The 55,914-nt window shown below is 58.4% G+C and carries 57 protein-coding genes and 1 tRNA gene (2 of these 58 only partly in view); 38 read left to right on the top strand and 20 right to left on the bottom strand.

Annotated elements, in window-relative coordinates; all coding sequences use genetic code 11:
• The 6 genes from HEQ17_RS11090 to aspS all read left to right on the top strand — a co-directional run.
• A protein-coding gene (locus HEQ17_RS11090; RefSeq protein ID WP_296292806.1) for a hypothetical protein crosses the window boundary here: on the top strand, positions 1-154 show its 3' portion. Its footprint begins 407 nt before the window's first position; 154 of the gene's 561 nt are visible here — the last part of the coding sequence; its start codon lies beyond the left edge, outside the window; the stop codon is at positions 152-154.
• Positions 151-1,728, top strand: coding sequence for a ubiquinone biosynthesis regulatory protein kinase UbiB (gene ubiB / locus HEQ17_RS11085; protein ID WP_296292805.1), 1,578 nt, complete (start codon positions 151-153; stop codon positions 1,726-1,728). Before HEQ17_RS11090 ends, ubiB begins: the two co-directional genes overlap by 4 nt.
• 24 nt (positions 1,729-1,752) lie before the next feature.
• Entirely contained in the window at positions 1,753-3,228 is a 1,476-nt protein-coding gene (locus HEQ17_RS11080; protein ID WP_296292804.1) for a sodium:solute symporter family protein, read from the top strand.
• Between the two features lie 114 nt (positions 3,229-3,342).
• Entirely contained in the window at positions 3,343-3,663 is a 321-nt protein-coding gene (locus HEQ17_RS11075) for an FmdB family zinc ribbon protein (protein ID WP_296292803.1), read from the top strand.
• A gap of 30 nt (positions 3,664-3,693) precedes the next feature.
• Positions 3,694-4,368 (top strand): DUF502 domain-containing protein, encoded by a 675-nt coding sequence (locus HEQ17_RS11070; RefSeq protein ID WP_296292802.1) that lies wholly within the window; start codon positions 3,694-3,696, stop codon positions 4,366-4,368.
• Positions 4,369-4,413: 45 nt separating this feature from the next.
• Entirely contained in the window at positions 4,414-6,228 is a 1,815-nt protein-coding gene (gene aspS, locus HEQ17_RS11065; RefSeq protein WP_296292801.1) for an aspartate--tRNA ligase, read from the top strand.
• Positions 6,229-6,493: 265 nt separating this feature from the next.
• Here the strand turns inward: aspS and HEQ17_RS11060 are convergent, their stop codons facing one another.
• Entirely contained in the window at positions 6,494-6,883 is a 390-nt protein-coding gene (locus tag HEQ17_RS11060) for an RNA-binding protein (RefSeq protein WP_296292800.1), read from the bottom strand.
• A 344-nt stretch (positions 6,884-7,227) separates the two neighbouring features.
• Here HEQ17_RS11060 and nudB point away from each other — a divergent pair, with 344 nt between their 5' ends.
• The 13 genes from nudB to HEQ17_RS10995 all read left to right on the top strand — a co-directional run bounded on the left by nudB (position 7,228) and on the right by HEQ17_RS10995 (position 15,805).
• Positions 7,228-7,686 (top strand): dihydroneopterin triphosphate diphosphatase, encoded by a 459-nt coding sequence (gene nudB, locus HEQ17_RS11055; protein ID WP_296292799.1) that lies wholly within the window; start codon positions 7,228-7,230, stop codon positions 7,684-7,686.
• Entirely contained in the window at positions 7,686-8,438 is a 753-nt protein-coding gene (locus HEQ17_RS11050) for an endonuclease/exonuclease/phosphatase family protein (protein ID WP_296292798.1), read from the top strand. The genes nudB and HEQ17_RS11050 overlap by 1 nt, the downstream gene beginning before the upstream one ends.
• Positions 8,439-8,440: 2 nt before the next feature.
• Positions 8,441-9,667, top strand: a complete 1,227-nt coding sequence (gene clsB / locus HEQ17_RS11045; protein ID WP_296292797.1) for a cardiolipin synthase ClsB — start codon at positions 8,441-8,443, stop codon at positions 9,665-9,667.
• An 84-nt stretch (positions 9,668-9,751) separates the two neighbouring features.
• Positions 9,752-10,480: a GTP cyclohydrolase I gene (gene folE / locus HEQ17_RS11040; RefSeq protein WP_296292796.1), complete on the top strand. Its 729-nt coding sequence runs from the start codon at positions 9,752-9,754 to the stop codon at positions 10,478-10,480.
• Positions 10,481-10,484: 4 nt separating this feature from the next.
• Entirely contained in the window at positions 10,485-10,907 is a 423-nt protein-coding gene (locus tag HEQ17_RS11035; RefSeq protein ID WP_296292795.1) for a BLUF domain-containing protein, read from the top strand.
• Between the two features lie 4 nt (positions 10,908-10,911).
• A complete protein-coding gene (locus tag HEQ17_RS11030) occupies positions 10,912-11,727 on the top strand; it encodes a DUF429 domain-containing protein (RefSeq protein ID WP_296292794.1) in 816 nt (271 codons plus the stop codon).
• 126 nt (positions 11,728-11,853) lie between these two features.
• A complete protein-coding gene (locus HEQ17_RS11025) occupies positions 11,854-12,357 on the top strand; it encodes a DinB family protein (protein WP_296292793.1) in 504 nt (167 codons plus the stop codon).
• Between the two features lie 18 nt (positions 12,358-12,375).
• Entirely contained in the window at positions 12,376-12,645 is a 270-nt protein-coding gene (locus HEQ17_RS11020) for a BrnA antitoxin family protein (RefSeq protein ID WP_296293736.1), read from the top strand.
• A gap of 89 nt (positions 12,646-12,734) precedes the next feature.
• Positions 12,735-13,274, top strand: a complete 540-nt coding sequence (locus HEQ17_RS11015) for a cysteine hydrolase family protein (RefSeq protein WP_296292792.1) — start codon at positions 12,735-12,737, stop codon at positions 13,272-13,274.
• 42 nt (positions 13,275-13,316) lie between these two features.
• The gene (locus HEQ17_RS11010; RefSeq protein WP_296292791.1) at positions 13,317-13,811 is read left to right on the top strand and encodes a pyridoxamine 5'-phosphate oxidase family protein; all 495 of its coding nucleotides are present in this window, start codon (positions 13,317-13,319) and stop codon (positions 13,809-13,811) included.
• Complete coding sequence (locus HEQ17_RS11005; protein WP_296292790.1) at positions 13,808-14,263, top strand: GNAT family N-acetyltransferase; 456 nt, start codon at positions 13,808-13,810, stop codon at positions 14,261-14,263. The genes HEQ17_RS11010 and HEQ17_RS11005 overlap by 4 nt, the downstream gene beginning before the upstream one ends.
• A gap of 183 nt (positions 14,264-14,446) precedes the next feature.
• Complete coding sequence (locus HEQ17_RS11000) at positions 14,447-14,836, top strand: cupin domain-containing protein (protein WP_296292789.1); 390 nt, start codon at positions 14,447-14,449, stop codon at positions 14,834-14,836.
• A gap of 12 nt (positions 14,837-14,848) precedes the next feature.
• The gene (locus HEQ17_RS10995) at positions 14,849-15,805 is read left to right on the top strand and encodes a putative transporter (RefSeq protein ID WP_296292788.1); all 957 of its coding nucleotides are present in this window, start codon (positions 14,849-14,851) and stop codon (positions 15,803-15,805) included.
• Positions 15,806-15,826: 21 nt separating this feature from the next.
• On the opposite strand, the gene HEQ17_RS10990 is transcribed toward HEQ17_RS10995, so the two are convergent.
• Entirely contained in the window at positions 15,827-17,512 is a 1,686-nt protein-coding gene (locus tag HEQ17_RS10990) for a SulP family inorganic anion transporter (protein ID WP_296292787.1), read from the bottom strand.
• A 244-nt stretch (positions 17,513-17,756) separates the two neighbouring features.
• On the opposite strand from HEQ17_RS10990, the gene HEQ17_RS10985 reads away from it, so the two are divergent.
• Positions 17,757-18,281, top strand: coding sequence for a thermonuclease family protein (locus tag HEQ17_RS10985; protein ID WP_296292786.1), 525 nt, complete (start codon positions 17,757-17,759; stop codon positions 18,279-18,281).
• Positions 18,282-18,384: 103 nt separating this feature from the next.
• On the opposite strand, the gene moeB is transcribed toward HEQ17_RS10985, so the two are convergent.
• The 3 genes from moeB to gpmA form a co-directional block, all read right to left on the bottom strand.
• The gene (moeB, locus tag HEQ17_RS10980; protein ID WP_296292785.1) at positions 18,385-19,143 is read right to left on the bottom strand and encodes a molybdopterin-synthase adenylyltransferase MoeB; all 759 of its coding nucleotides are present in this window, start codon (positions 19,141-19,143) and stop codon (positions 18,385-18,387) included.
• Between the two features lie 26 nt (positions 19,144-19,169).
• Complete coding sequence (locus HEQ17_RS10975) at positions 19,170-20,618, bottom strand: S41 family peptidase (protein ID WP_296292784.1); 1,449 nt, start codon at positions 20,616-20,618, stop codon at positions 19,170-19,172.
• A 99-nt stretch (positions 20,619-20,717) separates the two neighbouring features.
• Positions 20,718-21,455, bottom strand: coding sequence for a 2,3-diphosphoglycerate-dependent phosphoglycerate mutase (gpmA, locus tag HEQ17_RS10970; RefSeq protein WP_296292783.1), 738 nt, complete (start codon positions 21,453-21,455; stop codon positions 20,718-20,720).
• 116 nt (positions 21,456-21,571) lie between these two features.
• On the opposite strand from gpmA, the gene HEQ17_RS10965 reads away from it, so the two are divergent.
• The 8 genes from HEQ17_RS10965 to HEQ17_RS10930 all read left to right on the top strand — a co-directional run bounded on the left by HEQ17_RS10965 (position 21,572) and on the right by HEQ17_RS10930 (position 28,873).
• Positions 21,572-21,973 carry a rhodanese-like domain-containing protein gene (locus HEQ17_RS10965; RefSeq protein WP_296292782.1) on the top strand — a complete coding sequence of 134 codons (402 nt, stop codon included), beginning with the start codon at positions 21,572-21,574 and terminating at the stop codon, positions 21,971-21,973.
• A 35-nt stretch (positions 21,974-22,008) separates the two neighbouring features.
• Positions 22,009-22,269, top strand: a complete 261-nt coding sequence (gene grxC, locus HEQ17_RS10960; RefSeq protein ID WP_296292781.1) for a glutaredoxin 3 — start codon at positions 22,009-22,011, stop codon at positions 22,267-22,269.
• Between the two features lie 129 nt (positions 22,270-22,398).
• Positions 22,399-22,878 carry a protein-export chaperone SecB gene (gene secB, locus HEQ17_RS10955; RefSeq protein WP_296292780.1) on the top strand — a complete coding sequence of 160 codons (480 nt, stop codon included), beginning with the start codon at positions 22,399-22,401 and terminating at the stop codon, positions 22,876-22,878.
• Positions 22,879-22,905: 27 nt separating this feature from the next.
• Positions 22,906-23,907: an NAD(P)H-dependent glycerol-3-phosphate dehydrogenase gene (locus HEQ17_RS10950; protein WP_296292779.1), complete on the top strand. Its 1,002-nt coding sequence runs from the start codon at positions 22,906-22,908 to the stop codon at positions 23,905-23,907.
• A gap of 12 nt (positions 23,908-23,919) precedes the next feature.
• A complete protein-coding gene (gene rodA / locus HEQ17_RS10945; RefSeq protein ID WP_296292778.1) occupies positions 23,920-25,101 on the top strand; it encodes a rod shape-determining protein RodA in 1,182 nt (393 codons plus the stop codon).
• Positions 25,098-25,985: an NAD(P)-dependent oxidoreductase gene (locus HEQ17_RS10940; RefSeq protein WP_296292777.1), complete on the top strand. Its 888-nt coding sequence runs from the start codon at positions 25,098-25,100 to the stop codon at positions 25,983-25,985. The genes rodA and HEQ17_RS10940 overlap by 4 nt, the downstream gene beginning before the upstream one ends.
• Before the next feature lie 75 nt (positions 25,986-26,060).
• Positions 26,061-27,521 (top strand): metalloprotease TldD, encoded by a 1,461-nt coding sequence (gene tldD / locus HEQ17_RS10935; protein ID WP_296292776.1) that lies wholly within the window; start codon positions 26,061-26,063, stop codon positions 27,519-27,521.
• Between the two features lie 230 nt (positions 27,522-27,751).
• Positions 27,752-28,873 (top strand): 3-deoxy-7-phosphoheptulonate synthase, encoded by a 1,122-nt coding sequence (locus HEQ17_RS10930; protein WP_296292775.1) that lies wholly within the window; start codon positions 27,752-27,754, stop codon positions 28,871-28,873.
• A gap of 9 nt (positions 28,874-28,882) precedes the next feature.
• On the opposite strand, the gene mpl is transcribed toward HEQ17_RS10930, so the two are convergent.
• Positions 28,883-30,250 carry a UDP-N-acetylmuramate:L-alanyl-gamma-D-glutamyl-meso-diaminopimelate ligase gene (gene mpl, locus HEQ17_RS10925; protein WP_296292774.1) on the bottom strand — a complete coding sequence of 456 codons (1,368 nt, stop codon included), beginning with the start codon at positions 30,248-30,250 and terminating at the stop codon, positions 28,883-28,885.
• A gap of 59 nt (positions 30,251-30,309) precedes the next feature.
• On the opposite strand from mpl, the gene HEQ17_RS10920 reads away from it, so the two are divergent.
• The 6 genes from HEQ17_RS10920 (at position 30,310) to HEQ17_RS10895 (ending at position 35,202) form a co-directional block, all read left to right on the top strand.
• Positions 30,310-30,894 (top strand): hypothetical protein, encoded by a 585-nt coding sequence (locus HEQ17_RS10920; protein WP_296292772.1) that lies wholly within the window; start codon positions 30,310-30,312, stop codon positions 30,892-30,894.
• A complete protein-coding gene (locus HEQ17_RS10915; RefSeq protein WP_296292771.1) occupies positions 30,891-31,451 on the top strand; it encodes a TlpA disulfide reductase family protein in 561 nt (186 codons plus the stop codon). Before HEQ17_RS10920 ends, HEQ17_RS10915 begins: the two co-directional genes overlap by 4 nt.
• A 157-nt stretch (positions 31,452-31,608) precedes the next feature.
• Positions 31,609-32,064 carry an acetyl-CoA carboxylase biotin carboxyl carrier protein gene (gene accB, locus HEQ17_RS10910; RefSeq protein WP_296292770.1) on the top strand — a complete coding sequence of 152 codons (456 nt, stop codon included), beginning with the start codon at positions 31,609-31,611 and terminating at the stop codon, positions 32,062-32,064.
• Between the two features lie 15 nt (positions 32,065-32,079).
• Positions 32,080-33,429: an acetyl-CoA carboxylase biotin carboxylase subunit gene (gene accC / locus HEQ17_RS10905; RefSeq protein ID WP_296292769.1), complete on the top strand. Its 1,350-nt coding sequence runs from the start codon at positions 32,080-32,082 to the stop codon at positions 33,427-33,429.
• Positions 33,430-33,435: 6 nt separating this feature from the next.
• Positions 33,436-34,326: a 50S ribosomal protein L11 methyltransferase gene (prmA, locus tag HEQ17_RS10900; protein WP_296292768.1), complete on the top strand. Its 891-nt coding sequence runs from the start codon at positions 33,436-33,438 to the stop codon at positions 34,324-34,326.
• 30 nt (positions 34,327-34,356) lie between these two features.
• On the top strand, positions 34,357-35,202 hold the full coding sequence (locus HEQ17_RS10895) for a zinc-ribbon and DUF3426 domain-containing protein (RefSeq protein ID WP_296292767.1): 846 nt from the start codon (positions 34,357-34,359) through the stop codon (positions 35,200-35,202).
• A gap of 83 nt (positions 35,203-35,285) precedes the next feature.
• On the opposite strand, the gene HEQ17_RS10890 is transcribed toward HEQ17_RS10895, so the two are convergent.
• The 6 genes from HEQ17_RS10890 to ccsA all read right to left on the bottom strand — a co-directional run bounded on the left by HEQ17_RS10890 (position 35,286) and on the right by ccsA (position 42,271).
• Positions 35,286-35,786, bottom strand: coding sequence for a histone H1-like DNA-binding protein (locus HEQ17_RS10890; protein ID WP_296293735.1), 501 nt, complete (start codon positions 35,784-35,786; stop codon positions 35,286-35,288).
• Between the two features lie 192 nt (positions 35,787-35,978).
• Positions 35,979-37,121, bottom strand: coding sequence for a ribonucleotide-diphosphate reductase subunit beta (locus HEQ17_RS10885; RefSeq protein WP_296293734.1), 1,143 nt, complete (start codon positions 37,119-37,121; stop codon positions 35,979-35,981).
• A 138-nt stretch (positions 37,122-37,259) separates the two neighbouring features.
• Positions 37,260-40,145, bottom strand: a complete 2,886-nt coding sequence (locus HEQ17_RS10880; protein ID WP_296293733.1) for a ribonucleoside-diphosphate reductase subunit alpha — start codon at positions 40,143-40,145, stop codon at positions 37,260-37,262.
• A 428-nt stretch (positions 40,146-40,573) separates the two neighbouring features.
• Positions 40,574-41,155, bottom strand: a complete 582-nt coding sequence (gene ampD / locus HEQ17_RS10875; RefSeq protein ID WP_296292766.1) for a 1,6-anhydro-N-acetylmuramyl-L-alanine amidase AmpD — start codon at positions 41,153-41,155, stop codon at positions 40,574-40,576.
• A 79-nt stretch (positions 41,156-41,234) separates the two neighbouring features.
• On the bottom strand, positions 41,235-41,471 hold the full coding sequence (locus HEQ17_RS10870) for a PP0621 family protein (protein WP_296292765.1): 237 nt from the start codon (positions 41,469-41,471) through the stop codon (positions 41,235-41,237).
• Positions 41,468-42,271, bottom strand: coding sequence for a cytochrome c biogenesis protein CcsA (gene ccsA / locus HEQ17_RS10865; RefSeq protein WP_296292764.1), 804 nt, complete (start codon positions 42,269-42,271; stop codon positions 41,468-41,470). The genes HEQ17_RS10870 and ccsA overlap by 4 nt, the downstream gene beginning before the upstream one ends.
• 78 nt (positions 42,272-42,349) lie before the next feature.
• Between ccsA and ffh the strand changes: the two genes are divergently transcribed.
• Complete coding sequence (ffh, locus tag HEQ17_RS10860) at positions 42,350-43,735, top strand: signal recognition particle protein (protein ID WP_296292763.1); 1,386 nt, start codon at positions 42,350-42,352, stop codon at positions 43,733-43,735.
• A 94-nt stretch (positions 43,736-43,829) separates the two neighbouring features.
• Here ffh and HEQ17_RS10855 read toward each other — a convergent pair whose 3' ends face one another.
• The 3 genes from HEQ17_RS10855 to HEQ17_RS10845 are packed head-to-tail and all read right to left on the bottom strand — an operon-like array spanning position 43,830 to position 47,070.
• Positions 43,830-44,159, bottom strand: a complete 330-nt coding sequence (locus HEQ17_RS10855) for a 2Fe-2S iron-sulfur cluster-binding protein (RefSeq protein ID WP_296292762.1) — start codon at positions 44,157-44,159, stop codon at positions 43,830-43,832.
• A gap of 41 nt (positions 44,160-44,200) precedes the next feature.
• Positions 44,201-45,682, bottom strand: coding sequence for a glutamine synthetase family protein (locus HEQ17_RS10850; protein WP_296292760.1), 1,482 nt, complete (start codon positions 45,680-45,682; stop codon positions 44,201-44,203).
• Positions 45,679-47,070, bottom strand: a complete 1,392-nt coding sequence (locus tag HEQ17_RS10845) for an aromatic ring-hydroxylating dioxygenase subunit alpha (protein ID WP_296292759.1) — start codon at positions 47,068-47,070, stop codon at positions 45,679-45,681. The genes HEQ17_RS10850 and HEQ17_RS10845 overlap by 4 nt, the downstream gene beginning before the upstream one ends.
• Before the next feature lie 192 nt (positions 47,071-47,262).
• On the opposite strand from HEQ17_RS10845, the gene HEQ17_RS10840 reads away from it, so the two are divergent.
• Positions 47,263-47,658, top strand: coding sequence for a gamma-glutamylcyclotransferase (locus HEQ17_RS10840; RefSeq protein WP_296292758.1), 396 nt, complete (start codon positions 47,263-47,265; stop codon positions 47,656-47,658).
• A 132-nt stretch (positions 47,659-47,790) separates the two neighbouring features.
• Here HEQ17_RS10840 and miaB read toward each other — a convergent pair whose 3' ends face one another.
• From miaB to HEQ17_RS10815, 5 genes are all read right to left on the bottom strand, one after another.
• Entirely contained in the window at positions 47,791-49,128 is a 1,338-nt protein-coding gene (gene miaB, locus HEQ17_RS10835; RefSeq protein ID WP_296292757.1) for a tRNA (N6-isopentenyl adenosine(37)-C2)-methylthiotransferase MiaB, read from the bottom strand.
• Between the two features lie 162 nt (positions 49,129-49,290).
• A complete protein-coding gene (locus HEQ17_RS10830; RefSeq protein WP_296292756.1) occupies positions 49,291-49,827 on the bottom strand; it encodes a DUF2889 domain-containing protein in 537 nt (178 codons plus the stop codon).
• 545 nt (positions 49,828-50,372) lie between these two features.
• Complete coding sequence (locus HEQ17_RS10825; RefSeq protein WP_296292755.1) at positions 50,373-51,029, bottom strand: hypothetical protein; 657 nt, start codon at positions 51,027-51,029, stop codon at positions 50,373-50,375.
• A gap of 643 nt (positions 51,030-51,672) precedes the next feature.
• Positions 51,673-52,668 carry an asparaginase gene (locus tag HEQ17_RS10820; protein ID WP_296292754.1) on the bottom strand — a complete coding sequence of 332 codons (996 nt, stop codon included), beginning with the start codon at positions 52,666-52,668 and terminating at the stop codon, positions 51,673-51,675.
• Between the two features lie 3 nt (positions 52,669-52,671).
• Entirely contained in the window at positions 52,672-53,103 is a 432-nt protein-coding gene (locus HEQ17_RS10815; RefSeq protein WP_296292753.1) for a hypothetical protein, read from the bottom strand.
• Positions 53,104-53,203: 100 nt separating this feature from the next.
• On the opposite strand from HEQ17_RS10815, the gene HEQ17_RS10810 reads away from it, so the two are divergent.
• Together HEQ17_RS10810 and HEQ17_RS10805 are read left to right on the top strand one after the other, a co-directional pair.
• Positions 53,204-53,280, top strand: a tRNA-Met gene (locus HEQ17_RS10810).
• Between the two features lie 116 nt (positions 53,281-53,396).
• On the top strand, positions 53,397-55,914 hold the 5' portion of the coding sequence (locus HEQ17_RS10805) for an FtsX-like permease family protein (protein WP_296292752.1). 59 nt of this gene lie beyond the right edge of the window; the window shows 2,518 of its 2,577 coding nt (coding positions 1-2,518); its start codon is at positions 53,397-53,399; the stop codon falls past the right edge of the window.

Genomic DNA, 55,914 nt, shown 5'->3' with positions numbered 1-55,914 from the left:
TGTGCGCTGGGATGCCGAAGAGGACCTGGCCCGCTTGATCGGCGACGCCCCAGCCCACACCCTGGCGCAAGCCGCAAGGCAGGCCGTGACTGCTTTGCGCAGTTTTGTCGCCCAGCGGCCAGGTACCGGGCTGCGAACGGGCAGCGTAGCATGATGCGCTGGGGCCGTCTCGGGCGCGGTGCCTTCATCATTTTCATCGTCTTGCGCTATGGCCTGGACGAGCTGGTGCTCTCCAGTTTTCAAAAGCCCTGGATTCGCCTGCTGGCCCGTGTGCTTTCGGTAGGTCGTGACCTGCGCTCGCCCCGGGCGGTGCGTCTGCGTGAAGCGCTCGAACGCCTGGGCCCGATTTTTGTGAAATTCGGCCAGGTGTTGTCCACGCGTCGTGACTTGCTGGCGCCCGATATCGCAGAGGAGTTGGCCAAGCTGCAAGACCGGGTCCCGCCTTTCAGCTCGGCCATCGCGGTGGCGTCGATCGAGCGGGCTTTCAACCGCAAGGTGGATGACATTTTCGAGACTTTTGAGCGCGAGCCTGTGGCCAGTGCTTCGATCGCGCAAGTCCACTTTGCCACTTTGCGCGGCAAAGGGGGCGTGGTGCGCGCGGTGGCGATCAAGGTCTTGCGCCCAGGGATGCTGCCCGTCATTGACAAAGACATCAGCCTCATGCGCATGATGGCTGGTTGGGTGGAGAGTCTGAGCACTGATGGCAAACGACTCAAGCCTCGCGAGGTGGTGGCTGAGTTTGACAAATACCTGCACGACGAGCTGGACCTGGTGCGCGAAGCGGCCAACGCCGCGCAGTTGCGCCGCAACATGCAAGGGCTTGATCTGGTGCTGATCCCCGAGATGATCTGGGACTTTTGCCACCCGGAGGTCATCGTCATGGAGCGCATGCATGGCGTGCCCATCAGCCAGGTGGACCGCTTGCGTGCAGCGGGCGTGGACATTCCCAAACTGGCCCGCGATGGCGTAACCTTGTTTTTCACGCAGGTGTTTCGCGATGGCTTTTTCCACGCCGACATGCACCCCGGCAACATCCAGGTTAGCTTGGCGTCGGAGACCTTCGGCCGCTACATCTCGCTGGACTTCGGCATCGTGGGCACGCTCACCGAGTACGACAAGGAATATCTGGCGCAAAACTTCACCGCGTTTTTCCGCCGTGACTACAAGCGCGTGGCCGAGCTGCACATCGAGTCCGGCTGGGTACCGCCTGAGACGCGGGTGGATGAGCTGGAGTCGGCCATCCGTGCGGTGTGCGAGCCTTACTTCGACCGCCCGCTCAAGGAAATTTCGCTGGGCATGGTGCTGATGCGCCTGTTCCAGACCTCGCGCCGCTTTCAGGTCGAGATCCAGCCGCAACTGGTGTTGCTGCAAAAGACCCTGCTCAACATCGAGGGCCTCGGTCGCGACTTGGACCCCGAGCTGGACCTGTGGAGCACGGCCAAGCCTTTCCTCGAAAAATGGATGCTGGCGCAAATCGGTCCCAAAAAGCTGTGGGAAGAACTCAAGTCGCAGGCGCCGCTCTACGCCAAACTGCTGCCGCAGTTGCCTCGCTTGCTGCACGGCTATTTGCAGCAGCCGCAGAAAAACGACACGCGGCAGATCGAGCAGTTGTTGGCCGAGCAACGCCGAACCAACAAATTACTGCAAACCCTAATTTACGCCGGGCTGGGCTTTGTGTTCTCCTTGCTCGTTATGCAGGTGGGCATGCACCTGCATCTTTTTTCATAAGTTCCAATCCTGGAGGAGACGAAGGTGCTGCTGACTTTTGTGATCGCTTATTTGGCCGTGACCATCGGCATTGGCTTGTTGGCTGCGCGCCGGGTTCACGGGGCCAAGGATTATCTGGTGGCAGGGCGCAGTTTGCCCCTTTACATGAACGTGGCCACGGTGTTCGCCACCTGGTTCGGGGCTGAGACCGTCTTGTCGGTGTCGGCCACCTTTGCCAAGGATGGCCTCAATGGCATTCCCGGTGACCCGTTTGGTGCCACCGTCTGCCTGGTGCTGGCGGCGCTGTTGTTTGCCAAGCTGTTTTACCGCCTGAACCTGCTGACGATTGGCGACTTTTACAAAGTACGCTATGGCAAGTCGGTCGAGGTGCTGACCAGCGTGGCGATTGTTTTGTCTTACCTGGGCTGGACCTCGGCGCAATTGACGGCACTGGGTCTGGTGATCCATGTGCTGTCGTCTGGGGTCATTGACCTGAACCACGCCATCATGATGGGCGCGGCCGTGGTGTTGTTGTACACCGTCTTTGGTGGCATGTGGTCAGTGGCCTTCACCGACTTGTTGCAGACGGTGGTGATCGTGGTGGGGTTGATGGCAGTGGCCTTGCTGGTGGGCGGCAATGCGGGCGGATTCGACAAAGTGGTGGCACAGGCCGCAGCCGATGGCAAATTCGACATGTTCCCAGCCGATATGGATGCCGCCGCCTGGTGGGCCATGGCGGGTGCTTTTTTTGCATTCGCCTTTGGTTCCATCCCGCAACAGGATGTGTTTCAGCGCATGACCAGTGCCAAGGATGAAAAAACCGCCGTGCGTGGGACACTCATTGGCGGTCTGATGTACTTTGTGATCGCTTTCATTCCCCTGTACATCGCTTACGCGGCGCTGATCGCCCACCCCGAGCTCAAGGCCTTGTTTGACTCGGAAGATGCCCGCGCCATCCAACGCATCCTGCCTGATCTGGTGTTGGGCCAGATGCCCATGTGGGCGCAGATCATGTTTTTTGGTGCCTTGCTCTCGGCCATTTTGTCAACCGCCAGCGGGGCTTTGCTGGCCCCCACGGCCACTTTCACCGAAAACGTGCTCAAGCCTTTTGTGCCCCACATGAGCGACCGCCAGTTCTTGCTGCTCTTGCGCATCATTTTGGTCGCCTTCACGGCTTGCGCCTTGGTGTTCGCCATGAACAGCACCAGCACCATGTACGAGATGGTGCAAAACGCCTACAACGTCACCCTGACCGGGGCTTTTGTGCCGCTGGTGGCGGGCGCTTTTTGGCAGCGCGCCAACACCCAGGGCGCTTTGTTCTCGGTGGTGCTGGGGGTGGGCACTTGGCTGGTGTTCAATTTCCTGGCACCCGAGACCCTGGTACCCGCCAACTTGCTGGGCCTGGCCGCTTCCATTGTTGGTATGTTGATGGGCTCCTTGACCCCCACGGTGATTCCGAACCGAGGGCAGTCCATCGCCAGCGCCTTGGGTCACGCCGATAAATCCCCATCCGGCCTTTGATTCGTCTCAACCGCTGCCCCTGAGTGTGGGGGGCAGCGATAAGCGTCAAAGCCTCGCAGGGCGATGTCAAGCCTATAATTGAAGGTTTTCTTGCATCACCGTCAAAGGCTTTTCATGCCCATTTACGCTTACAAATGCGACGCCTGCGGCCATGCCAAGGATGTTCTGCAAAAAATCAGCGATGCGCCCCTGACCGACTGCCCGGCTTGTGGAGCCCCTAAATTCCATAAACAACTCACGGCACCTGGCTTTCAACTCAAGGGCACCGGCTGGTATGCCACGGATTTCAAGGGATCAGGTGCATCGGCAGCAGCAGCCCCTGCAGCAGCAGCCACCGATGCCGTGGCCAGCCCAGCGCCTGCAGTGGGCGGCGAGACGAGTTCTGCAGCTTCCACCAGCAACAGCGCCTGTGCGACGTCTTGTGCTTGCCACTGAGTCGCACTGAGCCCCCACCGATTGGCCCTCATGATCCAACGCAGCTTCAAACAGTACTTCATCACCGGCTTGTTGGTGTGGCTTCCCATGGGCATCACGGTGTGGGTGATCATGTGGTTGGTCGGGGTGCTCGATGCCATCTTCCTGGCGGTTCTCCACGCCGCTGACACCCTCATTCCGGGGATCCATGCCAGCGCCGAATACCTTCGTGGGGTGCCTGGCTTGGGGGTCCTGATTGTGGCGGTGGTGATCTTTGCCACTGGTGTCTTTGTGGCCAATATGTTTGGTCAGTGGTGGTTGCGCAAATGGCACGGCATGATGAACCGCATCCCCGTGGTGCGCAGCATCTACACCAGCGTCAAGCAAGTGGCAGACACCTTGTTTTCGGGCAGCGGCCATGCCTTTTCTAAGGCGCTGTTGGTGCAATACCCCCGGCAAGGCTCGTGGACCGTGGCCTTTTTAACGGGCACCCCCGGCGGTGAAGTGGTCACCCATATGAACCAGCCCATGGTCAGTGTGTATGTGCCGACCACTCCCAACCCGACATCGGGGTTCTTTTTGATGATGCCCAAGGCAGATGTGGTCGAGCTCGACATGACCGTGGACGACGCCCTGAAATACATCATCTCCATGGGCGTGATGGTGCCCCCCATTCGTGCAGCCAAACCTGGGGCGGATGCCTTGAAGACCCCGCAAGCCACCTGAAGCCCTCTTTTTTCGAACTGTTCCTGCGTTTTCAGAAAGTACAACATGTCCATGCGCTCCCACTATTGCGGTCTGGTGACCGAAGCCCTGACCGGTCAAGCCGTGAGCCTGTGCGGCTGGGTCAACCGCCGCCGTGACCACGGCGGTGTGATCTTCATCGACCTGCGCGACCGCGAAGGTTATGTGCAGGTGGTGTGCGACCCGGACCGCCCCGACATGTTCAAGGTGGCCGAAGAGGTGCGCAACGAATACTGCGTGCAGATCAAAGGCATCGTGCGTGCCCGCCCCGATGGCACCACCAACGAAGGCCTCAAAAGCGGCAAGATCGAGGTGCTGTGCCATGAGCTGATCGTCCTGAACGAGTCGGTCACGCCCCCGTTTCAGATCGACGAAGACAACCTGTCCGAGACGACCCGCCTGACGCACCGCGTGCTGGACCTGCGCCGCCCGTACATGCAAAACAACCTGATGCTGCGCTACAAAGTGGCCATGGAAGTGCGCAAGTACCTAGATGAAAACGGTTTTGTGGACATCGAAACCCCCATGCTCACCAAAAGCACGCCCGAAGGTGCGCGTGATTATCTGGTGCCCAGCCGCGTGCACGATGGCCAGTTTTTTGCCTTGCCCCAGTCGCCCCAGTTGTTCAAACAATTGCTCATGGTGGCGGGCTTCGACCGCTACTACCAGATCACCAAGTGCTTTCGCGACGAAGACTTGCGTGCTGACCGCCAGCCTGAATTCACTCAAATCGATATCGAAACATCGTTCCTGACCGAAGAAGAAATTCGGGACATGTTCCAGGGCATGATCAAACGCGTGTTCCTCAAAACCATCGGCGTGGACCTCGGCGAGTTCCCGGTGATGACTTACCAGGACGCCATGCACCTTTATGGCTCTGACAAGCCCGACCTGCGTGTGAAACTGCAGTTCACAGAGGTCACCGATGTCATGGCAGATGTGGACTTCAAAGTCTTCTCGGGAGCTGCCAACATGAAGGGCGGTCGCGTGGTGGCCTTGCGCGTGCCGGGGGGTTCGGTCGAAGGCGGCGGCATCAGCCGTGGCGAGATCGACGCCTACACCGAGTTCGTCAAGATCTACGGCGCCAAGGGCCTGGCCTACATCCGTGTCAACGACCTGTCCAAGGGTCGTGACGGTCTGCAATCGCCCATTGTCAAAAACATCCACGACACAGCGCTCAACGCCGTCTTGGAGCGTTCGGGTGCAAAGAACGGCGACTTGATTTTCTTTGGTGCCGACAAGGAAAAAATCGTCAACGACGCCATCGGCGCGCTGCGCATCAAGATCGGCCACAGCGTGTTCGGCAAAGCCAACGGTTTGTTCGAAAACCATTGGGCCCCGCTGTGGGTGGTCGACTTTCCGATGTTCGAATACGACGACGAAAACCAGCGCTACACCGCTGTGCACCACCCCTTCACCGCGCCCAAAGATGGCCACGAAGACTGGATGGTCACCGCCCCCGAGAAGTGCATTTCCAAGGGCTACGACATGGTCTTGAACGGCTGGGAAATGGGCGGCGGCTCGGTGCGTATCCACCGTGCTGACGTGCAGCAAAAAGTGTTTGACGCCCTGAAGATCACACCCGAAGAAGCGCAGCTCAAGTTCGGCTTCTTGCTCGACGCCTTGCAATATGGCGCGCCTCCGCACGGCGGTTTGGCCTTCGGTTTGGACCGCATTGTGACCTTGATGACCGGTGCCGAGTCCATCCGCGACGTGATTGCCTTCCCCAAGACCCAACGTGCCCAATGCTTGCTCACGCAAGCTCCGAGCCCGGTGGATGAGAAGCAATTGCGCGAGCTGCACATCCGTTTGCGCAACGTGGACGCTGCCAAAGCTGCCTAAGCTGCGCTAAATCCTGCCAACTGACAACGCCACCTTCGGGTGGCGTTGTCAGTTGTGGTGCACCTTTGTGGTCTAGGTTATCGGCAAATGGGCTGGCGCAATTCCCGGCGGGCCCACAAAGTGCATCACTGGCATGCCAAGTCGGAACGATCCACAAAAAAGGCCTCAAAACCGAAGTCTTGAAGCCTTTGAGGTCTGAGCTCAGCACGAAGCTGAGCTAAAAGTTTTGAAACGGCATCGATGCCGTTTGCGCGGTTTGCAGTGTTCAGTAGCCGCCGCGGCCGCCGCCGCCACCGCCGTAGCCGCCACCGCCGGAGCGATCGCTGCCGTAGCCGCCGCCGGAGCGACCGCCACCGCCGTAACCGCCGCCGCCGCCGCCGAAACCACCGGAACGGGGAGGACGTGCCTCCATCGGACGGGCTTCGTTCACAGTGATGCTGCGACCACCCAAAGACTGGCCATTCATGCCAGCGATAGCGGCTTGGGCTTCAGCATCGCTGCCCATTTCGACAAAGCCGAAACCTTTGGAGCGACCAGTGTCGCGTTCCATCATGACTTTGGCGCTGGTGATGGCGCCGAATTCTCCGAAAGCCTGTTGCAGGTCTTCGTCGCGAACACTGTACGGCAGGTTGCCGACGTAAAGTTTATTGCCCATGGGGGACTCCTCAGAAATACAAAAAAACAAAGCGATGGGGTCCCGAAAGCACAACAAACTGAAAACTGCCGCCGTAGCGCGCGAAACTGACCGATCACCTGACTTGTGCTGTTTTTCATGACAAACACAATCGTATTATGGGGCAAAGAACATAAAAGGGGTTTTCTGCGTGTACTGGCGATGCCTCTCTGGGCGTTTGCGACCCGCTCATGCAGATGGCCCATGCCGCGAATGGCGTGCCTCTCAATACATCAGCGTGATCAGACGGCGGCGGGCGGGGTGGATGTCCACCTGGCTCAATCCTGGCCCGCCTCGGGCTGCCTAGAATGGCTGCTGTGACTTCCATGACCTACAAAATTCCCGAATCTGTGTTGGTGGTGATCTATACCCCCAGCGGTCAAGTCTTGCTCATTCGCCGGGCCGATGCGGGCACTTGGCAGTCGGTCACGGGCAGCAAGGATTCCCCGGAAGAAAACTGGGCCGACACGGCGATGCGAGAGGTGCTCGAAGAAACAGGCATCGATGCGCGGCATCCTCCTTACCATTTGCAAGACTGGCATCTGGAAAACGTTTATGACATTTACCCCGCTTGGCGCTGGCGTTACCACCCACAGGTGAGCCGCAATACGGAACGGCTGTTCGGACTGAGCGTGCCTGATCAAACTCCCATCACCTTGAGCTCGACCGAGCACACCGAATGGCAATGGCTGCCTTGGCAGGTCGCAGCAAACCATTGTTTTTCGGCCTCCAATGCCGAGGCCATCCTCATGCTGCCGCATTTCGAGAACCAGATTGGCCTGTGATGCCTAAGCGGAACGAACACCCTATTTTGCGCGTGGCCACCTACAACATCCACAAGGGTGTGCAGGGGCTTGGGCCAGTGCGGCGTCTGGAAATCCATAATCTGGGCCATGCGGTTGAGCAGCTCGATGCAGACATCGTGTGCCTGCAAGAGGTGCGGCGCATGCACCGCCGCGAAGAGCGCTACTTTTCGCACTGGCCCAGCCAGCCGCAAGCCGAGTACCTGGCACCTGAAGGTTATGAGTCGGTCTATCGCACCAACGCCATCACCCGCCATGGCGAGCATGGCAATGCCTTGCTCTCACGTTGGCCCGTGCTGTCACACCAGCACCAGGACATGTCGGACCACCGTTTCGAGCAGCGTGGCTTGTTGCACACCGAAGTACAAGTGGTTGACCGCGTGGTGCATGTGATCGTGGTGCATCTGGGACTGATGCCTGCCAGCCGCTTGCGCCAGGTGGTGCAATTGTTGGCTTTTATTGAGCAAACCATCCCGCTCCATGCGCCAGTGCTGGTGGCGGGTGACTTCAATGACTGGGGTACTGGACTCGGGCGACGCATGGCGGGCGCGGGCTTTCACGAGTGGCGCGAACGACCCACGCCCACCTATCCCTCGCGTTTTCCGCTCAACCAACTCGACCATGTTTATGCGCGTGGCTTGATGCCGGTTCATGCCATGGCTCCTTCAGGGCGAATCTGGCAGCGTATGTCGGACCACCTGCCTTTGGTCGCCGATTTCGCCTGGACGGACTGAGCATGCGCAATAGCCCGCCCTTGCGAGACGGTCATCAGATTCACCTGATTGAAGGTGGCCAAGCCTATTTTGAAGCGTTGATTTCGGCTTTGGGGCAGGCCAAGTCGCAAGTCCACATTGAAACCTATATTTTTGACTTCCATGGTGCTGCAACCCTGGTGGCTGAGGCCCTGGAGCGAGCAGCCTCGCGTGGAGTCCGCGTGCGGGTGGTGGTTGATGGTGTGGGCACATCGGGTCTGCCGCCCGAGTGGCGGGCGCGTTTTGCGCGTGCCGGGGTGGACTGGCGCGTGTATTCTCCCTTGGGCACTTGGGGCTTGTTGATCCCCAGCCGTTGGCGGCGGCTACACCGAAAGCTGTGCGTGATCGATGGGCATCTGGCCTTTTGCGGGGGCATCAACATGCTTGACGATTGGTACGACCCGCACCACGGCCCCCTGGTTCAACCCCGACTGGACTTTGCCGTTTGTGCCAAAGGCACCTTGGTGCAGCAAATACAAGAGACCATGTCACAACTGTGGTGGCGAATTGAGGGAGTGCGGCATGTTCGGCAGCAACATTTTCCGGAGGCTTTCAGCTCGTTTCGGGCTGCGGGACTGCATTCGCCCTGGGGGCAAAGCGCCGAGCCGCCCAAAGAACTGCGGGTGACCAAAGCGGGGCTTTTGCTGCGTGACAATGTCCGCAATCGCAGTCAAATTGAACGCGCTTACCTGAAGGCCATCGGTGCGGCGCGGCATGAAATCGTGATCGCCAATGCTTATTTTTTGCCTGGTCGGCGCTTGCGCAAGGCCCTGATGCATGCGGCACAAAGGGGTGTACGGGTGCGCTTGCTGTTGCAGGGGCGCTATGAATATTTCATGCAATACCATGCAGCACGTCCGGTTTATGGAGTTTTGCTGGATGCAGGTATCGACATTCACGAGTACACCGCCAGCTTTTTGCATGCCAAGGTGGCCGTGGTGGACCCGGACAGCGACAGGCCCTGGGCCACGGTGGGTTCGTCTAACCTTGATCCGCTGAGCTTGTTATTGGCGCGGGAAGCCAATGTGGTGGTGGTCGACAAAGCCTTTGCACAGCAGTTGTACCAGCGCCTGAATTGGGCCATCGAGCAACAAAGCAAGCCGGTACTGGCTGCGGGCTATGTCCAAAGGCCTTGGCACCAAAGGCTGCTCGACCGGTTTGCGTTTGGCTTGATGCGTTTGGCCTTGTTCTTGAGCGGAAATCGGTACTGACCAGAAGTCACCCAAGCTCATCATGGGCGTTTCATGTCCATGTGGGGGTGCTTGCCAATCACTGTTACGATCATTGATATGTTAATGAAAGCCCCAGACGCCATGACTGCTTCTGCCGCCCCACCCGAAGACGAAGGCGTACCCGTTTCCGTCAAGATCCGCGAGCGCATCCAGGCTGCCCGCAAGCGCTTCCACGCCAACGACAACATTGCTGAATTCATTGAACCCGGCGAGCTGGAAAAACTGCTCGACGAGGTCGCCGCCAAAATGTCGGGCGTGCTCGACAGCTTGGTGATCGACACCGTCAACGACCACAACACCGGCGACACCGCCCGCCGGGTGGCCAAGATGTATCTGAAAGAAGTCTTCAAGGGCCGCTATGTTGAAGGCCCCGAGATCACCGAATTTCCCAACGCCGAGCACCTCAATGAGCTGATGATCGTTGGCCCCATCACCGTGCGCAGCGCTTGCAGCCACCACTTTTGCCCTGTGATCGGCAAGATCTGGATCGGTGTGATGCCCAATGAGCACACCAATGTGATTGGCCTGTCCAAGTACGCTCGCCTAGCCGAGTGGATCATGGGCCGCCCGCAGATTCAGGAAGAAGCCGTGGTGCAACTGGCTGACCTGATCCAGCGCAAAACCCAGCCCGATGGTCTGGCCATCGTCATGGAAGCGAGCCACTACTGCATGGGCTGGCGCGGGGTGAAGGACATGGACAGCAAGATGATCAACTCGGTCATGCGCGGTGCTTTCCTCAAAGACGCGAACCTGCGCCGTGAATTCTTGTCATTGATTCCCGGAAGGAGTTGACACCATGTTGGTCCGTTTGCTTTACGCCAGCCGCACCGTCGATCCTTGTCCTGAGACCATCGATGCCATCCTGGCTCAATCTCGTCAATTCAACCCGAGCAGCGGGATCACCGGCATCCTGTGTTATGGCGGCGGCATCTTTTTGCAGGCCATCGAAGGTGGGCGCAATGCGGTGAGCGATCTGTATGGTCACATCCAGAAAGATGCGCGTCACAAGGATGTGGTGCTGTTGCACTACGAAGAAATCTCTGAGCGCCGCTTCGGTGGTTGGACCATGGGCCAGGTCGACGCCTCGCGCGTGAACACCAACATCTTGCTCAAATATTCCGAGCGGGCCGAGCTGGACCCGTATAACGTGTCGGGCAAAGTTTCACTGGCCTTGCTCGAAGAGCTGATGGCCACCGCGTCCATCATCGGGCGCGCCTGAAAGCATGCAGCTCATTGGCTGCGACTTCTCCGGCAGCCCCAGCAAACGCAAACCCATCGTGCTGGCGCTGGGCCAAGCCCGGCAGGGCAGGGTGCTACTGCAAGGCCTGCAAACCTTTGACACGCTGACCGCCTTTGGCGAATGGCTGGCGCAGCCTGCCGACTGGGTGGGCGGCTTTGATTTGCCCTTTGGCCTGCCGCGAGAGCTGGTCGAAACCCTGGGCTGGCCCACCGACTGGGCCGCCTGCATGGACCATTACTACGCCTTGGAGCGCGCCCAAATTCGCGAGCAGTTTGCAGCCTTTTGCAACGCCCGCCCCTTGGGCGGCAAGTTTGCCCACCGCGCCGCCGACCGGCCCGCCGGCTCCAGCCCCTCCATGAAATGGGTCAACCCGCCCGTGGCCTACATGCTGCACGCGGGTGTGCCGCTTTTGCGCCAAGCGGGTGTGCACCTGCCCGGCTTGCACGCAGGCGACGCCCGCCGCGTGGCGCTGGAGGCTTACCCTGGCCTGCTGGCGCGCGAGGTGCTGGGCAACCGCAGCTACAAGAGCGACGACAAAGCCAAACAAACGCCGGAACGTCTGTTGGCCCGGCGCGAATTGCTGGGCGCACTGGAGCGCGGCCAGACCCGACTGGGCCTGCGCCTGGTGGCTAGCAACGCGCTGCTGGGCCGTCTGGCCGACGACGCCAGCGGCGACGCGCTGGATGCCACCCTGTGCCTGATGCAAGCGGCCTGGGCGCAGCAGCAGCACGAAGCCGGGCACCCGCAATACGGCTTGCCGCCGTGTGATCCGCTGGAGGGGTGGATCGTGACGGCATGAGGCGGCTTAGAACGCCGCCTTGGGCGTCGCCAAGGGTTGAAAGCAATACAATGTGATTCCTATTTTGGACTGGCCAATGTGCTCAGACCCCAATGAAATGGCATCACAAAGTGGAGACTTGTAGTCGTGAAAACCCTCCAATCGCTTTTTGCCCACAAGACCTGGGCCAACAACGAGTTGTTCAATGTGTTGGCCGATGTGGACACGCCAAGCCACACTGTCGCCCTGCATACGGCGATTCGCACCCTGAACCACATCTATGTGGTGGACAGCATTTTCCAAGCGCATTTGAGGGGCCAAGCCCATGGATTCAGCGCTACCAACACCGACGCCACGCCCGCATTGGCCGAACTTCACTTCAAAGTGGCGCAAACCGATGCCTGGTTCGAGGCCTATGCCGCTGGCTTGACGGCCCAGCAAGCGGCCGAGTCCTTGGCATTTCAATTCACCGACGGTGACGCTGGCCTGATGACGCGGGAAGAAATGCTCTTGCACATCATCACCCACGGCGCTTACCACCGGGGCAATGTGGGTCAAGTGCTCAAGTCGATCTCGGTCGCACCGCCGCGTGACCTGTACACGAAGTTTCTGCATGTGCATGAACCAGCCCGCCGCGCCGGACGGCTTTGAGGCCACCGCCATAAAGCGCTGAAAAAGAAACCAAATCCTCAAAAGTCAGACCAAGACAATCCCGAGTGGACATCCGACATGTTCAAGCAGCCAGTTCGTTTTGATGCGTTGCCACAAACATTGCAGGCCAAACTGCGCGGCTGTCCTAAAACTGCCAGCACCAAAGAGCGCATCACCATTCGCTTGTCGCCTGATGTCGTTGGTGCCTTTCGTGCAACGGGCCAAGGCTTGCAAACCCGTGTTGACGCTGCCTTGCGGGATTGGTTGAAGACGCATACGCAGGCTTGACTTCAGCGGGCATATTTTGGCCCGCCTTTTGGGCTTCCCTTTTTTTCAGGCCATCTGCTTTTTCCCTTTTGACCTCTACCAAATTACTTATGCAAACCGCCATCCTCGTCATCGATGTTCAACAAGGCCTGTGCGAAGGCCCTGATGCCGCGCACGATTGTCCCGGCACCATAGAGCGCATCAACGCGGTCACACACCGTGCACGCGTTGCAGGCGTGCCGGTGTTTTTCGTTCAACACGAGTCCAGTGCCGGCTACCTGGAGTACGGCAGCCCTGAGTGGCAATTGGCAACGGGCTTGCAGGTACAGGCCGGTGATCGGCGCATTCGCAAAACCACGCCAGACTCTTTCTTGCGCACAGGACTTCATGAAGCGTTGCAGGCCTTGGGTGTCAAGGACTTGGTGGTGTGCGGCATGCACACCGAGTTTTGTGTAGACACCACCACGCGCAAAGCCTTGGCCTTGGGTTATCCAGTGGTGCTGGTGGCCGATGCGCACACCTCGTCTGGCAATGCCGCCATCAGTGCTCAGCAGGTCATTGCGCACCACAACGCCACGCTCACCAACATCTCCAGTTTCGGCCCCAGGGTCACGGCCGTGGCTCACAGCGAGGTCTACTTTGAAGTCTGACCTGCTGCGTGATGTAGTGATCACAGTGAAGGTGGACTGTCTATGAGTCCTCTGCAGGCTACTTTGACGGACGCCGTTCGCGAAGCCGCTCACCGCAGTGTGCTGTGCTGGCTGGCCACGGTGGATGCCGAGGGTCAACCCAACGTCTCGCCCAAAGAAGTCTGGGCGATTGCCGACGACCAGCATGTGGTGGTGGCGCACATCGCTTCGCCCATCAGTGCGCGCAACATCGCGCAGCACCCGCAGGTGTGTTTGAGCTTTGTGGATGTGTTCGTGCAAAAGGGCTTCAAACTTTTGGGTACTGCGCGCGAGGTGCGTGCAACCGACGCCGAATTTTCGACCTGGGCCAAGCCGCTGCTGGCCATGGTGGGCCAGCGCTTCACCATCCAAAGCGTGTTGGTGGTTCATGTGAAATCCGTCATCGCCATCGTGGCGCCCAGTTACCGCTTTTACCCCGATGACACCACCGAGGCTTCGCAGGTGGCTTCAGCCATGCGAGCCTACAACGTCCAATCTGTAGAAAAGGAAAAAACATGATTTCAATCACCATCCGTCAAGCGGTGTTGGCCGACCTCGATGCCGTGGTCACCCTGTTTGATGGCTATCGCCAGTTTTATGGACAGCCCAGCGATGGCGTGGCTGCAAGGACTTTTCTGCAGGCGCGCTTTGAGCATGGGCAATCGGTGGTGCTGTTGGCTGAAGTACAAGGCCAAGCTGTGGGTTTCACCCAGCTTTACCCGAGCTTTTCTTCCGTGTCGATGGCGCGGGTGTTTGTGCTCAATGATCTGTTCGTGGCACCTACGGCCAGGCGCTTGGGCGTGGGCGAGGCTTTGTTGGCAGCCGCTGCCGACCATGCGCGCCAACTGGGCGCTGTGCGCTTGTCCTTGAACACGGATGTGCAGAACTTGCCTGCACAAGCCTTGTACGAGTCCATGGGCTGGGCGCGTGATCAAAAGTACTACGCATACCACTTGAGCTTGAATTCGTAAGGGCCAGGTGATCTGGGAAGATGCCCATCGGCACGCGTTGCCATGCCTGCAAGGGTGATGGACCCCGGGTCTTCGCCCGGGGTGACAGACAAAGGTTTCGCCCGTGCAGTGAATCAAGGTCACTTGGCCTTAGGATGGACATGATTGTTCAAATCAATTCGGCCAAGTTCACAGGTGATGCCCATGACAACGCAAGGTTTTGTGGTGACGCACGCCAAAGATGCGCAGTTCGAGCGCGGTCTGCGCTCGTTTTTTGAGTACCGTGATTTGGGGCTCAACCAGGCCACGCAGGGGCGTGTCACGGCCAGCGTGATCCGCGCCGCCGGAGGGCATGATTTTTCCAGCCAGCCGCATTTGCACCACACCGAGTTCCAGCTGGTCTATGTGCTCAAGGGCTGGATCGAGTTTGAATACGAAGGGCAGGGCGCGGTACGGCTGGAAGCGGGCTCGTGTGCGCACCAGCCGCCAGGCATCCGGCATCGCGAACTGGGGCACAGCGAAGACCTGGAATTGCTCGAAGTGGTGCTGCCCGCCGACTTCAAGACCGAGACGGTCGACAGCGTCAACCCCTGAACGAAAGAGCCCATGTTCCGCAGTTTTTTTCTTTCACGCCGCTGGGCCTTGTGGGCTTGGGGTGGCTTGTTGGTCTTGGTGGCGCTGGTGTTCATCACGGTGCAGCAGACCGTCAAGCTCAACGCCTGGTACGGCGAGTTTTATGACCTGTTGCAAAAGCCCGAGCAGGCCGGCGGGCTGGAGAAGTTCTGGGGCTTCATGTGGCAGTTTGCGTGGATTGCTTTTCCGTTCATGTTGCTGCGCAGCCTCGAGACGTATTTGGCGTCCCACTTCGCTTTTCGATGGCGTCAGGCCATGACCGAGGCGTACCTGCCGCGCTGGCAGGGCACCGATGCCAGCGTAGAGGGCGCTTCGCAGCGGATTCAGGAAGACTGCATGCGCTTTGCCCGCCAGACCGAAAACCTGGGACTGGGCTTGGTTCGTGCGCTGCTCACGCTGTTGTCCTTCATTCCGATTTTGTGGGCCTTGTCCGCGGGCATGGCGATTGCCTGGTTGCAGTTTGAGGGTTCGCTGTTTTGGGTGGCGCTGATCACGGCGCTGGGCGGCACCGTCATTTCGTGGTTTGTGGGCATACGCCTGCCAGGGCTGGAGTACAACAACCAAAGGACCGAGGCCGCACTGCGCAAGGACCTGGTGTTTGCCGAAGATGATCGCAGCCGCATGCATTTGCCCACGGTGCTGGAGTTGTTCACCGGGGTGCGGCTGAACAATTTCAGGTTGTTCAACCACTACGCCTACTTTCACCTGTGGAGCAATTTGTACAGCCAGATGATGGTGATCTTTCCATTCCTCTTGATGGGGCCATCGCTGTTCACCGGCTTGATCACTTTGGGGGTAATCCAGCAGGTGAGCAATGCCTTCAACAAAGTGAACGACGCCTTTTCTTACCTGATTGAGCGTTGGACCGACATCACCGAGCTGAGATCCATCTACAAACGCTTGTCGGAGTTTGAAAAAGCGCTGGCCTGAGGCCCGGACCTGCGTGGTCGATCAGATAGCGGCTGCGGCGATGTCGGCTGGAAGCGGTTCCAGCGCTTTGAGTGCCTGCAGGGCTTCTGCGTCGGTGCGGTAGAGGTTGATGTGCGGGCTCTCGCGCAGCTCGCCCGCCCGTCGCAAAGTCGTCTCCACCGGCAGCTTCATCCCACTGATGTGCAAGCTGATGCCCCTGCTGGCCAACTGACGGTGCAATTGGCCAAAGGTTTCCACTCCGGTCACGTCGATCCGGTTGATCGGCTGGGCAAACAGGGCCACATGTTTCACATCGGGGTGCTGGGCCAAGTGGTCGGTGATGGCACGGTCGAAGTCACGGGCCGCGGCAAAGTCCAGTTCGGCGTCCATGCGCAGCGCGTACAACTGGGGAGCCAAGGGCGGCAGTTTCCACAGATGCCGGTCGCGCAGGCTGCCATCGGGGTGCAGGCCCACTTCTATGATGCGCGGGTGCAAGCGGGTGTGCAAAAAGTGGCTCAGGCCCACCAGCACGCCGGTCATCACGCCCCAGTAAATGCGTGGTGCCGTGAGCAGGGTCATGGCAAAGGTAATGCCTGCTGTCATGGTCTCGATGCGGCCCACACGCCAGAGGTTGAAAAACTGGCGGGGCTGCAACAGGTTGAGCACGGCCACGATCACGGCAGCCGACATCACCGAGCGCGGCACAAATTGCAGCGCGGGCATGAGGATCAGCAAAGCCAACAGCACAAAACCTACCGAAGCCACCACTGCCCAGCCTGAGCGTGCGCCGGAATAGAGCATGAGGGCCGAGCGTGAAAACGAAGTGCTGGTGGCAAAGCTGCCCGAAAAAGCCGAGGCCAGCTTGGCCAACCCTTGGCTGAAGAGCTCGGTGCTGTCGTCCCAGCGCTTGCCATCGCGGCGGCATTCGATGCGGGCACTGGACGCCGTCTCCAGAAAGCTCACCAGTGCAATCACCATGGCGGGCACCCAAAGTTGGTTGAGGGTGTCCAGCCCCGGCCACTCGGGCCAGTAAAAGTCAGGCAGGCCCGAGGGCAGCAAACCCACCACCGCGCCGTGCTCCTGGTAATTGGTGGCATAGGCCAATGCCGACGCCATGCCCATCACGATCATGATGCCAGGCCATCGCGGCCTGAAGTGGCGCAGCAGCAGCAAGATGGCCAGACTGCCCAGCCCAAACCACGCCGGCCAGCCGCTGAGCCAAACAGGCCAGCTTTGCACATCCCAGCTCCAGGTTTTGACGCCCAGCAAGCCAGGCACTTGCGACGCCATGATGAGCAAAGACGCGGCTTGGGTGAAACCCATCATCACCGGGGCGCTGACCAGATTGATCAACCAACCGTAGTGGCCCAATCCCAGCAGCAGCTGAATGGCCCCCGACAGCAGTGACAACCACACCGCCAACGCCACCCATTCGGCGGAGCCAGGCTCTGCCATGCCCGTGAGAGACGCACCAATCAGCACACACGTGAGCGCTGCCGGGCCCACCGACAAGCGGTTGGCGCTGCCAAACAGCACGGCCAACAGCGCCGGGATCAAGCAGGTGTAAAGCCCGGTGACCAGCGGCATGCCCGCCAGGCCCGCATAGGCCACGGCTTGGGGAATCATCACCAGCGCCACCGTCAAACCCGCCACCACTTCGGTGCGGGCCAGAGTTGCGGTCAACCGCGGCCATTGGCGGAATGTCAAAAATCGTTGCATATCAGGCATGCCCGATCTTAGCCGCCGGGGCTTCAGCACTGAGACATGTCTTGGGCAGGGTAGTCCAGGCAGAAGTGGCGGAAGCTGTTTCTGGAGTTGCTTTGGATCGAAGACGTGTGCGTGTCTTTGGTGCAGGACTCAAAGGCTCTTGCTGAAAGCGAAAGTCAAGCCACAATGCAGTGGCTTGACTGACAATGTATGTCATCAATCATCCCCGCGTAATACCGTAATGCCCTTGTCTATATTCCAGCGTATGACTTCGATTGACGAGCTTTTTTTGTACAGGTTGGGTCGTTTGTTCAGCTTGACGCTGACTTTGGCACTGCCATGTGGAGGGCAGGCTGCTGAGGTCTGGACGGCTTGGGTGAGTTGGGTCATGGACGGCGACACGGTGCTCCTGGTGCGAGAAGGCCATCACGAGCCCGTCAAGTTGCGAATTCAAGGCATTGATGCCCCTGAGCCTTGCCAGCCCGGTGGGGCCGAAGCGCGCAGCGCGATGATTCAACTGGCGCTGCGCAAGTCGGTGCAGGTGCTGGATCATGGCCAGGATAGCTATGGTCGACAGATTGGGCGTTTGTCGGTGGACGGCGTGGACTTGGGGGCCGAGATGGTGCGCTCGGGTATGGCTTGGGCCTACAAGTTCCACACCGGCAAAGGCCTTTATGCAGGCTTGCAGCGCCAGGCACAAAAACAAAAAATAGGGGTTTTTGCAGCTCCTGGGGCTGCCATGCCACCACCCGTTTTCAGGAAATTCAACGGCACTTGCCATGGCGCTTGACAGTTTGCAGGGACTCGAAAGCGGGAGGGGCGTCCAAAGACGCTGGTAAGCTCCCTTGTGAGAGGCGGCCACCGGGGGCGAATGGTCGGTTCAGCAAATTCGATCAAGCCTGGCGGTGCGCCGCGCACACCGGACATGCCGCGTTGCGCTGCATGCGGATGTCGGTCCACGACAGTTCGCGCCCGTCGAGCATGAGCAAACGTCCAGCCATATGGCTGCCCATGCCGCTCAGAATCTTCAGGGCCTCGGCCGCTTGCACAGAGCCAATGATGCCTACCAATGGAGCGAAAACGCCCAGGGTGGCGCAGCGGGTTTCTTCGGGCTGGTGCTCGGGGGGGAAGATGCAGGCGTAGCAGGGCGCATCGGGCTGCGTGCTGTCAAATACCGAGACCTGCCCGTCCATGCGGATGGCTGCGCCCGAGACCAGCGGTTTGCGGTGCAGCACACAGGCCAGGTTCACGGCCTGGCGGGTTTCAAAGTTGTCGCTGCAGTCCAGCACCACATCGGCCTGGGCCACCAGGGTGTCCAGCAAGGCCGCATCGGCACGGTGGGTGATGGGGGTGACGCGCACATCGGGGTTGATTTGCGCAATCGCCGTGCGCACCGAATCGGCTTTGAATTGACCCACCCGATCCAGCGTGTGGGCAATTTGGCGCTGCAAGTTGGTGGCGTCGACGTGGTCGTGGTCGACCACGGTGATGTGGCCTACGCCTGCACTGCCCAGGTAGAGGCTGACCGGTGAGCCCAGGCCGCCTGCGCCGATGATGAGGGCGTGTGAAGCCAGCAGTTTTTCCTGCCCGTCGATGCCCAGTTCGTTGAGCAGGATGTGCCGCGAATAGCGCAGCAGTTGCGTGTCATCCATGGGCGGCGTCCGTCAGTTGCTGGCGATCAGTCTTTCTTCTCGACTTTGCGTTCGGCCAGTGTGGTGCTGGCTTTGACGGGCTGGCCTTTGAGTTGTTTGAGGGCCTGGGCCAGTTGGAAGTCTTTGTCCGAGCCGAATTCAGGCAGGCGACGTTCGGCGACCGGTTTTTTGGCGTCTTCTTCCAGCTTTTTCATGGCCTCTTCACGGGCTTTTTCGCGGGCGGGGTCTTTGGCTTCTTCGGCTTCTTTGCCGTTCAACAGGTGTTTGCCCAGGTCGGCTTCGCGGGTGCGCAGGGCGGCAAAGACGTTGCCTGTTTCGGTCTCGTCGAGCATCACGTCGGGCACGATGCCCTTGGCCTGGATGGCGCGGCCATTGGGCGTGTAGTAGCGGGCGGTGGTGATTTTGAGGGCGGTGTCAGGGCCCAACTGGCGCACGGTTTGCACCGAGCCTTTGCCAAAGGTCTGGCTGCCCATGAGGGTGGCGCGTTTGTAGTCTTGCAGGGCACCGGCCACGATTTCGCTGGCCGAGGCCGAGCCTTCGTTGACCAACACCACCAAGGGCACTTTTTTCAGGGCACCGCCCGTGGCCTGCGTCATGCGGGTGATGGGGTCGTTGTTGTTGTTGCGACGCCAAAACTGAGGTGATGCCTTGTAGGTGAACTTGCTTTCGGCCAACTGGCCGTTGGTGGTGACCACCGTGACGTTGTCGGGCAGAAAGGCGGCCGACAGGGCCACCGCAGCATCCAGCAGGCCACCCGGGTCGTTGCGCAAATCGAGCACCAAGCCCTTGAGCTGGGGGTCTTGCTTGTACATCTCTTCGATCTTGCGGGCGAAGTCTTCGACGGTGCGTTCCTGGAATTGCGAGACGCGGATCCAGCCGTAGCCGGGCTCGATTAACTTGGACTTGACCGATTGGGTCTTGATCTCTTCACGGATGATGGTGACCGGGAAGGTGCGGTTTTCGTCTTTGCGGAAAACGGTGAGCACCACTTTGGTTTTGGGCTCGCCGCGCATGCGCTTGACCGCTTCGCTGAGCGGCAGGCCTTTGAGCGGGGTGTCGTCGACTTTGGTGATCAGGTCGTTGGGTTTGAGGCCTGCACGGTCGGCGGGTGAGCCTTCGATGGGCGAAACGATCTTGACGACGCCGTCTTCTTGGCTGATTTCGATGCCCACGCCGACAAAGCGACCCGAGGTGCCTTCAGAAAATTCTTTGAAGGTTTTTTTGTCAAAGTACTGAGAGTGGGGGTCCAAGCTGGCCACCATGCCGGAGATGGCTTCAGTGATCAGTTTTTTCTCGTCAACCGGTTCGACGTAGTCGCTTTTGACCATGCCAAATACGGCGGCCAGCTGCTGCAGTTCTTCAAGGGGAAGGGGGGCCATGTTGCCGCGCGCCACAGTTTGCAGCGACATGGTGGTGAGGGCACCAGCCAATGCGCCCACGCTGAGCCAACCGGCGATCTTGAGTTTGTGTCCCATTTTGCGAGTGCGTGTGCAGTGAAGTTCGAGCCAATATACACCCGCAAGTCCCGCGCCGTGGGGCTGGGTGTGTAATTTCCTGTAAAGGGCCTTGTGCGGTCAGGTTTTACCTTGGCTGGCCACGGCAGCAGCGGCTTGGGCGGCGGCTTCGGCGTCGCCCAGGTAGTAGTGGCGAATGGGCTTGAGGTCGGCGTCCAGCTCGTACACCAAGGGGATGCCGTTGGGGATGTTCAGGTGCACGATGTCGGTCTCGGAAATGCCGTCCAGGTACTTGATCAGGGCGCGGATCGAGTTGCCGTGCGCGGTGATCAGGACACGCTTGCCCGCACGGATGCTGGGGGCAATGCTGTCGTTCCACGCTGGCAGCACGCGCGCCACGGTGTCTTTCAGGCATTCGGTCAGGGGCACCAATGCTGGATCGGGGTAGCGGCGGTCGCTGCGTTCGCAGCGGGGGTCGGTCGCTTCCATCGCGGGTGGGGGTGTGTCGTAGCTGCGACGCCAGACCAGCACTTGCTCGTCACCGTATTGCTTGGCCATGTCGGCTTTGTTCAGGCCTTGCAGAGCGCCATAGTGGCGCTCGTTGAGGCGGTAGTCTTTCACCACGGGCAGCCAGGTGCGGTCCATTTCGTCCAGGGTGTACCAGAGGGTGTGGATGGCGCGCTTGAGCACCGAGGTGTAACACAGGTCAAAGTCCCAGCCTTCAGCTTTGAGCAGTTTGCCTGCCGACATGGCCTGACTCACTCCGGTTGGAGTCAAGTCCACATCGGTCCAGCCAGTGAAGCGGTTTTCCAGGTTCCAGGTGGATTCACCATGGCGGATCAGAACGAATTTATACATGGGGAAAGTGGGCACTGAAGGGGGTTGTAACAAGGGTTATGCCCGTCATTTTAGAATCCGTGTTGGCAGGCCTTTGATCAGGCCTTTGTTTTTTTGCCTCAAAAAAGGGCTGATTCGTGAACTTTCTCCTAGAAAACTGGATGTTGCTGGCCATGACATTGGCCTCGGGTTTGGCATTGTTGATGCCTGTGTTGAAGAAGGGTGGCGGTCTGGATCCGCAGGCCATGGTGCAACTGATGAACCGTGAAAAGGCGGTGGTGATCGATGTGTGTGAACCCGATGAATTCAGCCGTGGACATGTCATTGGTGCCAAAAATCTGCCTTTGGCCCAAGTCAATGATAAATTGCCCCAATGGGTGAAAAACAAATCCACGCCTGTGATCATGGTTTGTCAAGTGGGTGCGCGTTCTTCTCGTGCTGCTGCAGTGGCGCGCAAACTGGGTTATGAAAACGCCCACTCCTTGTCTGGCGGCCTTCGAGCCTGGGTGGCAGCCAGCATGCCCACAGAAAAAGCCTGATTCTTCCCATGTTTTCCATCACCTGAGGTTCTGACATGCAAACCGTCAAGATGTACACCACAGCCGTTTGCCCTTATTGCACACGTGCCAAGCAAATTCTCAAGGCCAAAGGGGTTGAGCGCATCGAAGAAATTCGCATCGACACCGATCCTGTCCAGCGCGAGTACATGATGCAAGTCACGGGTCGCCGGACGGTGCCCCAGATTTTCATTGGATCCACCCACGTGGGTGGCTGCGATGATTTGATGGCGCTTGATGCTCAAGGAGGTTTGCAAAACCTGCTTCAGGCGGCCTGAGAGAAGCCTGTTTTACCCGCCTGAGCCGGTTTCATTGGACGTGAATCGGGATCGCCTTGCCCCCATAATCACTGTTTCATTTGACTCGGCATTTGTCCGCAGCTCCTTTTACTTTTATAAAGATTGACCATGACCGACACCTCAGTAGCTCAAAACAGCGAAACCCCAGCGCCTGTTTTCCAGATCCAGCGCGTGTACCTCAAGGAAGCCTCTTTGGAGCAGCCTAATTCACCCGCCATCATGCTCGATCAGCAGCAGCCCAACGTGGATATTCAGTTGGGTGTTGAGGCTATGCCTTTGGCTGATGGTGTTTTTGAAGTGTGTGTCACCGCCACAGTGCACACCAAAATTGCAGACAAAACTGTTTTTTTGGTTGAGTGCAAACAAGGTGGAATCTTTGAAATCCGCCATTTGCCCGATGACCAGATGGGCCCTGTGATGGGCATTGCCTGCCCGCAAATCGTTTACCCCTATTTGCGTGGCAGCGTGGCAGATTTGATCACCCGTGCTGGCTTTCCGCCCGTGCATTTGACAGAAATCAATTTCCAGGCCATGTACGAGCAGCAGCAATTGCAACAAGCACAACAAGCCTCTTCGCTGTCTCAGTAAGTCCACAGAAGTGGACCGAAACCCGTGATGCACACCCTATTGATCGGTGCCGGTGCTTGGGGAACGGCTATGGCTATGGCAGCGTGCCGTCATCCTGCGAGTCACCAAGTGACGCTGCATGTTCGGGACCTTTCGCAAGCAGCCTCCATGCAACAGACGGGAATGAACGCCCGGTATTTGCCCGGCATTGAGTTGCCGAAATCTCTGCGTATTTCATCCGAGCCCTTGTCCGAATTGTTGTACGCGGATGGCAAGGACCGGTTGTTTGTGGTGGCCACGCCCATGGCAGGTTTGAGGTCTGTCTTGACTTTTCTGGCGGATGTGGATGCGCCTCTAGTCTGGCTTTGCAAGGGATTTGAGGCTGGCACGGGTTTGATGCCGCATGAAGTCCAGAATCAAGTGGCTCCCGGGCTTAAGGCGGGTGTCCTGAGTGGTCCCAGTTTCGCCTTGGAGGTTGCCCGCGAGCAGGCAACCGCATTGGTTGCGGCCAGTCCCCATGCCATGGTGCGCGATGCCATGGTGCGAGCATTTCACAGTCCTTCTTTGCGGATTTATGCCAACCAGGACATGGTCGGTGTGGAGGTGGGGGGAGCGATCAAAAATGTCTTGGCGATTGCTACAGGTTTGTGTGACGGCTTGAACCTTGGCCTGAATGCGCGGGCTGCCTTGATCACGCGTGGACTGGCTGAGATGACCCGTTTGGGCGCAGCTTTGGGGGCGAAAAGCGATACGTTCATGGGCTTGTCTGGACTGGGTGATTTGGTTCTGACGGCAACTGGCGATTTGAGCCGTAACCGCAGAGTTGGTTGGTTGTTGGCCCAGGGCCAGACTCTGGAGCAAGCCGTTGCATCTTTGGGGCATGTGGCCGAGGGTGTCTACAGTGCTCGAACCGTCATGCAAAGGGCCTGTCAGCTGGGTGTGGACATGCCTATCACTGCAGCCGTGGTGGCTCTGCTCGATGGGGCGTGGACCGCTCAACAAGCGGTGCAGGCCTTGATGGGGCGGGGACCCAAAGGCGAGTTCGCCTGAACTTTCGCGCACATGACTGCTCGTCAACCACCTCTGTCCAAAGGTCTTGTTTTCCAGAGGCCTGCCTTGGCTCAGCAGCTGTGGCGTTGGTTTGCGGGTTTCGATGGCCCCTTGGCTGTGGGGGTGGCCTTGTTGGTCGGATTGGGCCTGTTGGTCATGTATTCCGCAGGTTTTGACCATGGTACGCGGTTTGTGGACCATGGCCGCAACATGCTGATCGCCAGCGTGATCATGGTGCTGGTGGCGCAAGTTCCACCATCAAAAATGATGGCGTGGGCATTGCCGATTTATGCCGTGGGCGTGTTATTGCTGGTGGCGGTGGCGCTTTTTGGCATCACCAAAAAGGGTGCGACCCGTTGGGTCAACCTGGGTGTGGTGATTCAGCCCAGTGAGATTCTCAAGATTGCTCTGCCCTTGATGCTGGCTGCCTGGTTTCAAAAACGCGAGGGGCAGTTGCGAGCTTTTGATTTTGCAGTGGCGTACTTGATTTTGCTCGTCCCTGTCGGCTTGATCTTGAGGCAGCCTGATCTGGGTACCTCTTTGCTGGTGATGGCGTCAGGTTTGGCCGTGATTTTTTTTGCGGGTTTGAGATGGCGCTGGATTTTGCCCCCTTTGATTTTGGGTTTGGGCGGCATTGTGGTTTTGGTGATCATGGAGCCCAGCTTGTGCCAGCCCGGAGTGGATTGGCATGTTTTGCACGAATACCAGCGACAAAGGGTTTGTACTTTGCTAGATCCTGGTCGGGATCCGCTTGGCAAGGGCTTCCACATCATTCAGGGCATCATTGCAATAGGTTCTGGGGGCCTTTGGGGTAAGGGCTTCATGCAAGGGACGCAAACTCACCTTGAGTTCATTCCTGAGCGAACCACGGATTTCATTTTTGCGGCTTTTGGGGAGGAGTTCGGGCTGGTGGGGGGCTTGGTGTTGTTGGCATGCTTTTTCTTTCTGATTTACCGAGCTCTGGTCATTGCCATGCAAGCCCCCACCTTGTTCAGCCGATTGTTGGCGGGCAGCATGGCCACCATCTTTTTCACCTATGCATTTGTCAACATGGGGATGGTCAGCGGAATCTTGCCTGTGGTTGGCGTGCCCTTGCCTTTCATCAGTTATGGGGGTACAGCCATGGTCACCTTGGGTTTGGCATTGGGGATTTTGATGTCGATTGCCAAGTCCAAACAACTGGTGCAAACATGAAGGGGCTGTTGCCGGTGGTGATCGTGGGGGTGGGCAATATGGGGGGTGCCATGGTGTCCCGTTTGTTGGAATTGGGATGGGCGGTTGGTGTCCGTGACATCGATAAGTCGGCGCAGTCGCAGGCGGTGGCTTGTGGGGCTGTGCCTTCTTTGTCTCCTCGCCATGCAGCCAGCATGTTGTCAACCGATGGCATGTTCCTGACAGCGGTGGTGGATGCCGCGCAAACCCAAACAGTTTTGTGGGGCAGTGAAGGCGCAGGGCCGGAACTCAAACCGGGTCAAACCGTGATGTTGTGTTCCACCTTGGGTCCGAAAACGGTTCAAGACCAGGCCGAACGCCTGATGCAGTGTGGGGTCGAGTGCATCGATGCCCCCATGTCCGGGGGGCCTGTGCGGGCCCAAGAGGGCACCATGAGTTTGATGGTGGCGTGCTCCGATGCGGTGTGGCAGCGCAGCCAGAAGCTGTTGACCGCCTTGAGCCAGCAAGTTTTTCGCGTGGGACCCCGCGCAGGAGACGGCGCCCGCACCAAGCTGGTCAACAATTTGCTGGCTTCGGTGAATCTGGCGGGCGCTGCCGAAGCCATGGCCTTGGCCGAGCGTCTGGGGCTGGACCCTGCCGCCACGTTGTCGGTCATTGAAGCCTCTAGTGGCCAAAGCTGGATTGGCTCGGACCGGATGCGCCGGGCTTTGGCGGGGGATTTCGAGCCCCGTGCCCACGTCACGTTGCTGGCCAAAGACACGGGCTTGGCGGTGCAGGCCGCTGACGATGTGGCTTTTGATCCCCCTTTGGGTCGTTTGGCGCGAGACTTGTTTGCACAAGCCCTTGGGCAGGGTTGGGCCGATCTGGACGATGCGGCCTTGCTCAAACTCATGCGCCAGCGCTGAAGCCGCGGCTTGCCGCAGACATCGGGGGCTGTCCGGTGTGGGCAAGGGTCTTGATCCGTGCCTACAATGGGCCTCATGATTTCACGCGAACCCACCATTGAACGCTTGGCCACGGCCAAGTCCCTGTTGCTTGACCCGTTTGGTCTCGACGAATCCCATCTGACTCAGGCCCTGAACGCCATCAAGGCGCACGCGGTCGATGACGCCGATCTGTACTTCCAGTACACCCGCTCTGAAGGCTGGAGTCTGGAAGAGGGCATCGTCAAGACCGGCAGCTTCAGCATCGACCAGGGCGTGGGCGTGCGGGCTGTGTCGGGCGAGAAAACCGCCTTTGCCTACTCAGATGACATTTCCGAAGCTTCCTTGATGGACGCGGCCATGACGGTGCGTTCCATTGCGTCTGCCGCGCAAAACAAGCGCATCAAGGTACCAGCGCGCAAGATTTCTGCCAGCCGTTCGCTCTACCCCGCGCTGGACCCGATGTCCACGCTGGACAGCACGGCCAAAGTGAGCTTGTTGGGCCATGTCGAAAAAATCGCCCGTGCCAAAGACCCCCGCGTGGTGCAAGTCATGGCAGGGCTGGCCACCGAATACGACGTGGTCATGGTGGCCCGTGCCGATGGCACGCTGGCGGCCGATGTGCGCCCCCTGATCCGCCTGTCGGTCACCGTGATCGCCGAGCAAAATGGCCGCCGCGAAGTGGGCAGCGCCGGCGGCGGTGGCCGCTTTGGCCTGGCCTATTTTGACGACGCCATGGTCGAAAGCTATGTGCAAGAAGCCGTGTCGGCCGCGCTCATCAACCTCGAAGCTCGCCCTGCGCCTGCAGGCGAGATGACCGTGGTGTTGGGCAATGGTTGGCCTGGCGTGTTGCTGCACGAGGCCGTGGGCCATGGGCTGGAGGGCGACTTCAACCGCAAGGGCTCGAGCGCTTTCAGCGGGCGCATCGGTCAGCGCGTGGCCGCCAAGGGCGTCACCGTGCTGGATGATGGCACCATGGCCGACCGCCGGGGCTCGCTGAATGTGGACGACGAAGGCCACGCCAGCCAAAAGAATGTCTTGATCGAAGACGGCATTTTGCGCGGCTACATCCAAGATTCGATGAATGCTCGCCTGATGGGTGTCAAGCCCACGGGTAATGGCCGACGAGAAAGCTACGCCCATGTGCCCATGCCGCGCATGACCAACACCTACATGTTGGGCGGCGACAAGAGCGCCGAAGAAATCGTGGCCAGCATCAAAAAAGGTCTATACGCGACCAACTTCGCGGGTGGACAGGTTGACATCACCAGCGGCAAGTTCGTGTTCTCGGCCAGCCAGGCTTATTGGGTGGAAAACGGCAAGATCCAATACCCCGTCAAAGGCGCGACCTTGATCGGCAGTGGCCCCGAGTCGCTCAAGAAGATCAGCATGATCGGCAACGACATGAAGCTCGACTCGGGTGTGGGCACCTGCGGCAAAGAAGGCCAGAGCGTGCCGGTGGGCGTTGGTCAGCCGACCTTGCGCATCGACGGCCTGACGGTGGGCGGGACCGCGTGAGCAATGCCCAAGGGTTTGCCCTTGAGCTGGCCTGTCAGGAACCGTCATCCAGCTGTGATACATTGAACCCCATGTCCTCGCGCATCGCTTTTTACTTTTTTTATTTTTGGTTCTCAGTCCCCGGCGGACGAGAGGCGAGCGCATAAGCACCCGAACATCTCGACACACACCGCCGGAGCCCCAAAGCCCGGCGGTTTTTTTTCACCTTTTTTCAATCCGAGGAGTCCACGATGAACGCCAAAACCACTGCCCCTGAGAGCTGGTATCCGAATGCCGCCGACCGTACAGGCCAGACCGACGACGAACGCATCAAGGACATCACCGTGCTCCCACCGCCAGAACATTTGATCCGATTCTTTCCCATTGCCGGCACGGCAACGGAAACCCTGATCGCCCAAACCCGCAAAGCCATTCAAAAAATCGTGCACGGCAAAGACGACCGTTTGCTGGTCATCATTGGCCCTTGCTCGATCCACGACCCGGCCGCGGCGCTGGATTACGCCCGCCGCTTGAAGCCTTTGCGCGAAAAATACGCCGACACACTCGAGATCGTGATGCGTGTGTACTTCGAAAAACCCCGCACCACCGTGGGTTGGAAGGGTCTGATCAACGACCCTTACCTGGACGAGAGTTTTCGCATCGACGAAGGTTTGCGCATCGCCCGCCAATTGCTGATTGAAATCAACCGCCAGGGCGTGCCCGCAGGCAGCGAGTTCCTGGACGTAATTTCGCCCCAATACATTGGTGACCTGATCAGCTGGGGTGCCATTGGCGCGCGCACCACCGAGAGCCAAGTGCACCGCGAACTGGCTTCGGGCCTGTCGGCACCCATCGGTTTCAAGAATGGCACCGATGGCAACATCAAAATCGCAACCGACGCGATCCAGGCCGCAGCCCGGGGCCACCACTTTTTGTCGGTCCACAAAAACGGCCAAGTCGCCATCGTGCAGACCCAGGGCAACCAGGATTGCCATGTGATTTTGCGCGGCGGCAAAGCCCCTAACTACGACGCCGACAGCGTGGCTGCGGCTTGCAAAGAACTGGAGGCCGCCAAGTTGCCCGCCACCCTGATGGTGGACTGTAGCCATGCCAACAGCAGCAAAAAGCACGAGCGTCAGATCGATGTGGCCAAAGACATTGCAGCGCAGATCAGCGGCGGCTCACGCCAGGTGTTTGGCGTCATGGTCGAAAGCCACATTGTGGACGGAGCCCAAAAGTTCACGCCCGGTCAGCACGATGTGGCGAAGCTGACCTACGGCCAGAGCATCACCGACGCCTGCATCGGCTGGGGCGACAGCGAAGGCGTGTTGCGGGTGCTGTCGGATGCGGTGAAGGCGCGTCGCGCCCGCTGAGAGAAAGGCTCAGGCGGCCAGCGCCCGCAAAAGTCGGTCGTGAATCCCGCCAAAGCCGCCGTTGCTCATGCACAGCAGGTGATCGCCTGGCCTTGCCTGGGCCAGCACTTGTGCAATGACTTCGTCTATGTTGGCACCCACTTGCGCACGCGTTCCCATGGGTTCGAGCGCTGCTGTGGCGTCCCAGCCCAGGCCCCCTGCGTGGCAAAAGGCCAGATCGGCTTCTTCCAGGCTCCAAGGCAGTTGCGCTTTCATGCTGCCCAGCTTCATGGTGTTGCTGCGCGGCTCAAAAATCGCAAGGATGCGGCCACCGCCCACCTGACGGCGCAGGCCGTTGACGGTGGTGCGGATCGCCGTGGGGTGGTGGGCAAAGTCGTCATAGACAGTCACGCCCCTGACTTGGCCGCGCACTTCCATGCGGCGCTTGACGTTTTCAAAACTGGCCAGCGCCTGTGCGGCCAAGGCTGGGTTCACCCCCACATGTTCGGCGGCAGCGATGGTCGCCAGCGCATTGAGCTGGTTGTGTACGCCCCCAATGCCCCACTGCACCTCGGCCACCGCTTTGCCTGCTTGCAAGACCTTGAATTGCGCTGGCTCGCCCTCGGCCACGAAGTCGCTCACGGCAGCACCAAACGTGCGCACTTCGCTCCAGCAGCCTTGGCCCAGCACGCGCGTCAGGCTCTCTTCCAGGCCATTGACCACCACACGACCCGAGCCCGGGACGGTGCGCACCAGGTGATGGAACTGGCGCTCGATGGCCGCCAGGTCGTCAAAAATGTCGGCGTGGTCGAATTCCAGGTTGTTCAGGATGGCGGTGCGCGGGCGGTAGTGGACAAATTTGCTGCGCTTGTCAAAAAAGGCGGTGTCGTATTCGTCGGCCTCGATGACAAAGTATTGGCCACCCCCCAGGCGGGCCGAAACGCCAAAGTTCAGCGGCACGCCGCCTACCAAAAAGCCGGGTGCGCGTCCGGCCCGTTCCAGCACCCAGGCCAGCATGGACGTGGTGGTGGTTTTGCCGTGGGTGCCCGCCACAGCCAGCACATGCTGGCCGTGCAATACATGCTCCAACAGCCATTGCGGGCCGCTGGTGTAGGGCGCGCCGGCTTCCAAAATCGCTTCCATTAACGGAAATTTGGGGTTGCCGTCGGGCAGTCGTGCGCGGCTGACCACGTTCCCGATCACGAACACATCGGGTTTCAAGGCCATTTGTTCGGTGTCAAAGCCTTCGATCAGCTCGATGCCCAATGCGCGCAATTGGTCGCTCATCGGCGGGTAAACGCCTGCATCACATCCGGTGACCCGATGCCCGGCTTCTCGCGCCAGTGCCGCCAATCCACCCATGAAGGTGCCACAAATGCCCAAAATATGAATATGCATGCCCGGATTTTAGGGGGCAGCGGCTCGGTCTCGCCTTGGCCGGGTCACAATCGGTGCCCATGAACGACCTTGCCCTTGAAATTGCCGCCACCGCCGCCCGTTTGGTGGTGGAAGAAGGCCTGGCTTTTGGTCCGGCCAAGCACCGCGCCCTCAAAGAACTGGGCCTGCCCAGCCGTACCGCATTGCCCGCCAACGACGTGGTCGAGACCGAGGTGCGCGACTACATCGCCTTGTTTTGCGCCGACACCCAGCCCGGCGAGTTGCTGGCTTTGCGTGATTTGGCAAGGGTCTGGATGCAACGCTTGGCCGAATTTCGCCCGCACTTGGGTGGTGCGGTTTGGCAAGGTTGGGCCACGCGCCTGTGCGATGTGGACCTGGCTTTGTTTTGCGATGACCCCAAATCGGCCGAGATCGCCTTGATCAACCAGAACCAACGCTACGACGTGCAAACTGCGCGGGGGCTGCACGGGGACGCTGTGGATGTGCTGAGCGTTCACATTTTTTGTGAAGCGTTGAGCGAAGATGTGGGGGTGCACCTGCGCATTTATGATCTGGACGATCTGCGTGGGGCCTTGCTGCCCGACACGCAAGGCCGCTCGCCGCGGGGGGATTTGGCGGCCTTGGAGCGCCTGCTGGCGGCATGAAAGACAATGCTGGGATGACTACTTCAAGCCATGACCCTGGGCGCCGCAATCTTTTATTGGGGGCCGGTGCGGCTGCGACTGTGGCAGGTGTGGGTCTGGCCCTTCGGCGTTTTGAACCAGAAGAGCTGAACGATGTCGTGAGTCACTCTTTCTGGGAGCAACAGTTTGAAACGACTGGGGGGGGGAGTCTGAGCATGACGCAGTTTAAAGGCCAACGGCTGTTGCTCAATTTCTGGGCCACATGGTGTCCTCCTTGCATTGAAGAATTGCCGATGATTGACGCCTTTTGGCGTGAGAACAACCGAATCGGTTATCAAGTTCTTGCTTTGGCGATAGACCAGCCCAGTGCTGTGCGTCGTTTCCTGGCTCGACATCCCTTGGCGTTCCCTGTGGGTTTGGCCGGCTTGGAGGGGACGAGTTTGGCAAAGTCTTTGGGGAATACTGTTGGTGGTTTGCCTTTTACAGTGTTTTTCAGGCCAGATGGGAGCATTTGGCGACAAAAGATGGGGCAAATCACTGCTGAAGACTTGACTCAGTGGCGTCAATCAGCGACCTGAATCGATTTTCCAACGCTTTTCTTTCTTTTGTACCTTGTTTTTTGTCGTTTGCATTTCTTTCAAGTTCGATGAAAACAAGAAAAGCCAAAATCGAAGGTTTTGCGGAAAATTAGTGTAAATTCGATCAATTACACGTGCTCAAAGCATTGGAGGATCTATGGATTTGCGCAAACTCAAAACACTGATTGACCTGGTGTCCGATTCGAACGTTTCCGAGCTGGAAATCACCGAAGCCGAAGGCAAGGTGCGTATTGTTAAAAGCATAGGGGTGACTGCGCCAGTGGTGGTGCAGCCAGCTTTGCCCGTTGTAGCGCCTCCCAATGTGGCGGCACCAACAGCCCCTGCAGTTGAAGTACCACCGGTCGCTGAGACGGCCATCGGTCATGCCGTCAAATCGCCCATGGTCGGCACTTTTTACCGCTCTTCCAGCCCCGGCTCGGCCCCTTTCATCCAGATCGGCTCGGTGGTCAAGGAGGGTGACACCCTTTGCATCATCGAGGCCATGAAGATCCTCAACGAGATCGAGTCCGACAAGGCCGGCACTGTCACGCAGATTTTGTGTGAGAACGGGCAAGCGGTTGAATACGGTCAGCCATTGTTCATCGTCGAATAAAACCACGAGGATTTCATGTTCAAGAAAATCCTGATCGCCAACCGAGGCGAGATTGCCCTGCGTATCCAGCGTGCTTGTCGCGAGCTGGGCGTCAAGGCTGTGATGGTTTATTCCGAAGCCGACAAAGAGGCCAAGTACGTGAAGCTGGCTGAAGAGGCCGTCTGTATCGGGCCCGCAGCTTCGTCATTGAGCTATCTGAACATGCCAGCCATCATTTCTGCTGCCGAAGTCACGGATGCAGAGGCGATTCACCCCGGCTATGGTTTCTTGAGTGAAAACGCCGATTTTGCTGAGCGTGTTGAGAAAAGTGGTTTCCAGTTCATTGGGCCAACCCCCGAATCCATCCGCATCATGGGGGATAAGGTCTCTGCGAAACAAGCCATGATTCGTGCTGGCGTGCCTTGCGTGCCGGGCTCCGATGGTGAGTTGCCTGATGATCCCGTGCAGGTGCGTCGCATTGCCAAGTCGGTGGGGTACCCCGTCATCATCAAAGCTGCAGGGGGTGGAGGTGGACGAGGTATGCGGGTCGTTCACACCGAGGCAGCGCTGATCAATGCGGTTCAGATGACAAAAGCGGAAGCTGGCGCGGCCTTTGGCAATCCAGCGGTTTACTTGGAAAAATTCCTGCAAAACCCGCGTCACGTTGAAATTCAGATCATTGCTGATAAGCACCGCAATGCGGTTTACCTGGGTGAGCGTGATTGCTCGATGCAGCGTCGTCACCAAAAGGTGATCGAAGAAGCGCCTGCCCCTGGCATCGCTCGAAAATTGATTGACAAGATTGGTGACCGCTGTGTTGCCGCGTGCAAAAAAATCAACTACCGTGGTGCGGGAACGTTTGAGTTCCTTTACGAAAATGGTGAGTTTTATTTCATTGAAATGAATACCCGTGTTCAGGTCGAACATCCGGTCACCGAGTGGGTAACAGGCGTGGACATCGTGAAGACCCAGATCATGGTGGCTGCGGGTGAAAAACTGCCCTTCACGCAACGTCAAATTGAGATTCGTGGCCATGCCATCGAATGTCGAATCAATGCAGAAGACCCCTTCAAATTTACCCCTTCCCCAGGGCGCGTCACCTCTTGGCATATGCCCGGTGGTCCTGGCGTTCGCGTCGATTCGCATGTGTACAACAATTACTTTGTGCCGCCCAATTACGATTCGATGATCGGCAAGCTGATTGTCCATGGCGATACCCGAGAGCAAGCTTTGGCGCGAATGCAGACGGCTCTGAATGAGACCGTGATTGAGGGGATTCAGACCAATATTCCGCTGCATCGCGAACTGATGGTGGATGCCAAGTTCATGCAAGGCGGCACCAACATCCATTATTTGGAACACTGGCTGAGCCAACATAAACGCTGAGAACCCATGTTTGAGTTGAGCCTGCTTTGCCCCGAAAACAGGGTGGATATCGTGAGCGAAGCCTTGGGTGCTCTCGATGCATTGAGCGTGTCAGTGGAAGATGCAGATGCACAAACACCAGCCGAGCAGGCCTTGTTTGGTGAGCCTGGAATGCCACCTCCAAAGGAGGGTTGGCAATGCTCGCGCATGGTGGCGTTGTTTGCTCAAGAGACCGTAGCTAAAGAAGCCGCTGTTTTGCTCACTGCTCAGGATTTCTTTGAGCATTGCGAAATTCAGGGTATCCAAGCACTGGAAGACCACGACTGGGTCCGCTTAACCCAGTCTCAGTTTGCGCCCGTTGAAGTTTTGTCCGATTTCTGGATCGTCCCGACATGGCATGAGCCGCCAGCGCAAGCTCGGCAGATCATCCGTTTGGATCCCGGGCTTGCCTTTGGTACGGGGACCCATCCGACCACGCGCATGTGTTTACGCTGGATTGCTCGTCACAATCTGCAAGGACAGCGTGTCTTGGACTATGGTTGTGGATCGGGCATCTTGGCAATAGGTGCCGCCAAATTTGGAGCGTTGGACATCGATGCAGTTGATATTGATGAAGCCGCTGTGAATGCCACGCAATTGAATGCGCTGGCCAATGGTGTGGTTTTACGTGCCGGTCTTCCCGATCAGGCGCAAGGTCATTACCAGACTGTTTTTGCGAATATTCTCGCTACTCCTCTCAGGGTACTGGCCCCATTGTTGTGCGCTCACGTTGCTTCGAGTGGATATCTGGTATTGGCTGGCATCCTTGAGCGGCAAGCCGATGAATTGGTAGCCGCTTACTCGCCGTGGATCCGTCTTGAAGTGAGCGATACCCAAGATGGGTGGATCTTGATGACAGGCGTCCTATCTGCCCCATGAGCAGGGCGCGGGTCTGACTACAATCGGGATATGTCCAGGATCATACGTTGTCCCTCTTGTGTTGCCGTCTTTAAGATTGAAGTCCAGCAACTTCAGGCTGCTTACGGATGGCTTCGCTGTGGAAAATGCCTGGAAACATTCAATGGTGCGGGTCTGGATGTGCCTGCGCCATCTGCCCCTTTCTTCAGAGACGCAGAGGATGTGGCGTTACCATCTGGTGAAGCAATTTCTGAAAAATCGACTCCACGTGTTGATTTAGAAGACTTGCTTTTGCAAGAGGACCGGTCCAGTATTGAACCAATCTCCGCGCATGGTGCCAGTGCTGAACTGATGGCGTTTTCGGACGCACTGGCGACTTTCAAGCCGGATGTGCGCCACCTTGACTCGGCCGTGCGGCCTGATATGGATAAGGCCAAAGTCCCATCGCGATTTTTTCTTTATGCCGCTATGGTTTTCACAGGTTTCTTGCTGCTGGGCCAACTGTTTCTCATTCAGCGCCACGTCATCGCAGCCTTGTGGCCTCAAAACCGGATTGTTTTGCAGCACTTGTGCCGGCCGTTCAATTGTGAGGTGAAGCCATTGCTGGATCCGCAGGCGATTGTCATGGAAGGCGATAGTTTTGAACAAAGCGGCGACGTATACGTTTTGAGTTGGTCGCTTCGTAACACGCGACCCATCGAAGTGGGCACAACTTCTTTGGAGCTTTCACTGCTGGATGAGTTCAACAATCCCATCGTACGACGTGTCTTTTCTTCTACCGAGATGAAGGCACCAGCAGTTTTGGCACCAGGTCAAGTCTGGTCAGGATCGTTGCCTCTTTTGGTAGACCGAGGTATTGTGTTTAGTCAGTATCGCCTCTTGAGCTTTTACCCTTGAGTATCCCCGGCGACCCGAGGCATAAAAAAACCCGTCACTGTAGACAGTGACGGGCTTTGTGGTGCTAACGTCAGACAGATGAATCAGGGCTTGGCGGCCGAAGGAAACGGCCATGCAGCTTGAGGATTCAGAGTCGTTTGTGCAGCAGGGGCAGCGGGTGCTTTGGATGCCTTCTTTGCAGCTGGTTTTTTGGCAGCCTTTTTTACGACAGCTTTTTTGGCTGCTGGCTTTTTGGCAGCAGTTTTCTTGGCTGCTGCTTTCTTAGCGGGTGCCGCTTTTTTAGCTGCTGGCTTTTTAGCTGCTGGCTTTTTGGCTGCTGGCTTTTTGGCTGCTGGCTTTTTAGCTGCTGGCTTTTTGGCTGCTGGCTTTTTGGCTGCTGGCTTTTTGGCTGCTGGCTTTTTGGCTGCTGGCTTTTTAGCTGCTGGCTTTTTAGCTGCTGGCTTTTTGGCTGCTGGCTTTTTAGCTGCTGGCTTTTTAGCTGCTGGCTTTTTAGCCGTTACTTTTTTAGCGGCAGGTTTCTTCGCCGCAACGGCCTTCTTTGCTGGGGCAGCTTTTTTAGCTGCTACTTTTTTTGCAGTTGCCATGATTTTCTCCTTGATCAAGTTGAGAACTCAACGGAAAGGGAACGCTTGGTGCCTGTTGGAATGCACAAAACGATCCATGGCGCTGAGTCATAACTCAACACCATGAACACAGAAAAGCCACACGGCCCATCACCAGTAGGAAATGTTGCGTGTGGCTTGAAGAGGGGTGACATTGTCGAGATATTCAGAAGATCAGTCCCAAGACAGGGCGCCGCCAGTTTGGTACTCAATGACCCGCGTTTCAAAGAAATTACGTTCTTTTTTCAGGTCAATCATCTCACTCATCCACGGGAAAGGATTCTCCTCGTTGGGGAAAAGTGCCTCCAATCCGATTTGTGTGGCTCGGCGGTTAGCGATGTATCGCAAATAACCTTTGAACATCGATGCGTTCATGCCCAGCACACCACGTGGCATGGTGTCTTCAGCATAACGGTACTCCAATTCAACGGCGTGCAAGAACAATTCCTTGATTTCCGCCCTGAACTCAGGTGTCCAAAGCTGAGGGTTTTCGTGCTTGATGGTGTTGATGAGATCAATACCGAAATTGCAATGCATGGACTCATCACGCAAGATGTACTGATATTGCTCGGCAGCACCGGTCATTTTGTTTTGGCGACCCAATGCCAAAATCTGCGTGAAACCGACATAAAAGAACAGACCTTCCATCAGGCAGGCAAAAACAATGAGCGACTTGAGTAATGTTTGGTCAGTTTGCTGAGTACCAGTCTTGAAGTTCGGATCCATGATCACGTTGATGAATGGGATCAGAAACTCATCCTTGTCGCGAATCGATTTGATTTCGTTGTAAGCGTTGAAGATTTCACTTTCATCCAAGCCCAGCGATTCCACGATGTACTGGTAAGCGTGTGTGTGAATGGCTTCTTCAAAGGCTTGCCGCAGCAAGAACTGACGGCACTCGGGAGCTGTGATGTGGCGGTACGTTCCCAGCGTGATGTTGTTAGCCGCCAGAGAGTCAGCGGTGACAAAAAAACCGAGGTTCCGTTTGACCATCCGACGCTCATCTTCGGTCAGTCCATTGGGGTCTTTCCACAAAGCGATGTCGCGGTTCATGTTCACTTCTTGCGGCATCCAGTGATTGGCGCAAGTGGCAAGGTATTTTTCCCAAGCCCATTTGTATTTGAACGGCACCAACTGGTTGACGTCGGTTTGACCGTTGATGATCCGCTTGTCTGCAGCATTCATGCGATGAGGCGCAGCTGGAGCATTGCCAGATACTGAAGACGCAGATGCAATGCCGGCAGAGGTTTGTGCGCCAGACAATGGGGGCATTGCAGGTTGCAAAGCGGGTTTGAATTGATCGTCCCAAGACAACATAAAAATTCCAATTCTCAAATTATGAAAGCATGCCAACAAAATGCAAAGCAGTGAATCACTTTATGACGAACATCTCGTGTGAAGTGTTGTTCAATTGCATCGCACAAAGTAATAAACCGCGATGCGTGATGCGCAGTTTTATTGACACGCCTCACAACCAGGATCGTCAATGGCGCAAAACTTGATGTCCGTGGCTGGCACTGCATTCATTTGTGCCTGTGCGGACGCTGCCGCGGCTTCAATGGCGCTGACACTTGCGGCAGTGGGCGTACCGGATGCGGACACAGCATTGTGTGAGCCAGCATTCACAGTCGATTTTTCGACTTGTGTAGCGCTGGATGTGCGCAAGTAGTATGTGGTTTTCAGTCCACGTAACCAGGCCAGTTTGTAGGTGTCATCCAATTTTTTGCCCGATGCCCCGGCCATGTAGATGTTGAGCGACTGGGCTTGGTCAATCCATTTCTGGCGACGTGCAGCTGCCTCCACCAACCAGGTGGTCTCGACTTCAAAGGCTGTGGCGTAAAGCGCCTTGATTTCTTGTGGCACGCGGTCGATCGGGCGCAACGAGCCATCGAAGTGCTTCAGGTCCATGACCATCACATCATCCCATAGACCCAGGCGCTTCAAGTCACGCACCAGATAGCCGTTGATCACGGTGAACTCACCAGACAGATTGGACTTGACCGACAGGTTGCCAAAGCAAGGCTCAATTGATGCATCCACGCCAATGATGTTGGAGATGGTGGCGGTGGGCGCAATCGCCACGCAGTTGGAGTTGCGCATGCCGTCCGCTTTGATTTTCTGGCGCAGAGCATCCCAATCGAGAGTGGCTGAACGATCCACTTCGACATAACCACCGCGCTCGCGCTCCAGAAGATGAAGAGTATCCAGAGGCAGGATGCCTTGATCCCACAGCGAGCCTTTGTAAGTGGCGTATTGGCCACGCTCTTTGGCCAGTTCAGTGGATGCCCAATAAGCGTAGTAGCAAATGGCTTCCATGGATTGGTCAGCAAACTCCACTGCCGCTTGTGAGGCGTAAGGAATGCGCATTTCGTACAACGAATCCTGGAAGCCCATCAGGCCCAGACCAACAGGACGGTGGCGCATATTGGAGTCACGGGCCTTTTTGACGGCGTAGTAGTTGATGTCGATCACGTTGTCCAGCATGCGCATGGCGATCGTGATGGTTTTTTTCAACTTCTCATGGTCGATGACTTTGCCATTGGCGCCTTCTTTGATATGGCGTAACAGGTTGACCGAGCCCAGGTTGCAGACAGCGGTTTCGGTGTCGCTGGTGTTGAGCGTGATTTCGGTGCACAGGTTGGACGAGTGCACCACGCCGACATGCTGCTGAGGAGAGCGCACATTGCAAGGGTCCTTGAAAGTGATCCAGGGGTGACCGGTTTCAAACAGCATGGACAGCATCTTGCGCCACAGGTCGGTAGCTGGAACAGTTTTACTGGGCTTGATCTCGCCACGCTGGGCTTTTTGCTCGTAAGTGACATAAGCTTTTTCGAAGGCCAGACCGAACAGGTCGTGCAAGTCAGGCACATCGGAAGGGGAGAAGAGGGTCCAGTTGCCTTTTTCCATCACGCGGCGCATGAACAGATCGGGAATCCAGTTGGCCGTATTCATGTCGTGCGTGCGGCGGCGGTCATCGCCGGTATTCTTGCGCAGATCCAGGAATTCTTCGATGTCCAAGTGCCAAGTTTCCAAGTAGGTGCAGACCGCACCTTTACGCTTGCCACCTTGGTTGACTGCAACGGCCGTATCGTTCACCACCTTGAGGAAGGGCACTACACCTTGCGACTCACCGTTGGTGCCTTTGATGTGTGAACCCATGGCACGTACGCGGGTCCAATCGTTGCCCAAACCGCCGGCAAACTTGGACAGCAAGGCGTTTTCCTTGATGGACTCGTAAATGCCATCCAAGTCATCGGGCACAGTGGTCAGGTAGCAGCTCGAGAGCTGTGAACGCAAAGTGCCGCTGTTGAACAGCGTGGGCGTGGAGGACATGAAGTCAAAAGACGACAGGATCTCGTAAAACTCGATAGCCCGGGCTTCGCGGTCGATTTCATTGAGCGACAGACCCATGGCCACACGCATGAAGAAGGCCTGGGGCATCTCGATGCGGGTCTTGCGGACGTGTAAAAAGTAGCGGTCGTAAAGCGTTTGCAGGCCCAGATAATCAAATTGCAAATCGCGCTCAGGCTTGAGTGCGGTGGCCAGCTTTCTGAGGTCAAACTGAAGGAGTTTTTCATCCAGCAGGTCGTTGTCCACACCTTTTTTGATGAAGCGAGGGAAGTAGTTGATGTATTCCTCGGCCATTTGTTCTTGCGACACTTCTTTGCCCAAGATTTCCTTGGCAATTGTGTGCATCAACAAACGGGCGGTCACATAGGTGTAATCTGGATCTTTTTCGATCAGCGTACGCGATGCCAGTATGGATGCTTTGTAAACCTCCTCCATCGGCACACCGTCGTAAAGGTTGCGCATGGTCTCGGTGACGATGGGGTCTGGACTCACGTCTTGACCCAGGCCGGCACAAGCTTTCACCATCAATGACTTGAGGTGATTCAGGTCCAGAGCTACGCGTTGACCTTGGTCTATTACGTGCAATGCAGGCTCTGAAGTCGCGGCTGCAAATTGCTGAGTTTGCTGGGCGCGTTCTTGGGTGCGGCGCTCGCGGTAAAGCACATAAGCACGTGCGACTTCGTGGTTGCTGCTGCGCATCAAGCCCAGCTCAACCTGGTCCTGCACATCTTCAATGTGGAAGGTGCCACCGCCCGGACGTGAGCGCATCAGTGCCCGCACCACGTTTTGCGTCAATTCTTCCACCACTTCCCGTACGCTGGCAGACGCAGCACCTTGGGTGCCATGGACAGCCAGAAATGCTTTCATCAAAGCGACTGCAATTTTGTTGGGCTGAAAAGGCACAACGGCGCCGTTACGGCGAATGATTTGGTACTGATTGAGGTGGTGAGCAGACGGTTGGCCAGTCCGGTCGGAGAAGGGGGTAGGCATCAGGCCGGTGGAAGCGGAGGGGGCGTTGAGGTCTGTGTGCATGGTTTTCTTCTAATTTGTGGTGTGTAGTGGTGGGGTAACGGGTGCTTGCAATTTGGATTCGTTCAACTCTGCAGATTTCTGAAAGACACTATATCTGGTGTCTGCGACCCTTGCAAGCCACTACAGGTAGTGTACTGGTGGTTTTTGACCTCAATGCTTAAAGTTTCGCAACAACGTCATCAATGTGCTGTTCTGAAACGCTGAAAAGACCGTTTGGAGGCGAATTGGAAACAGCCTTTTGGGATTCAGATCCAAGAGCCATGCGTTGTTTGAGGGGTTTTGCCCTTGAAGACCTAGCTGGCTTGCGATTTGGATTTCTGGACAGTGATTTAAATTGAGGAAGCCACCTGGAAACCAGAAATTTCTCTGATTGTCGTTTTATATTCCTAGGGAAAGTACGAGGCAGGCCAATCCAGCAGTTGTCTCAACCGTCCCCACGAAAAACCCGGCCCAGGATCTTGCTTGCGGTCTGGGGCAATGTGTTCGTGCCCCGCCAAATGGGCAATCGGGTAACGTTTGCGCAAGTCATGGCAAAGACTGGCCAGTTGCACATATTGGGCATTTTCGAATACATCGCCTTCCAACCCTTCCAGCTCAATACCGACAGAGTCGTCATTGCATTGTGAGCGGCCACGGTACATTGACTGTCCTGCGTGCCAAGCCCTGTCGTCGGCACTGACAAATTGAAGCAATGCGCCATCGCGCCGTATAAAAAAGTGTGCTGACACCTGCGCCCCCCTGATTTGCTTGAAATATGGGTGAGCATCCCAATCCAGTTGGTTAGTGAAGAGTGCCTGCACCTCTGGCCCGCCATATTGGCCTGGCGGCAGGCTGATCGAGTGAAGCACCAGCAAGTCAATGCATGCACCTTGAGGTCTGGGTCCAAAATTGGGGGAGTCCCATCTTAGGGCGGGCGAGTACCAGCCCTCTTGCCATAAATCTGTGCATTCAGCGGGTCGGTTTGACATGGATCATAGAAGGTGGGGTGGTTGTGTGATCGACTTGGAAAAAATGGCTCAAGCCAAGCATTGGCAAGGGGTTGAGGACTTAAGCCGGGTTGCGGTCCTCGGCGGCAGTGCGGTGTTCAGTGCTGCAGTAAACGTCTTTTTCGCCAATCACGGCCTCATCCTGAGGCAAGTGCAATCCACAGTGGGCGCAACTCACCATGTTTGAGGGGCGCTTGGATGGTTTTGCGGGGCTTGCACTGGCGTCTTTGGCCTTGCGACTTCGTTTGAATGCCCAGACGGCCACCAAAACAACCAGTAGCCAGATCAGGTATTTCATCCGGCCCGCCCAATTAAGACTTCCATGACAAACCGTGAGCCAGCGTAGGACAGCAGCAGCAGGCCAGCGCCAATATAAAGCACGCGCACAGCCCTGCGACCGCGCCAACCCCATTGGCTGCGTCCAACCAACAAAGTGGCAAAGGTGATCCAAGACAACACTGCAAACACCCGTTTGTGATCCCAGCGCCATTCGGTGTGGTTCTGACCATAAAGTACTTCGCCAAACAAGGCCCCAGCCACCAAAGTCGCGGTTAACAGGAAAAAGCCAGCGGTCACAAAGCGGAAGGTCAGGCGCTCCAGTGTCAACAGCGGCAGACCGCTCGAGCCTTCTTGAGCCTGGCGAATGTCATGTTCCGTGCGGGTCATCATCCAGGCGTGCACCACCGCAGCGGCAAACATGCCATAAGCCGACAAACCCAGGGCAAAGTGAAGGGGCAACCAGGCCGATGCCTGGGTGGTGAGCAAGGCTCCTGGAAACACCCAGGCCAGCACCACGGTGACCGCCCCCAGGCCGCCCACGGCCCAGCGGGCCCTGAGTTTGGGGAAAAACTGGGTCTCGATCATGTAAGCCAACACCACCAGCCAGGCGGTGACCGACAAAGCCGGGGCAAAACCGAAGCGCGCCGGCCCCATCAGCAGCACCAGCAAGCTGATGGCGTGTAAAACCCAAGCCAGCCAAAGCAGGCGGCGTGCGTTCACAACACTCAGGTGGCGGGGCACCAGAGCGGGCAAGGCATAGGCCAGGGCTGCCAATGCCGAGAAGGGCAACGTCCACAAAGGTGCACTCGCTAAAATCATGGTACCGAGTTTAGCCTTTCAGGCGCTGCCGCTGGGGCTTCGCCATCAAGCTCTCACGGTTTTTTCTGGATTTCCCCCATGGCCTCCGCCCTGACCGACAAACTCTCACGCCTCGTCAAGACCCTCAGCGGGCAGGCCCGCATCACCGAGTCGAACGTGGCCGACATGCTGCGCGAGGTGCGCATGGCCTTGCTCGAAGCCGACGTGGCTTTGCCTGTGGTGCGCGATTTCATTGCCCGGGTGAAAGAAAAAGCCTTGGGCCAAGAAGTCATGGGTTCTTTGAAGCCCGGACAGGCCTTGGTGGGTGTGGTCAACCGCGAGTTGGCGGCCACCATGGGCGAGGGCGTGTCGGACATCAACCTGGCGGCGCAGCCGCCTGCTGTGATCTTGATGGCCGGTTTGCAAGGGGCCGGTAAAACCACCACCACCGCCAAGCTGGCCAAACACCTGATCGAAAAGCGCAAAAAGAAAGTGCTCACCGTCTCGGGTGACGTGTACCGCCCTGCGGCGATTGAGCAGCTCAAGACGGTGACCGCGCAAGCTGGTGCCGAATGGTTTCCCAGCTCGCCCGACCAAAAGCCCATCGACATCGCGCGTGCCGCCATCGACTACGCCCGCAAACATTTCTTTGACGTGTTGCTCGTCGACACCGCGGGTCGCTTGGCGATTGACGAAGCCCTGATGGCCGAAATCAAGGCCTTGCACGCCGAATTGAAGCCTGTTGAAACCCTGTTCGTGGTGGATGCCATGCAAGGCCAGGACGCGGCCAATACCGCCAAGGCGTTCAGCGAGGCTTTGCCTTTGACGGGCATTGTGCTCACAAAACTGGACGGCGACTCACGCGGTGGCGCGGCCCTGTCGGTGCGCCAGATCACGGGCGTGCCGATCAAGTTTGCCGGTACCAGTGAAAAAATCGATGGTCTGGAAGTGTTCGATGCCGAGCGCCACGCGGGCCGGGTGCTGGGCATGGGCGACATCGTGGCCCTGGTCGAGCAGGTCACTGCAGGTGTGGACATGGAAGCCGCGCAAAAATTGGCCGCCAAGGTCAAGAGCGGTGGCGGCTTTGATCTGAACGACTTTTTGGCGCAGATCCAGCAGATGAAGCAAATGGGCGGGCTGTCAAGCCTGATGGACAAGTTGCCCAGCCAGATGACCGCCAAGGCAGCGTCCATGGACATGGACAAGGTCGAAAAAGACATCGGCCGCAAGCAGGGCATCATTCACAGCATGACGCCCAAAGAGCGCAGCAAGCCTGAATTGATCAAGGCCACGCGCAAGCGCCGCATCGCAGCGGGCGCGGGCGTTCAGGTGCAAGACGTCAATCGCATGCTCAAGGAGTTCGAGCAGATGCAGGACATGATGAAAAAAATGTCCGGCGGCGGCATGATGAAAATGATGAAGCGCATGGGGGCCATGAAAGGCATGATGGGCGGCGGCGGTGGCTTTCCTGGTATGCCGCGCTGAACTTCTCTTGCAGGTCTGGCCTTCAGGTCCGACATGGTGGGTTTGGTGCAGGTTTCATGTCGGGGCTCAAGCCGCCGACCTGCTCAAAACCTTTTCAATACTGGCTCTCGGGCAGCGTGACCTGCAGACCGTCCAGCTCTGGGGTCAGCACGATCTGGCACGACAGGCGACTGCCCGGCTCACGCGCTTGGGCGGTGAAGGTCAACATGCCGTCTTCATCGCTACCCATCGGCGGCAGCTGCTTCACCCAATCTTCATGCACCACCACATGGCAGGTGGCGCAGGTCAACAGCCCGCCGCAATCGGCCTGGATACCTGACACATTGGTGTCGACAGCGGCTTGCATCAGGCTTTGCCCAGAATGGGCTTGCAGTGTGATCGGGGCTTGTGCGGGGTCGTGGGCTTGCAGGTGGATCGTGATCATCTTCAATGCAGCGCGCTCAAACGCGGGCTTTCAATGGGTTGTTAAATTCGGCCGAAGTATTCGCGCTTGTGAAACTCCGTCGCATCTTCGGCCTGGGTCAAGCGCCGGTGCTCGGCCAGTTTGATGGTGCTGTAGTAATCCACCAAGGGCTGCCCCATGGCCTGGCTCAAAGCGCTATCGGCTTGCAACGCCTGCACCGCATCGGCCAAAGACGTTGGGATGGATACAGCCCCTGGGGCATAAGGTGTTTCGGTGGCTGGCGGCGCTTGCAGCTGTGCGTCCGCCCCGTCAAGCCCAGCGTGAATTTGCGAGGCCATGTAGAGATAAGGGTTGGCCGCAGGCTCGCCCAGGCGGTTTTCAATGCGGGTGGCGCTGTCACCCGGCGCGCCGATGACGCGCAGCATCGCGCCCCGGTTGTCACGGCCCCACAAAATCGACTGCGGTGCCATCGCGTTGGGCCGAAAGCGCCCATAGCCATTGGTGGTGCTGGTGCACAAGGCGGTGAGCGCCGGGGCGTGCGCCAGCAGTCCGGCCAGCCAGAGCGCGCCCGCATCGCTCAGCACTTGCCGGGCTTCGCGTGAACTGCTGCCGGGGGCCAGATCTTCGCGCATGAACACGTTGCGCCCTGTGGCCAATTCACAAACCGATTGGTGAAGGTGCCAGCCGCTCGACATGATGTGTTCAAACGGCGGTCGGCACATGAAGGTGGCGTGGTAACCGGCGCGGCGCAGGGCTTGGCGTGTGGCGTTGCGAAACAGCACCATCTGGTCGGCGGCCGTGAGCGCATCGCTCACATCAAACACCGCTTCGACCTGGCTGGGGCCGAGTTCGATTTCGAGCGAGATCAGCGGCAGGCCCAGCGCCTGCGCGGTGCGCTGCACGATGCGCAGCGGCTCTTCGGCCCGGTCCATCCAGCCTTCGGTCAGCAGGTTGTAGCCAGGGTGGATCAGGCTGACTTCGGGCGCGGGACCGGGCCATGCGGCGCGATCCGGGTCCAGGTCTGGCCCGTGCAGCGGGTCTTTGAGGCGGTAGATGTGGAATTCGACTTCGAGCCCGCAGCGCATCTGCCAGCCGCGTTCGGCCAGGCGCTGCACGGCTTGCTGCAGCACATGGCGCGAATCGAGCGGCACGATGCGCCCGTCGGCCAAGTAGGGCTGGCACTGGAGCCAACCGGTCTTGTCGGTCCAAGGCAGCACCTGCCAGCTGGCCGGGTCGGGCATGAGGGTGAAATTGCTGGCCCCGGCAAAGCCAGGCAGGGTGTCTTCAATGCCCGACTCGAACACTTTGAAGGCGGTGCGGTCCGAACTGTCTTTGAGCAGCAAGGTGCTGACCATGCCGATGCCGTTGGCCAGCGCTTGGCGCAGTTGCGAGGCCACGAGGGTCTTGCCGCGCACCACGCCATGCAGGTCGCACCAGCCCAAGCGGATCAGGTCGATACCAGAGGCCTCCACCTGCCGCACCAATTGCTCACAAGCCGCCTGGCGTTTGCGGCTGTGTAGGCCGCAGCGTTCAGCGAAGCTCATGCTGCGCTCGAGTCGGCTGGGGTGGGCGCATGGCCCGGCAGGGCGGCATCCCACGGCGCACCGCTGCGTTTGGCAGCGCAGGCCTCGCGCCACCACTGCGGCCATTGCCCGCTGGGAGCGATGCCGTCCACAGTGTCCGGCCCGATGCGCTGGCCGGCCACGGCGCCCTGCGCAAAGCCGGGCGGCGAGCCCCCGGCCTGCACCGTCTCGATGGCTTTGAGCAAGATGCGGCGGTTGGCCATGATGACCTTGTCGCTGGTGCCCAGGTGCTCGCGGGTGCGGTCTTGTATCGCGCCCATGCTCTCGCAGGCCCACTGGTCGTGCACGTTGATGTCGTCTTCGCCCATGCCCAAGTAGGTGCGCGAGACTTGTTCTTCGGGGTTGAAGCCCCAGTGGTTGTGCTTGCCCGCTTTGGGGATGTAGTCGGGCAAGGTGACCGAGGGCAGGCGCTGGTTGCGCATGGCCTCTTTGTCCACCGGCCCGGCAAAGCTGGTGAACACCGAATACCAATAGGTGTGGGTGTCGTCCACCGGCACATGCATCTGCGTGATGGTCATGGTCTCCGACAGCGGAATCACAAAGGTGTGCGGGAACAGCGCATTCGTCACCCGCACATGCGTGAGCGCCTCGTTGATCGGGCGCAGGGCCGTCAGGCGCAGGCCGGCATCGGTGGGCTCGAATGAAATCTCGGGCTGGTCCAGTTCGCGCATCACCCGCGTCATGGGCCAGCGCTCGCCTTGCACATCGCCCGCGCTCGCACCACGGAATTGGCGACCATAGCTGCCTTCGAGCGACTCATCATTGAAAAAGCGGTGCAGGTACGACGCGTGTGCCGGGTCAATGCCCACCTCAAACGCCTGCAACCAGTTGCAATGCCACAGCCCTTTGAAGGCGAAGGTGTGGGTGGCCGGGGCGCTGAAAGCATCAATACCAGGGAGCGGCGGCGGTGTCTGGCCTTCGGGGCCGAACCAGCCAAACACAATGCCGCTGCGCTCGATCAGCGGATAGCTGCGCTGGCGCACACGCTTGCACAGCGTGCTGCCGGAGGGCTCGGCAGGTGTTTCGATGCACTGGCCCGTGACGTCAAACTTCCAGCCATGAAAAGGGCAACGCAGGCCATCGCCTTCGTTGCGGCCAAAGGCCAGGTCGGCCCCACGGTGCGGGCAGTCACGGTCCAGCAAACCATAGTCGCCCTGCGCGTTGCGAAACAACACCAGGTCTTGGCCCAGAATGCGCACGGCTTTCACGGGGCGAATCGCCATCCGCGGGTCGAGCGCGGGGTTGAATTCGTCCACCAGGGCGACGGGCTGCCAATAGTGGCGCATCACCGCACCGCACGGCGTGCCTGGGCCAATGCGGGTGATGAGTTCGTTCTGTTCAGCTTTCATGGAGGCCTCTGGCTTGCGCCGTGTATCTGCCGTTGGCGTGTACCCTTTGGTGTGGGGCCGCGCATATTCCTTACCGATCAGTTTAAACGGCTGCGAGGCTGGGTCCTGCCTACAGGCGACACGGTGGGTGGGGCTTGATGCGTGTCAATTTTGGGCTGACCATAGGGACCGAATTGACGCAAAATCATGCCCATGAAACACATTATCTTTATCTACGGAACCCTCATGCCAGGCCTGCGACTGGAGGCCGAAATGCACGGTGCCCGCTTCATGGGCCCCGCCCAAGTGCAGGGCCGCTTGGTCGACTTGGGCAGCTACCCGGGCTTATTGCCGGGGGAAGGGCAAGTCACCGGCGAAGTCTATGAAGCGGATGACGCGCACCTGACCCGTCTGGATGGGGTGGAAGGTGTGGTGCCCGGTGACCGCGCCGAATCACACTATTGGCGGGAGGTGGTGACGGTGCTCAGCGGCCCGCTGCAAGGCCAGCAGGTGCAGACCTATGTGTACAACCGCCCGACCGATGGTTGCACGCCCATTCCACATGGTGACTACCGCCGCTACATCCGCGAAGTCGGGCGCGAATCCTGAGCGAATTGCGCTGTTATCCAATGGTTGGACCCCACAAAAGGCAGGGCATCTCTTCGTAGGAGCCCACCCCCGTGGCCGATGAACCTTCCGCAACGCTGCAAGCGATCGCCCACAGGGTGGGCTCCTGCAAAATCAATCGCGAATGACCAACTCGCCGCGCAGCGAGTGGGACAAACCTTGGGTGATGCGCACATCCGCCATCTGACCGATCAGGCGGTCCATGTTCGGGCCGCCGGGGAAGTTGACCACCCGGTTGCACTCGGTGCGACCCGCCAGCTCGGTCGCGTCCTTGCGTGAGGGGCGCTCCACCAGAATGCGCTGTACTGTGCCCACACGGCTCTCGCCGATGAGCTGCACGTTCTCTTCGATGGTCGCTTGCAGGTGGTGCAGGCGGCGCAGTTTTTCGGCGTGCGGCGTGTCGTCGTGCAGGTTGGCTGCAGGCGTGCCGGGGCGGGGGCTGAAGATGAAGCTGAAGCTCGTGTCAAAGCCCACATCGGTGATGAGCTTCATCATCTTGTTGAAGTCGTCCTCGGTCTCGCCGGGGAAGCCCACGATGAAATCGCTGCTGAGCGACATGTCGGGGCGAATCGCCCGCAGCTTGCGGATCGTGCTCTTGTATTCCATGGAGGTGTAACCGCGCTTCATGGCCATTAAGATGCGGTCCGAGCCGTGCTGCACCGGCAGGTGCAAGTGGCTCACCAGTTTGGGGATCTTTTCGTAAGCGTCGATCAGGCGCTGCGTGAACTCGTTCGGGTGGCTGGTCACGTAACGGATGCGCTCGATGCCCGGCATGTCGGCCACGTACTCCAGCAGCAGCGCAAAGTCGGCGATGTCAGCGGTGCCACCCATCTTGCCCCGGTAGGCGTTCACGTTCTGGCCCAGCAGGGTGATTTCTTTCACGCCCTGCGCGGCCAGACCGGCGATTTCGACCAGCACATCGTCAAACGGGCGCGACACCTCTTCGCCCCGGGTATAAGGCACCACGCAGTAGCTGCAGTATTTGCTGCAGCCTTCCATGATCGACACAAAGGCGGTGGCGCCGTCCACCTTGGCTGGGGGCAAGTGGTCGAACTTTTCAATCTCGGGGAAGCTGATGTCCACCTGCGGGCGCTGCTTGCGCTCGCGCTCGTTCAGCAACTCGGGCAGGCGGTGCAGGGTCTGCGGGCCAAACACCACGTCCACATAGGGGGCGCGCTTGATGATCTCGGCACCTTCCTGGCTGGCCACGCAGCCGCCCACGCCAATCTGCACGCCCTTGGCCTTGAGGTGCTGCACCCGGCCTAGATCGCTGAAGACTTTTTCTTGCGCCTTCTCGCGCACCGAGCAGGTGTTGAACAAGATCAGATCGGCCTCGTCCACGTCCTGCGTGGGCTCATAGCCCTGCGCTGCGCCCAGCACATCGGCCATCTTGTCCGAGTCGTACTCGTTCATCTGGCAGCCAAAGGTTTTGATGAAGACCTTCTTGTTCATGTGGTCTCCACGGAATTCATGGAGGTGATCAAGTCAAGGCAAAGCAAAGTACGCCCGCGAGGGGCCAGAGTGCAGCGGTTCATGGTGTAGATCCAGAGGCTGTGAAAAAGAAAAGCGCTGACGCGCTTTGGAATAGCCAGATTATCGCAGGTGAGCGTTGGCTCAGTTCCCTGTGTTCTCAGCTGTCTTCGGCTTGAAAAACATCGGATAAGCCCTTTCCACCGTTGGGCTGTTAAGGGCCCAGCTGTGGCATTGGCCCAGAAAATAGGGCGCTTGGGTCATTTCGGGGTGGGGTTGGCCGGCCAGTTCGCGGCGCTGCCATTGGCCTGAGGGCAGTGTCTGGTAAGCGGCCGTGGCCATGTTGAACAACATCTCGCGCAGGTGTGTGCAGCCGTCGGTGCCGCCTACGTGTTGGTTGATGACCTTGCGCCAACCCGGGCCCATGGTGCAGCCGATGAGCTTGTGCATGCCGTGTGGCGCGCCGACGCATTCCGGGTGGGGGGTGTCGTCCATCGAGGTGGCGATGTCCTGGATGACCATCTTGTTGTCGAGCGTGACGCGGATTTTCAGGTTGTGGATCGGCTCGTTGGCCGGAAAAGGCCGTTCGTTGGAAACTTCAAAACCAAAGGTTTTGACATCGGTCAGTTGGGCTTCAATGTCCCACAGGCCGTCTTCGCGGTCATAGCCTTGGTACACCACGGTTCGCGTATGTGACAGTTTTCGGGGGGAGGGGGGTGGAAGTGCCAATGGAATTCTCGCGGGTCTGATGATGAATCTTCCAATCATAGCTAGGCAGTAACACCGAACATGTGCAACGTCACCCACCCTGCCCTTCGCCGGGAAATGCGTCATTCAAGTTCAGCAGTGCATCTGGTTGACTTGCGAAGACGCAATCCGGATTGTGACGGGCATGCGCAGACCTGACACGCGGCCCCAAAACCTCAGAGGCAAACCTCTCAAGCGCGATTTGCGACTGCGTTGTGCTTGGGGGTCAGAGCAGAATTGGCCCTGTAAGATCAAACGGCAAAAGTTTCCGCAGGCTGCATTGTCAGGCTTGCGCGGTGCTGGTTTCATTGCGTGGACTTGGGGACAATCATTGTCCAATGACCCTTGGGCAAAGCTTGGGTGGCTGCATGACGCTCCCCAGCAAGAAAAAACTGAACTTCGATGGCCTTAATGCGCTGGGCCGCGTTCTACACACTGGTTCTTGCTGAATCAAGGCTCGCCAAGGTTTTTGACGATCATCATCGCGCATCGAACCCTGGATGGACAGGACACCATTCAGCGTCTGCTCTTGAGGACGAGGCTTTGGGGTGCCAGCCCATTTCAAGCCAGTGGGCATAGCCTGGCTTGAAGGGCCAAGCTGTGTGTTGCACCGGGGTACCCGGGGGTAAAACATGTTCGGTCAGGTGATCCAGCCAGGGGCTGATGGCCCCCATCTGCTGTAACCAGGCTTGTCCTTCCGACGTTTCCATGGCCACACCGGACAGGCCAAGACGTGACAAAGGTAAGCTGGTGCCCAGTGTCGTGCGACCCGACATGCGGTCGTGTACGCTGCCCCAAGCCACATGTTGTAATTTTTTTTGCAACGCCTGCAAACGGCGACTCAACGCATCCAGTGGTTCGTTGGTGAATCGTAATTGCCCCAGCATGTTGTCAAACCAGAAAAAAGCTCCGGGCATTTCCCGGGTGCGTTCGTTCAAGTGGTCAAGGCCATCGGCGGTGTTGAGATGCAGGCGAATACCCTGACTTTGTAAATGACGACCATGCCGCCAGCGAAACAAGGGTGAAGCCAATGGGTCGATGTCCCAGGCGTGAATTTCTTCAAACTGCGCCAACCAGCAGGTGGGCAGCATCCAGCCTGCGCTGGCCCCCAGCAAGACGAGTTGTTTTCGTGGCATGGTTTGTGCCATCAACCAGTCGGCTATTTGCGCAGACGCGCCTGCCCAGCGAGCTTGTGACCGCCATGCGCGCCAATGCCAATGCCATCCACCCGTCAAGTTCATGCCTCAACTTTAAACCTCGGCAAGGGTTCTTGCGGCGGATTGATTGATTCAAATGATCAGGATGTGCTGTTGCCGCGCCCAGTTACAGAGCCAGAACACCCTCCACATGCCCTGCAAGGCGCGAGAGGCAGCGGCTTTTTGCTTATTTGAAGACAGTTTGGCCGTGCAAGGAACAGCCTTTTTTCAGCAAGTCGAGGCCGGCTCCCCCCCCGGGCTCAGCCAGTCGTGAAGAGGGTGAAGATGGCGCCGGCATTTGAGCGACTGCAGAAAGAAAGGCTAAGTGTCATGGTCGATTATTTACAGTCCACGCCATGAATGAGAGACTTCCTCAAATGAGCCATAAGACCTTGTTTCCCCAGTTCACTTTTGGCGGAGCCACAAGTGGCCCCATGGTCACCGTGACGTACCATGATTTTCCTGCCAAGAATCTGAACGCATTTGCTGCAGATATCAAAGCCAACGAGCCCATGGTCAGTTTGGCGCATGCGGGTGTGAGGCCTGCCTAGCAAAAATCAGTGGCCGCGGTGCGTCATCCGCATCAGCCAGCCAACAAAATCTGGTCAATCCAACGTTGAATTGCTGGGCCGTCCATGCCATGGGCCAAGCCCAGCAGCAAAATGATGCGGACTTTGTGCGGTGGCAAGGGGCCGGCAGTCAAAATGCCGTGTTGTGCATCGGCATACGCACTGGTCCGGGACACGCTGCCCGTGATGAATCGGGCACAGCGTGCCACCAGCACGCCCTGGGCAGGCAGTGATTGAAAAAACGTGCGGTAGGCTGAAGGCATGTTGGCGTTGCCCAAACCAGCATACACGATGCCCTGTGCCCCGGCGCTCACAAAAGTGCGCATGGCGGTTTCATCCACGCCGGCATAGGCCACAGCAATGTCCACCCTGGGCCAAGTGACAGGTGCTTGCCAGGCGATGCTGGGCGCACGCTTTGGCGCCCTGAACCATTGCACTGCTTGGTCGGCCACTTCGCCCAAAGCGCCGGCCAGCGGACTGTCAAATGCATCGACGCTGCTGACATGGCGTTTGCCTACCCACAGACCGGAATGAATGCGTCCATTCATCACCACCAGCGTGCCGCGCTCGCGTGCAGTGTCGCAGGCGGCGACGGTGCAGGCATCCAGCAAATTGGCTGGTCCGTCGGCTGAATAGGCTGTGGCTGGGCGCATGGCTCCGACCAACACAATCGGTTTGGAGGTGTTGACACTCAGGTGCAAAAAGGTCGCGGTTTCTTCCAGCGTGTCGGTGCCGTGAGTCACCACAATGCCGTTCACCTCGGGGTTGTGCACCGCCAGCATAACGGCCTTGTGCAGGTCCAGCCAGTGTTCGGGCCGCACGTCATAACTGGCCAATTGAAGAGGCTGTGTGACCTCGATGTCATAGCGTTGGCGCAATTCAGGGACCGTGTCCACGACGGCGACCAGGCTCAAACTGGCGGGCTTGTAATCGGTGCTGACCGAGGCTGCGCTGGCAGCGCCAGCGATGGTGCCGCCCGTGCCGATGAGCGCTAAACGAGGGTTTTTCATGTTTCAGGTCTCCGAAAAAGTCATCCGCACGTCACCCAAGTGGCCAAAATCGGCGAGAACGCTGTCAGCGGCTTGCAGTTCGAGCGGTGGCATGCAAGTGCCGGTCGCCATGACCTGGCCCTTTTCTAGGATGATGCCCAAGGCGGACAGGTGATTGGCCGGCCAGGTCAGCACCATGCGTGGGTCGCCCAGCACGTTGCTGCCTGATCCGTCTTTGGTGTATCTCATGCCAGAGCCCTGTTCAAGATGGGCGCGCACCGGATGGGTGCTGATTTCGAGGTCGCGCAAGGCCTTGGGTGCGGGAGGCCCCAAGACCAAATGGCGCGTGCAGGCATCAGGGGCCGACAATTCGGGGGCAGGTTGGAGATGACCCGACCGGATCGCCAGTGTTCCCAGAACATCTGCGCGGCTTGGTGGGCCGTTGGGGCGTCCCATGGTGTGTGTGTATCCATCTCTCAATTGTTACCTCAACTGCTGCGGATGCCGAAGAGTCTTGTGTATAATTTTGGCCTGAAGGTCAATGCCAACTAATATCGGTGATATAGCTCAGTTGGTTAGAGCGCAGCATTCATAATGCTGATGTCGGTGGTTCAAATCCACCTATCACCACCAAATTTTTCGGCCCGCAGTTTCACGACTGCGGGCTTTTTGGTTTTTGGGTGGGTGTTTCAGCATCTGACCAAGGCCTTGGCCCTGCCAGACCTCTGTCACTGGAGTATGGTTCAGACATGAACAAGCAATCTTGGATGCATGGTTTGAAGCTGGGGGGGCGCCAGCTGTGGCGGGACCTGCGGGCTGGCGAATTGCGCCTCTTGATGCTGTCTGTCGCCTTGGCGGTGGCGGCTTTGACGGCCATAGGTTTTCTGGCTGACCGGATGCAGTCGGGCCTTTGGCGCGATGCCCGTCAACTGCTCGGTGGTGACGCGGTGGTGGTGAGTGACCAGCGCACGCCTGCAGGGTTTGTTCGGCAGGCCCAAGAGGCCGGTCTGGCGCTCAATACCAACGTTTCTTTTCCTACCATGGCGCGTGCCATGAAGCCCTTGGAGCCGGGGGCAGCGCCGGCTACCCGTTTGGTGGCTCTCAAGGCGGTGCAGCCAGGTTACCCATTGCGTGGTCGTTTGGACATTTCGGTGCCAGCTGAGGCTTCACCACCACCAGCCACGACTTTGACTCGTCAGAACCAGTCAGTGGCTGGTGTGCCACCCTTGGGTGAGGTCTGGGTTGATGCAGCTTTGCTGGAAGCTTTGGATGTCCAGGTCGGTCAGATGCTGGGTCTTGGCGATCGCAGCTTGCGCATTGGTGCCACCATCACCCGTGAACCTGATCGGGGGGGCGGATTCATGACGTTTGCGCCTCGCGTGATGATGAATATGTCCGACTTGGGCTCGACAGGACTGCTGCAGCCAGCCAGTCGCGTCAGTTGGCGCATGGCGGTCGCCGGTGATACCGCCGCGGTGGCGCGTTTCCTGTCCTGGGCACAGACTGAGGCCGACAAGCCCGACGTGCGTGGTGTCAAAGTCGAGTCGCTTGAAAGCGGGCGGCCCGAGATGCGGCAGACCTTGGACAGGGCTTCGCAGTTCTTGAATCTGGTGTCTTTGTTGGCAGCCCTTTTGTGTTCAGTGGCTGTGGCCTTGGCGGCCCGCAGTTTTGCCGAGCGATATCTCGATGCTTGTGCCTTGCTGAGAGTTTTGGGGCAAAGCCAGCGCACACTCGCATTGAGTTATGGCCTGGAATTTCTGGGCGCTGGCTTGGTGGCCAGTGTGATGGGGGTCTTGGCAGGCTATGGTGTTCACTTGGGCTTTGTCCATTTGTTGGCCGGTTTGGTGGATGCCAATTTACCAGGCGTCACGGCTGAGCCCGCGCTCATGGGCCTGGCCATGGGGATGACCTTGCTGGTGGCTTTTGGCTTGCCTCCGGTTTTGCAGCTTGCTCAAGTGCCGCCTTTGCGCGTGATTCGCCGAGAATTGGGCAACTTGCAGGTGCGCTCCGGACTGGTCTTGGTGATGGGTTTGTTCGGTTTTGCGCTCACCTTGCTGATGGTCAGCCGCAGCCTGACTTTGGGCCTGATCACCGTGGGTGGCTTTGCTCTGGCATTGCTGGTTTTTGCGTCATTGGCCGCTGCAGCATTGTGGGTATTGCGCCGGGCGTTGCCTGAACATACCGCTCCACGCTCCTTGCGCTTGGCAACTCGGCAGGTGGCAGCGCGTCCGGTGTTTGCGGTGGTGCAGATCAGTGCACTGTCGGTGGGACTGCTGGCGCTGGCCTTGCTGATTTTGTTGCGCACAGACCTGATTGCCAGCTGGCGTCAGGCCACACCCGCGAATGCGCCTGACCGATTTGTCATCAATGTCCAGCCCGAACAAGCCGATCAGTTCCTGGTGCACCTGAAAAAAGCAGGTGTTCAATCGCCCGATTGGTTCCCCATGATTCGGGGGCGTCTGGTGGCCATCAATGGCCGCATCCTGGGCCCTGATGATTTGCAAGCCGATCGCGGCAAACGGTTTCTGGACCGAGAAATCAACCTGTCGCACAGCCCTATCCTGCCCGGCCACAACCCCCTGGTGGCTGGGCGTTGGCAAGCTGAAGAAGCCGATGGGGTCAGCGTGGAAGAGGGCATTGCCATGGCCTTGGGCTTGAAGCTGGGTGATCGCCTAGGCTTTGAGATTGCCGGACAGTCCCATGAGGCGCGCGTGACCTCTTTGCGCAAGGTGGACTGGTCCTCCATGCGGGCCAACTTCTTCATGCTGTTTCCTGTTTCGCGAATGCCGGAATTGCCCATGACTTACATGGCTGCCTTCAAGTCGCCTCAAGGTGTGCCGGGTTTTGAAAACACGATGGTCAACGAGTTCCCCAACATCACCAGTGTGGACATGCGCAGCACACTGACTCAGGTGCAGAGAGTCATGGATCAAGTCATCCGGGCGGTTGAATTCCTGTTTGTCTTTACCCTGGCGGCCGGACTGATGGTCTTGTTGGCTGCAGTTGGTGCAAGTCGTCAGGCGCGTGAGCGCGAATACGCGATCATGCGTGCACTGGGAGCCAGCAGCCGTCTGCTGGCTCAGGTGCAACGCACTGAGCTTCTTGGCATCGGCTGGTTGGCAGGCTTCATGTCGAGTGCCATGGCCTTGGCGGTGGGCTGGGTCTTGGCGCGTTACGCCTTCGGGTTTGCTTGGCAGCCCCCTTTATGGGCCCCTTTGATAGGTGGTTTGGCGGGCGCATTGATGGCTTGGGTTGCGGGCAGCTTGA

The sequence above is a fragment of the Limnohabitans sp. genome, assembly GCF_023910625.1.
Classification (GTDB): Bacteria; Pseudomonadota; Gammaproteobacteria; order Burkholderiales; family Burkholderiaceae_C; genus Limnohabitans_A.
The sequence above is the reverse complement of the archived record's forward strand: the minus strand, read 5'-3'. Positions and strand labels throughout refer to the sequence as shown.

Coding starts and splice junctions, on each gene's coding strand:
- HEQ17_RS10815 (WP_296292753.1), bottom strand. CDS start 53,103: ATGGGACGCCCCAACGGCCCACCAAGCCGCGCAGATGTTCTGGGAACA.
- rodA (WP_296292778.1), top strand. CDS start 23,920: ATGACTGCTCGTCAACCACCTCTGTCCAAAGGTCTTGTTTTCCAGAGG.
- secB (WP_296292780.1), top strand. CDS start 22,399: ATGACCGACACCTCAGTAGCTCAAAACAGCGAAACCCCAGCGCCTGTT.
- HEQ17_RS10825 (WP_296292755.1), bottom strand. CDS start 51,029: ATGCCACGAAAACAACTCGTCTTGCTGGGGGCCAGCGCAGGCTGGATG.
- HEQ17_RS11075 (WP_296292803.1), top strand. CDS start 3,343: ATGCCCATTTACGCTTACAAATGCGACGCCTGCGGCCATGCCAAGGAT.
- clsB (WP_296292797.1), top strand. CDS start 8,441: ATGCGCAATAGCCCGCCCTTGCGAGACGGTCATCAGATTCACCTGATT.
- HEQ17_RS10920 (WP_296292772.1), top strand. CDS start 30,310: ATGAACGACCTTGCCCTTGAAATTGCCGCCACCGCCGCCCGTTTGGTG.
- HEQ17_RS10840 (WP_296292758.1), top strand. CDS start 47,263: ATGAAACACATTATCTTTATCTACGGAACCCTCATGCCAGGCCTGCGA.
- accB (WP_296292770.1), top strand. CDS start 31,609: ATGGATTTGCGCAAACTCAAAACACTGATTGACCTGGTGTCCGATTCG.
- HEQ17_RS10995 (WP_296292788.1), top strand. CDS start 14,849: ATGTTCCGCAGTTTTTTTCTTTCACGCCGCTGGGCCTTGTGGGCTTGG.
- ubiB (WP_296292805.1), top strand. CDS start 151: ATGATGCGCTGGGGCCGTCTCGGGCGCGGTGCCTTCATCATTTTCATC.
- HEQ17_RS10950 (WP_296292779.1), top strand. CDS start 22,906: ATGCACACCCTATTGATCGGTGCCGGTGCTTGGGGAACGGCTATGGCT.
- HEQ17_RS10985 (WP_296292786.1), top strand. CDS start 17,757: ATGACTTCGATTGACGAGCTTTTTTTGTACAGGTTGGGTCGTTTGTTC.
- HEQ17_RS10850 (WP_296292760.1), bottom strand. CDS start 45,682: ATGAGCTTCGCTGAACGCTGCGGCCTACACAGCCGCAAACGCCAGGCG.
- ccsA (WP_296292764.1), bottom strand. CDS start 42,271: ATGATTTTAGCGAGTGCACCTTTGTGGACGTTGCCCTTCTCGGCATTG.
- HEQ17_RS10915 (WP_296292771.1), top strand. CDS start 30,891: ATGAAAGACAATGCTGGGATGACTACTTCAAGCCATGACCCTGGGCGC.
- HEQ17_RS10930 (WP_296292775.1), top strand. CDS start 27,752: ATGAACGCCAAAACCACTGCCCCTGAGAGCTGGTATCCGAATGCCGCC.
- HEQ17_RS10895 (WP_296292767.1), top strand. CDS start 34,357: ATGTCCAGGATCATACGTTGTCCCTCTTGTGTTGCCGTCTTTAAGATT.
- miaB (WP_296292757.1), bottom strand. CDS start 49,128: ATGAACAAGAAGGTCTTCATCAAAACCTTTGGCTGCCAGATGAACGAG.
- HEQ17_RS10820 (WP_296292754.1), bottom strand. CDS start 52,668: ATGAAAAACCCTCGTTTAGCGCTCATCGGCACGGGCGGCACCATCGCT.
- nudB (WP_296292799.1), top strand. CDS start 7,228: ATGACCTACAAAATTCCCGAATCTGTGTTGGTGGTGATCTATACCCCC.
- HEQ17_RS11035 (WP_296292795.1), top strand. CDS start 10,485: ATGTTGGTCCGTTTGCTTTACGCCAGCCGCACCGTCGATCCTTGTCCT.
- HEQ17_RS11005 (WP_296292790.1), top strand. CDS start 13,808: ATGATTTCAATCACCATCCGTCAAGCGGTGTTGGCCGACCTCGATGCC.
- ffh (WP_296292763.1), top strand. CDS start 42,350: ATGGCCTCCGCCCTGACCGACAAACTCTCACGCCTCGTCAAGACCCTC.
- aspS (WP_296292801.1), top strand. CDS start 4,414: ATGTCCATGCGCTCCCACTATTGCGGTCTGGTGACCGAAGCCCTGACC.
- HEQ17_RS10880 (WP_296293733.1), bottom strand. CDS start 40,145: ATGCCTACCCCCTTCTCCGACCGGACTGGCCAACCGTCTGCTCACCAC.
- HEQ17_RS11060 (WP_296292800.1), bottom strand. CDS start 6,883: ATGGGCAATAAACTTTACGTCGGCAACCTGCCGTACAGTGTTCGCGAC.
- grxC (WP_296292781.1), top strand. CDS start 22,009: ATGCAAACCGTCAAGATGTACACCACAGCCGTTTGCCCTTATTGCACA.
- ampD (WP_296292766.1), bottom strand. CDS start 41,155: ATGTCAAACCGACCCGCTGAATGCACAGATTTATGGCAAGAGGGCTGG.
- HEQ17_RS11050 (WP_296292798.1), top strand. CDS start 7,686: ATGCCTAAGCGGAACGAACACCCTATTTTGCGCGTGGCCACCTACAAC.
- HEQ17_RS10855 (WP_296292762.1), bottom strand. CDS start 44,159: ATGATCACGATCCACCTGCAAGCCCACGACCCCGCACAAGCCCCGATC.
- HEQ17_RS10940 (WP_296292777.1), top strand. CDS start 25,098: ATGAAGGGGCTGTTGCCGGTGGTGATCGTGGGGGTGGGCAATATGGGG.
- HEQ17_RS11000 (WP_296292789.1), top strand. CDS start 14,447: ATGACAACGCAAGGTTTTGTGGTGACGCACGCCAAAGATGCGCAGTTC.
- HEQ17_RS10975 (WP_296292784.1), bottom strand. CDS start 20,618: ATGGGACACAAACTCAAGATCGCCGGTTGGCTCAGCGTGGGCGCATTG.
- HEQ17_RS11010 (WP_296292791.1), top strand. CDS start 13,317: ATGAGTCCTCTGCAGGCTACTTTGACGGACGCCGTTCGCGAAGCCGCT.
- HEQ17_RS10845 (WP_296292759.1), bottom strand. CDS start 47,070: ATGAAAGCTGAACAGAACGAACTCATCACCCGCATTGGCCCAGGCACG.
- prmA (WP_296292768.1), top strand. CDS start 33,436: ATGTTTGAGTTGAGCCTGCTTTGCCCCGAAAACAGGGTGGATATCGTG.
- HEQ17_RS10890 (WP_296293735.1), bottom strand. CDS start 35,786: ATGGCAACTGCAAAAAAAGTAGCAGCTAAAAAAGCTGCCCCAGCAAAG.
- mpl (WP_296292774.1), bottom strand. CDS start 30,250: ATGCATATTCATATTTTGGGCATTTGTGGCACCTTCATGGGTGGATTG.
- HEQ17_RS10990 (WP_296292787.1), bottom strand. CDS start 17,512: ATGCCTGATATGCAACGATTTTTGACATTCCGCCAATGGCCGCGGTTG.
- HEQ17_RS10885 (WP_296293734.1), bottom strand. CDS start 37,121: ATGTTGTCTTGGGACGATCAATTCAAACCCGCTTTGCAACCTGCAATG.
- tldD (WP_296292776.1), top strand. CDS start 26,061: ATGATTTCACGCGAACCCACCATTGAACGCTTGGCCACGGCCAAGTCC.
- gpmA (WP_296292783.1), bottom strand. CDS start 21,455: ATGTATAAATTCGTTCTGATCCGCCATGGTGAATCCACCTGGAACCTG.
- HEQ17_RS11070 (WP_296292802.1), top strand. CDS start 3,694: ATGATCCAACGCAGCTTCAAACAGTACTTCATCACCGGCTTGTTGGTG.
- HEQ17_RS11030 (WP_296292794.1), top strand. CDS start 10,912: ATGCAGCTCATTGGCTGCGACTTCTCCGGCAGCCCCAGCAAACGCAAA.
- moeB (WP_296292785.1), bottom strand. CDS start 19,143: ATGGATGACACGCAACTGCTGCGCTATTCGCGGCACATCCTGCTCAAC.
- HEQ17_RS10870 (WP_296292765.1), bottom strand. CDS start 41,471: ATGAAATACCTGATCTGGCTACTGGTTGTTTTGGTGGCCGTCTGGGCA.
- HEQ17_RS11015 (WP_296292792.1), top strand. CDS start 12,735: ATGCAAACCGCCATCCTCGTCATCGATGTTCAACAAGGCCTGTGCGAA.
- accC (WP_296292769.1), top strand. CDS start 32,080: ATGTTCAAGAAAATCCTGATCGCCAACCGAGGCGAGATTGCCCTGCGT.
- folE (WP_296292796.1), top strand. CDS start 9,752: ATGAAAGCCCCAGACGCCATGACTGCTTCTGCCGCCCCACCCGAAGAC.